Genomic DNA, 53309 nt, shown 5'->3' on the forward strand with positions numbered 1-53309 from the left:
GGCGCGGGGAACTGCGCGACCAGCCGTCGCGTGGCTGCAGGTCACCACCGGCCCCAATGGGGCAGACGCGTGGTCTTCGGACCACCGGCCGGTGGAGGCTGAGCGCGCAGTTCCCCGCGCCCCTACGGGGCACGTCCGGTGCAGTCGGGAGCGTTCCCGCGCCCCTGACGGGGCACCGTCTTACGCCTGAGCCCGGGCGCAGCCCGGGGCTCAGCTGGCGCACACGGGCTTCGGCGGAGCCGGGTTGGCGGCGGCGATGCGGGCTTTGGCGGCGTCGGCGGGGTTGGAGAGGGTGACGAAGCCGGTTCCGATCATGAGGTCGACGGTCTTGCCGGTGCGCTTGGGGTCGATCTTCACGGTGGAGCCGGCGACCTGGGTGCCGGCCTCGCGGGCGGCGGCCTCCCCGGCCGGGCCGGCGAGGATCAGGGCCGACTGGGCGACCTTCTTGTCGTACGGGTCCGGCGCGTTGCCGAACTTGGCGACCTTGAAGCCGCGTTTGGCCAGCTCGTCAGCGGTGGATTTGGCCAGGCCGCCCTTGGCGGTGGCGTTGAAGACGTTCATCGTGACGCCGCCCGGCAGCGGCAGCGGCGCCGGTTTGCCCGTGGGTGTGGGCGCGGCCGTCGCTTTGCAGGACGGGCTGTTCTGCGGGGCCGCGTTCGCCTTGGTGTCGCCCTTGTCTCCCCCGGAGAAGACATGGAAGAGCTGCAGCGCCCCCCAGCCGAAGAGGCCCAGGACCACCACCGCCGCGATCATGGCGGCCAGGACGCGGCCGCGTCTGCGCGGCCGGCGCATCCTCGGGTACTGGTTGCCGGTGACCCGGTACTTCCCTCCCATACCGGAGGGGGTCAGCATGCTCATGAGCGCAGCGTAAGCGGATTGTCAGTCCATCTCCAGGACCCGGGCGTGCAGCACCTGGCGCTGCTGAAGCGCCGCGCGCACTGCCCGGTGGAGGCCGTCTTCCAGATAGAGGTCACCCTGCCATTTGACGACATGTGCGAAGAGGTCGCCATAGAAGGTCGAGTCCTCGGCGAGAAGTGTCTCCAGGTCGAGCTGGCCCTTGGTGGTCACCAACTGGTCCAGCCGAACGGGGCGTGGGGCGACGTCGGCCCACTCACGCGTACTCACCCGGCCGTGGTCCGGGTACGGCCTCCCGTTTCCGATGCGCTTGAAGATCACACGGAAAGCCTACCGGCCCGGCTCCTCCAGGCGCAGCAGTGGCGCGGCGGTGCGATGGTGGCATAAGCCCCATAGCCGCCCCAAGCGGGAGCCGTGATGTCCGATCCCCAGCCGCAGAACCCCTCCGGCCCCGACCCGGGCCCGCTGCCCGCGCCCGCCGCGGAGATCGCGCGGGGGTACGCCTTCACGGGCCCGGCGCTCGATCTGGGGGCGCTGCTGTGGGAGGGCGTCTGCCGCCCGGACGCGCCGGTACGCATCCCGCTGGGGATGCTCAACCGGCACGGTCTGGTGGCCGGTGCGACCGGCACCGGCAAGACCAAGACGCTCCAACTCATCGCGGAACAGCTCTCGGCGCAGGGCGTGCCGGTCTTCCTCGCCGATGTGAAGGGCGACATCTCCGGCGTGTCGGCGCCGGGCGCCGGGGGCGCGAAGGTGGAGCAGCGCGCCGCGGAGGTCGGCCAGACCTGGTCGGCCAGCGGCTTCCCCGCCGAGTTCTACGCGCTCGGCGGCCTGGGTACGGGCATCCCGCTGCGGGCCACCGTCACCAGCTTCGGGCCGGTGCTGATGGCGAAGGTGCTGGGGCTGAACACCACTCAGGAGCAGTCGCTGGGCCTGATCTTCCACTACGCCGACACCAAGGGCCTCGAACTGGTCGACCTCAAGGACCTGCGGGCGGTCATCGCGTTCCTCACCTCCGACGAGGGCAAGGGCGAGCTGAAGGAGATCGGCGGCATCTCGCCCGCCACCGCGGGGGTGGTGCTGCGCACGCTCACCGCCTTCGAGGCACAGGGCGCGTCGTCGTTCTTCGGCGAGCCGGAGTTCGACACGACCCAGCTGCTGCGGACCGCCGCGGACGGGCGCGGCCTGGTCTCCGTACTCGAACTGCCCGCCGTGCAGGACAAACCGCAGCTCTTCTCGACCTTCCTGATGTGGCTGCTGGCGGACCTCTTCCAGGACCTGCCGGAGGTCGGCGACCTCGACCGGCCCAAGCTGGTGTTCTTCTTCGACGAGGCGCATCTGCTGTTCAACGGCGCGTCGAAGGCGTTCCTGGAGTCGATCACCCAGACGGTACGGCTGATCCGCTCCAAGGGTGTCGGGGTGTTCTTCGTCACCCAGACACCGAAGGACGTGCCCGGGGACGTGCTGGGGCAGCTCGGCAACCGGGTGCAGCACGCACTGCGCGCCTTCACGCCCGACGACGCGAAGGCGCTCAGGGCCACGGTGTCGACCTTCCCCAACTCCGCTTACGACCTGGGGAAGTTGCTGACCGCGCTCGGCACCGGCGAGGCGGTCGTCACCGTACTCAGTGAGAACGGGGCACCGACGCCGGTGGCCGCGACCCGGCTGCGCGCGCCGCAGTCGCTGATGGGTCCGGTGGAGCCGGGTGCGCTGGACGCGGCGGTCAAGGGCTCGTCGCTGTACGGGACGTACGCGCAGGCGGTGGACCGCGAGTCGGCGTACGAGAAGCTGGCGGCGGCGGAGGCCGCGAAGGAGGCGGCGGCCGCCGCCCCCGCGACCGAGCCGGCGGCCGCGCGGCCCGGACCGGCGAAGGCGGGCAAGGCGGCGCAGGACGAGGAGGGGCTGGTCGAACAGGTCGTCCACAGCGGCATGTTCAAGTCCCTGGCCCGTTCCGTCGGCACCCAGGTCGGGCGCGAGATCACCCGCTCGCTCTTCGGGGTGCGCAAGCGGTGAGCCCGGCTCCGGGGTTCAGCGGGTGCGGGCGCGGGTCCAGACCTGGGTGGGGTGGGTGCGCAGGTCGCCGATACGGGTCCAGCCCCAGGCGCGCAGGGCGCTGTGGGCGGCGTCGGCGTCCGCGGCGACGCGTGCGGTGACCAGGGCGGCGTTGCTGCGCAGCAGGAGCTGGCCGATCAGGCGGGTGGCGATGCCCTGGCGGCGGAAGGCGGGCAGCACCATCAGTTCCGCCAGCGTGAAGACCTGGCCGGACGCGGTCAGTTCACCGATCCGCGGCGGCAGTTCGCCGTCGAAGTCGCGCCAGGGGTCGTCGTAGCGGTCGAGCACGAAGCCGTACGCGGCCCCGGTCATCCGCCGCTCGCTGGCCACCACCATGTCGAAGCCGGGCCGCCGGGTGTCGGCGGTGAAGCGCCGCAGATACGCCTCCCGGTCGGGCGGCTCCTCGCCCGGTGCGTCCGCGCGCGGGTAGACCTCCGCGAACACGTCTGCCACGGCGTCCTGTTGCTGTTCGGCCTGCCACCTGGACATGCGGCGCGTGAACACCTCGACCACGAATGCCTCCCGCATATGCCCCGCCCCCGGCCGGTCAGCCGCCCCGGACCGAGCATCATGCCCGCGTGGTACCGGCGCAAACCGCCCGGAGGCAGCAGCGCGACGCCGCGAACGGCCAGATCGCGGGCCAGGTCCCCGGGACCCGAGCCGGAGTAGGATGGACGTACCGAGGGCATTTCGCACACCGGCAGTCAAGCCGGCGTCGTTCGCGGCGAACGACGGTGCCGGGCCCGCCAGACACGGGCCCGGAGACGGGCACGTGTGCCATGTCCTCGACCCATGAACCCCTGACGACGGCGCGAGCCGCGCTTCCGGACGGCCCTGACCGCTCCGATGACGCGGACCGGCGGGCGCCGGCCAGGATCGCCTTGACGCCCGGCGGCCGCAGTGACGGGCGCGGGGTGGTCGGGCGAGGTCTGCTGGACGGCGCCTGGTGGCCCCGGTCCCGTGATCTCACTCTCGAACTCCCGCCGCTGGTCGATGAGTTGGAGCAGACCTGGGGACGGGTCACCCGTGTCGCCGTCAATCCCGAGCACTGGTCGGTCATCCCGAAGAAGGTGGCCGCCGACGGGCGGACCGTCCATGTGGGCTGGTTCGCGGCCGAGCAGGACCCCCACAAGCTGCTCCTGCTCTCGTACCGCAACGCGCGCTGGGACCTGCTGGTGATTCCGCCGGAGACCCCTCGTGCCACTGCCGTCCGGCTGCTGGCCGCGGCCTCCGACCCGCGCAACGTCCTGACCGCCAGCGCCCTCATCGCCCAGCCTCACACCGGCGCGGAACAGACGGGCGGGCGGAAATGACACGTCATCGCGTGTTCGGACCGGGGGACACTCCGCAGGCCACGGTGGTGGACGCGGCTGTCGAAGCCATTGAGGGCAGCGGCGGAGCCGACAGCGCCGTCGTCGGCGGCGGGGCGGGGAACGGGGAGCGGATGCTGCCCGCGGCCGGGTTCGCGGAGGTGCGGATCGTGGCCGCGTCCCCCGAGGTGGCGCGCAAGATCGCCCAGGTGCTGCGGATCCGGTTCGCCGCGACCGAGCAGCGCAGTTCCCCCGCGGGTTGCGTCGACGGCGGCACGCGGCTGGATCTCACGGTGGACACCGTCCACTTCCCCGACGCGTCAGGACCGTTCCAGCTCCGGCTGGTCGGCGGCAGCGGTACCCGCCGGGCGGAGGCCCGGGACGCCACGGATGTCCCGACGCGGGACTCCCGGCCGCCCGAGCCCCCATCCCCCATCCAGGACGATCCGTCCGGAGACAGGCCCACCAGATGAGCGCCATGATCGGCGAACCACTGCCCCAGCCCCTGACGCTGCCGCCCGCGTGGCAGGGGCCGCGCGCCAGGCTGTCCCTGGTACGCGAGGGCCTCGGGCCGGTCCGGATCGACGGGGCCTGGTGGCCGCGTTCGCCCGATCTCGTGAACGAGCTGCCGCCGCTGCTGGCCGCACTCGCCGAGCGGTGGGGGTACATCACCCATGTGACGGTGGACGGTTCGATGTGGCTGCCGGGCGCGTCCGCGATGGTTCTGGGCGGCCGTACGCTGCGCATCATCCGCTCCACCAGCGCCGGTCACCGCCACACGGCCTGCCTGCTGATACGGGGCGTCGGCCGCTGCGACCTGATCGTCGTCCCCCCGGACGCCCCGGAGTACCAGGCCCGCCGCCTGATGGCGGCCACCGTCGTCCGCTACTGAGCCGGCGGTGACGACGCGAAGGCGTCGAGGGTTTGGGTGAGTTGGGCGCGGAGCGCTTCGCTTCCCTTGTGGCCGGTGTTCCCGACGAGGGTGAGGTGGGCGTCGGGCCAGGCTCGGGTGAGGGAGACGGCGGTGTCGAGGGGGCTGCTGAGGTCGAGGCGGCCGTGGAAGAGGGCGCCGGGGATGCCGGTGAGGCGGGGGGCGTGGTGGAGGAGGGCGGACTCGGGGAGCCAGGCGGCGTGGGAGAAGTAGTGGGTGGTGATGCGGACCATGGCGAGGCGGGCGCGGGTGGGGCGGTCGCCGTAGGGGTGGGGGGAGCCGTGGGGTTCGAGGGAGAGGACCGCGTCCTCCCAGGCGCACCAGTCGTCGGTGGCCTTGGCGCGTACGGCGGGGTCGGGGTCGGAGACGAGCCGGGCGTAGGCGGCGGGCAGGTCGTCGCGGCCGTCCTCGGGGACCGCGTCACGGAAGCGGGCCCACTCCTCGGGGAAGAAGCGGCTGACGCCGCGGTAGAGCCAGTCGATCTCGCGGCGCCGGGTGGTGGTGACGCCGTTGATGACGATCTCCGAGACGCGCTCGGGGTACCGCTGGGCGTAGGCGAGGATCAGGGTGGAGCCCCAGGAGCCGCCCATGAGCAGCCAGCGGTCGATGCCGAGGTGGGTGCGGAGCCGTTCCATGTCGGCGATGAGGTGCTCGGTGGTGTTGTGGCGCAGGTCGGTGGACGGGTCGGCGGCGTGCGGGGTGCTGCGGCCGCAGCCGCGCTGGTCGAAGAGGACCACCCGGTAGCGGGCCGGGTCGAAGAACTGCCGCATTCCGGGGGTGCAGCCCGATCCCGGGCCGCCGTGCACGACGACGGCGGGCTTGCCCGCGGGATCGCCGCAGACCTCCCAGTGGACGCGGTTGCCGTCGCCGACGTCGAGCATGCCCTCGTCGTACGGGGCGATGGGTGGGTAGGTCGTCATCCCTACAATCTAACAGCGCTGTTATATTTAGGGGCATGAACGCCCCTCCCGGGCCGGAACTCCTCGGCACCCGCCTGCGCCACCTGCTGGAACTCCTCGACGGCGAGGTCGCCGCCGTCTACCCCGCCCTGGGACTGGGCGACGGCTACCGGCCCCGCTTCACCCCGGTGGTCCGCGCCCTCGCCGCCGCCGGGCCCGCGGCCATCCGCGATCTGGCCCGTTCGCTGGGCGTCACGCACTCCGCGGCCAGCCAGACCGTCGCCCAGATGGCCAGAGCGGGCCTGGTCACGCTGGCGCCGGGCGCGGACGCCCGGCAGCGCATCGTCCGGCTCACCCCGAAGGCGGTCGCGCTGCTGCCCGCGCTGGAGCGGGAGTGGGCGGCCACCGCGGCGGCCGCCCGCGCCTTCGAGGCCGAGCTGCCCTATCCGCTCAGCGGGCCCGGCGGGCTGATCCAGCAGGCGCTGGCGGCGCTGGAGCGACGCCCGATGCGGGAGCGGATCACCGCCGAGCTGGCCGGGACGGGTCCTGAGGGCGGCCGGGAGGGGATTCCGGACGCGTCCGGAGGGGCAATTACCGAGGGATCCTGAATCGCCGATTCGCGGCCCTGCGGGCAGTGTGGAAGATGCGACCGTGGAACGTACGGCGTCGTACGACCTGCGACGGATCTCCGAGGAGGGACGCCGATGCCTGCCGACCCTCCACCGCGCGATCCGCCGGAGAGCTGGCTCTGGCCCGCGCTGCTGGACGGCACCGAGGCGGGTGTCGCGGTGCTCGACACCGATCTGCGGTACGTGTACGTGAACCCCGCGCTCGCCCGGATGAACGGGATCAGAGCCGAGGCGCACTACGGCAGGACCATCTCCGAGATCGTGCCGGGCGTCGACGCGAACGAGGACTTCCTCCGGATGGTGCTGGCCGACGGCGAGCCGCGGGTGATGGTCTCCAGCGGGCAGACCCGCGCCGACTCACCGCACAAGCTGCGCTACTGGCAGGGCAGCTACCACCGGATCGAGGACCCCGACGGGCGGATCCACGGCCTCGGCGCGGTGGTCCTGGAGGTGAGCGCCGACCGGGAGACACAGCGGGAGCTGGAGCGGGCCAGGGAGCGGCTGATGCTGCTGGACGCCGCCGCCGTACGGATCGGCTCGACGCTGGAGATGGACCGGACGTGCCAGGAGCTGGCCGATCTGCTGGTCGAGGTGATCGCCGACACCGCGACCGTGGAGGTGCTGGCGGCGGAGGAGTACGGGAAGCGTCCGCCGTCGCAGGGGACGCTGCGGCTGCGCCGGGCGGCGATGGCGGCCAGGCCCGCGCTGCGAGAGAAGGTCAAGGAGTTCGGCACGCCCGGTGAGTACGTCGACTACCAGCGCGGCGCGGCGATCCCGCGGTGCCTGGAGACCGGGCGTCCCGTGGTGCAGAACCTGCCCTCCGACGACGCGCTGGGCCGGGCGGCGCCCAGCGCGGAACGGGTCGCCGCGTACCGCGCCGCGGGCATCCACTCCGCGCTGGTGGTGCCGCTGGCGGCGCGCGGCGACAAGCTCGGCACGGTCTCGCTGGTGCGGGCCGGTACGTCGCCGGTCTTCGATCCCGAGGACATCGCGGTGGCCCGTGCGCTCGCCGACCGGGCCGCGATCAGCCTGGACAACGCGCGCCGCTACAGCCGCGAGCACGGCATCGCCCTGGAGCTCCAGCGCGCGCTGCTGGCCACCCCCGGCATCCCGCACCCGGAGATCGACGTGGCCACCCGCTATCTGCCCGCGGGCGCCACCGATCTGGTGGGCGGCGACTGGTTCGACACCCTGGCGCTGCCCGGCGGGCTGACCCTGCTGGCCATGGGCGACGTGATGGGCCACGGGGTGGGGGCCGCCGTCGAGATGAGCCACTACCGGTCGATGCTGCGGGTGGTGGCGGGCGAGGGCGACGCGCCGCACGAGATCCTGAGCCGGATGGACGTGCTGCTCACCGCCGCGGGCGCCGAGCGGCCCGCGACCTGCCTGCTCGGGCTGGCCGACCCAGTGCGCGGCGCCTGCTGGTTCGCCAACGCCGGTCATCTGCCGCCCGCCCTGGTCTCGCCGCGCGGCGACATCGTGATGCTGGACGTGCCGCCGGGCCCGCCGCTCGGCGCCGACCTGCGGGGCATCTACGAGACGGTGTACGTACGGTGGGGGCCGGGCGAGACACTGCTGCTCTACACTGACGGCCTGGTCGAGCGGCGCAACGAGGACATCGACTCCTCGCTGGCCCGGCTGGCGGCGCTGAGCATCCCGCACGCGTCGGGTCCGCTGGACGCGATGCTCGCCCGGATCGTGCACCGGCTGGCGCCGGCCGCCACCGAGGACGACGTGGCCCTGCTGGCCGCCCGGGCGCGCACGTAACCTTGGGGTGGACCCGGCGAATGGCCGGTCGCGAGGCCGATCCCGCGTGAGGAGCGAGGCATGACCGAACGCAAGCCGCCCGGCGTCCCCTTCGAGTCGTGGGTGGACAAGCAGATCCGCGAGGCCGAGGCGCGCGGCGAGTTCGCGGACCTGCCCGGCGCCGGGAAGCCGCTGGAGTCGCTCAACACGCCTTACGACGAACTGTGGTGGGTCAAGCGGAAGATGCACCAGGAGGGCCTGTCCTTCCTGCCCCCGTCGCTCCAGCTCCGCAAGGCGGCGGAGGACGCGCTCGCCGCGGCGATGGCGGCCGGGTCCGAGGACGAGGTGCGCCGCGTCCTGACCGGGATCAACGACAAGCTGCGCGAGGCGCTGCGCCGGCCGCCCGAGGGACCGCCGCTCAACCGCGGGCTGTTCGACGTCGAGCAGGTCGTCGCCGACTGGCGTGCGGCGCGGGACGCGACCTCCGACGGCTCCTCGGAACCGGACGGGCAGGGGCGTCGTGCGGTTTGAGGCGGTGCCGATGCCCGCGCCGGTCGACGCCAGGCCGCGCGACGGCCGCGGCTATCCCGTACCGGCGATCACGCCCTGGGAGGGCGACCAGCCGCAGTTCGCGCTGACCGACTACGAGCGCAGCGCCAACTGCGCGCGGCAGCGGCTGTGTTCGGTGTGCGACACGCTGATGCCGCGGGGCCCGGTGTGGCGGGTGGTCGGCGCCGGGGAGAGCGAGGCGATCGGCGGGGCACTGGCGGCGGGGCGCGCGTACCGCAACCTCGCGCCGACCCTGGAGGGCCCGGGGCACCGGGCCTGCATGCTCTACGCCTCGATGGTCTGCCCGTACCTGGCCCGGCCCAACGCGCGCCGCGGTCTGGACGCGCGGCAGCCGGACGACATGACCGAGCATGTCGTCCGGGGCGCGGTGCGCGGTGCGATGGGCGCGGTCGTCGGGTTCGCGGACTACGAGTTCGCGGTGACCGCCACGCAGGTGCTGTTCCGCTTCCTCGACGTGGTCGAGTTCCTGCCCCACGACACCGCCGACGCGCACCTCGACGAGCTGCGCGCCGAACTGGCCGGAAGGGGCGGCGGGACTCAGCCGCGGTAGGCGGGCAGACCCGTGTAGGAGGAGACCCGGACCGGTGCCTGCGAGCCGTTGGCCGGCAGGGTCACGATGCCGCTGGGCGTACGGGCGGCGATGGTCCTGCCGTCGGGCGAGAAGGCGGGCTCGGTGTAGTCGGTGGTGGCGTGCGGGGTGAGGTCCTTGTACGTCGGGCCGCCGTTGGTCGACGTCTCCAGGAACAGGTGGTCGTGGCCGCCGACCGAACGGACGAAGACGATGTCCTGGTCCTGGGCGGGCGACATCGCGGGCTCGGAGCCGGCGGCCAGCTTGCTGCCCTGCTGCCGCAGGTAGTCGTCGCGGATGTAGACGTCACCGGTGCCGGCGTTGGCGTACACCGAAGTGCCGTACTTGCCGGCCGCGTTGGGCCAGGAGTTGCCGGTCTGCGGGATCGACGGGGCGCCCGGTCCCGACTCGGCGTTCAGGCTGAGGACCTTGGGCGTGCCCTGGTGGGCGGTGGCCGGGATGCCGTACAGCTTCCAGACGTTGGCGTTGCGGACGGCGAAGAGCAGGTTGTTCGCGGCGGGGATCTGGTTCTGGGTGTCGTACGGCCGCACCTGCCAGGTCGGGTGGGACCAGGTCTGGTTGCCCGGGTTCTTGGCGACGACGACGCGGCCGCTGCCGTCGGGGTTGGCCACGGCCAGGTCGCCGTCGCCGTCGATGAAGGCCGCCTTGGCGCCGTTGGGCGACCAGGCCAGGTCGCGCACCGCGGTGCCGAAGTCGACCCGGGTGCCGTTCATGACCACGTAGCGGGTGCCGTCGCTGATCGTCAGGCCGTTGTGCGCGGTGCCGTTGAGCGCGGGGGTGACCGGCCGGGTGTGGGAGACCGGCTTGGCGGCCGTCCCGTTCTTGGCGCCGCCGTTCGTGGTGGTGCCGTTCTTCTTCGCGCCGGAGACGCCCTTGCTCCCGGCCTTGGCCGACGGGCTGGTGCTGACCGAGGCGTTGTCGCCCGTGGGGCCGCAGGCCGTCAGCAGCATCGTGGCACCGGTGATGCCGGCGGTCAGGGCGATGGCGGCGGCGGTGCTGCGGGTGCGGGATCGGGCGCGAGCGGTCATTTCGGTTTCCCCCAGGAACGGTGACGGTTTCTGCTCCGTGCGCTGTGACGCGATGTGAGAAGAGTGCCCGCGCAACATCGCCGCGCTGTGCGCCCGCTGTCACAGCCGGGCAACAGCGGGTGCCCGGGCCGGATGACCAGGGCGCCTGCCCGGCGAGGGCCGACTGCTAGCCTGGCGGCCACGGGAGTAGGAGACGGATGGGCATGGGCGCGGACGTGGAGACCACCGGCGTCGAACCCGGTCCCGAAACGCTCAGCCGCTGGCGGTCGCCGCTGCGTGGCCAGTGGTCCGTCGTCGGCGTGGTGGCGCTGGGCGGGATGATCGGCGCCCTGGCGCGCTACGGCGCCGCGCTGGAGTGGCCGGTCGCGGCCGGGCGCTTCCCCTGGACGACGCTGTGGGTCAACGTCGTCGGGTGCGCGGTGATAGGCGTCTTCATGGTGGTGATCACCGAGGGCCGTCCGGCGCACCGGCTGGTGCGGCCCTTCTTCGGCACCGGTGTCCTCGGCGGCTTCACCACCTTCTCGACGTACGCCGTCGACATCCAGAAGCTGATCAAGGCGCACGAGACGGCTCGCGCGCTGCTGTATCTGGGGGCGACCTTGCTGGCGGCGCTCGCCGCCGTGTGGTGCGCGGCGTGGACCACGCGCCGTGTCCTGGCCTGGAGGATTCCATGACGACTCGGCTCAGTGGTACGGCGCTGCGGGCGACGATCCTCATCGGTGAGAGCGATGTGTGGCACCACAAGCCGCTCTACACCGAGATCGTGCACCGGGCGCACAAGGAGGGGCTCGCGGGCGCCAGCGTCTTCCGCGGTATTGAGGGCTTCGGCGCGTCCTCGCTGATCCACACCTCGCGGCTGCTGTCGCTGAGCGAGGACCTCCCGGTGGCCGTCGTCATCGTGGACACCGAGGAGAAGGTCCGCGCCTTCCTGCCGCACCTCGACGAACTGATCGGCGGCGGCCTGGTGACCCTCGACCGGTGCGAGGTCGTCACCTACGCGGGGCGGTCCGGCGGTGGCGGGTCGTGAACTGGGCCAACTGGCTGCTGGTCGCCGCGGGCGCCGCCGTCGGCGCGCCGCTGCGGTTCCTCACCGACCGCGCGGTGCAGGCCCGGCACGACTCGGTCTTCCCCTGGGGCACCTTCGTGGTGAACGTGACGGGCTGTCTGATCCTCGGCACCCTGACCGGCGCGGCCACCGAGGGCGCCGCCTCGTCGCATGTGCAGCTGCTGCTCGGCACCGGGCTGTGCGGCGCGTTGACGACGTACTCGACCTTCAGTTACGAGACGCTGCGGCTGGCCGAGGGCGGCGCGCGGCTCTACGCGGCGGCCAACGCGGTCGTCAGCGTGGTGGTCGGACTCGGAGCTGTGTTCGTCGGCGTGGCGCTCGCCTCTGCCCTGTGGGGGTGAAGCGCGCGGACGCCGGGTGACGGCTGGTCCCCCTCGGCGTGCCCTGCGGCGCTCTCGCGCGTTGTATCGATCATGAACGTATCGCGCATCCTCAGCACCGCCGCCGTCGGTTCCTTCCTGCTCGCCGCCGGGGCCCCCGCCGCCATGGCCGCCGAAGGCTCCGCCGATCTGGGCTCCACCCTGAGCAGCACGGCGATCACCGCGTCCGCCGCGGGCCAGCAGGCCAAGGGCGCCACCTCCAGCGTGCTGGGGGAGTACAAGGTCGACCAGAAGGTCACCGACGTGAAGAACGTCGTCCAGGCCGGGACCGACGCGGTCAACGCCGGGAACGACCTGGTGCACTGACCTTTCGCGGCGAACCCGAAGGGGCGCCCCACCGGACCGGAAGGTCCCGCGGGGCGCCCCTGTGCGTGGGGCGGCGGCCCCGGCGCGGGCGCTAGCGCTTGAGGGTGCTGATCGGCACGATGCAGTGCGCCGCCGTGCCCAGCGTCTCCGCGTCCCCGGCGAACGCCTGCAGCTGCTCCTCGGTGAGCGCGCGGCCCGGGGTCGCCTCCGGCCAGGGGCGGGTGGCGAGGATCAGGTACACCGCGCCGCGGTCGTGCGCGGCTGCCACCCACTGCTCGGGCATCGGGCAGGCGGCGTGCAGATACGGCATGCTCAGCACCGCCTTGCCGCCCTCGACGAGCAGGCGCACCGACACCCTGGGCGCCTGGGAGACGTCGAGGATCGCACCGCCCACCGGCAGCCCGATCTCCTCGGCGACGGCCAGCAGCGCCTCCTGCCCGGCCTCGGGCCCTTCGGGGCCGTCACCGAGCGAGTACGCCATCAGGAACGGCATGTCCCGGCCGTCGTCGCTGTGTTCGCCCGCCCACCCCATCACCATGAAGGTGCCGATACGGCGCTGCAGGGTCGGATTGGGCGCGGTGTTCGTCTGGCTCATGCGCCGGACCCTAACGGCCGCGGCGCTCCGGCCGGGCCGGATATCACCTCAGCGGGCGACCCGCGGCAGGGGGATTCGTCCTTTCGGGGAGTTACCGGCCACGCCTGCGCACTCTAACGGCTCAGCAGTGATATATGGACTCCGCATCTTTGAACGTCGGCTCCGCGCCCCCCATATGGCGCCTCTTCTGAAGTGCGCGGCACTTTTCCGTGACCAGGGGGTGTTTCTCGCGGTTGCGGTACGACAGTCAGCTTTTCACGGTGGTCGAGTAGTCATTCACCACCGAAGGGAACACCTCCTCATGCGTAACCAAAGGGTCACCGGTGTGGTCGTCTCCGCCGCGCTCGTGGCCACTCTCGCGGGCGGGGCGCTGGCGGCCACCGCATCCGCCAGTCCCGCTCCCACCGCCGTCCCGCGCGCGGCAGCGGCTCCCGACGCGGCGGCGCTGATCGCGCAGGCCAAGTCCCTCGGTGGGGTGGCCGGGATCACCGCCCCCGTCGCGAAGCTGGTCCAGGACCTGCTCGCCTCCCCCGGCACGGCCTCGCAGGACACCATCGCCGCGGACGTCGCCGCGGTGAAGTCCGGCATCGACGCGGCCAAGGAGGCCGTCCAGTCCCTGCAGGCCACGGCGCCGGACGACTCCGCGTCCGACAGCGATGCGCCGGACGTCGGCGCGCCCGGCACCGGCGCCCCGGACGCCACCATCTCCGGTACCGACACGGCCGCCGACCACGCGGCCGACGTGCCCGATGTCGCCGCGCCCGCGCAGAAGGCCGCCTCGCCGCGTGACACCGCGACCGACGCCCTCACCTCGCTCCAGGCGGCCGTGGACGCGCTGGCCAAGGCCGCCACGTCGGACGTGTCCGGCCTGCTGACCTCCGCCACCGGGGTGGTCGGCAGCCTGCTGAACGTGGCGCTCTCCCTGGTCTCCGGTCTGCTCCCGGGCGTCAGCCTGCCCACGCTGCCGACGACCCCGTCGCTGCCGACCACCCCGTCCCTCCCCACCACCCCGTCCCTGCCGGCCACCCCCACGACTCCCACGCTCCCGTCGGTGCCGCTGCTGAGCCTGCCGCTGCTCTGACCAGGCGCTGATCCGCACCCCGATCGGGGTGCGGACGGCCCGTGGCGCGCGCGTGCCACGGGCCGTCACCCGGTCGGCGGATTCTGATACGTGGTCACTGATTCAGCTCAACCTGCGTGACTATTCGTGATCTCCCTCCGTTGCGCAGAGCGTCAACGCCGCAGGTGATGCGGCGGGTGTTTCGTCTCAGGGAGATCTTGATGTCGCGTATCGCAAAGGCGGCGGCCGTCACCGCCGCAGCGGGTGCCGTTCTGGCCGCCGGCGCCGGTATGGCCGTTGCCGACTCCGGTGCCCAGGGTGCCGCCGTCGGTTCCCCGGGTGTGCTGTCCGGCAACCTGGTCCAGGTGCCCGTGCACGTGCCGGTCAACGTCTGCGGCAACACGGTCGACGTGATCGGTCTGCTGAACCCGGCGTTCGGCAACCAGTGCCAGAACATCTCCGGCCACGACGGCGGCGACTGGTAGTCACGGCTGTTCCGTACCACCGCGGCCTCCCGTCACCTCTGGTGCGGGAGGCCGTTGCCATGCGCCCGGCCCGGGTGCGGGCGAGCGCGTCAGCTCTCCTCGTACGCGTAGAAGCGCCGGTGGTCGAAGTAGTCCGACGGCTTCACCTTCCACGGCGGCATCAGCTCATGACTGCTGATCACCCGCCCGTGCTCCGGGTCCTTGCGCGCCAGCGGCGCGCTCGGCAGATACGCCGACTTCGGGTGCAGCCGCTGCCAGCGGACCCAGACCAGGTCGAGGAAGGCGTGGTGCATCCAGAACACCGGGTCGTTGGGCGAACTGGCGCCGATCATGTGGCCGCCGACCCACTGGTGGACCCGGTTGTGCAGATAGCCGCCCTTGGTGTCGCTGACCGTCCAGCCCTCGATCTTGTTCCTGAAGCCCTGGGTCGACGGCGCCGAGTTCCATGGCGCCTTGTCGTAGACGGGCATGGCGAGCGCGTGGGCCAGCTCGGTCTTGGTCGGCAGCCCGATCGGGCGGTCGGGGCGGCCCATGTTCCGGGTCAGGTACTTCTCGTCCGTGACGCCGTACGTGATCGGCCAGTCGCCGGTCCGGTACGCGAACGGGCCGGTCATCACCTGGCCGTCGCTGTCGCGTCCGTTGCCGCCCATGAAGTCGGGGCCCCACAGCGCGGAGCTCTGCTTGTTGTCGCGCGTCCAGTCCCAGTAGGGGATCGAGACGCTCGGGTCGATCATCTGCAGCTCGCGCTCGAAGTCCAGCAGGAACCGCCGGTGCCACGGGAAGAACGTCGGGGCCATGTGCGCCACCCGCAGGCCGTTCTCGCCGTCGGCGGCGAAGTACTGGCTGTGGGTGATGACGTACTTGTCGTAGCTGCCCATGCGCTTCAGCTCGACCACGGCCTCGACGAACCGGGCGCGCTGGCTGCTGGTCAGATTCCGCTGGTTCATCCGTGTGTACACAGGTGCTGACCCCTCTCGGCTGTCGTCGGCGGTCGGCCGATCAGTGGTGGTGGTCCTCGGCGTCCGCACCGGCGGCCAGCGGGGCGCGGCCGATCACGTCCACGGCGCCACGGGCGGTGGCGAGCACGGTGGTGTACGGCTGGTAGTGGTTGGCCATGCTGATGTAGCTGCCGTCCACCCGCCGCATCACGTGCAGCGGCCGCCCGTCGATCAGCAGGTCCACGCCGCTGGCCGCCTCGGTCGAGCTGAACCCCTGCAGGCGGCGGCCCCGGTAGGTCTCGTCGAACAGCGCGGTGCGGACCGGCGGTTGCGCGCCCGCCCGTGCGCCCGGCTGCCGGGCGGCCAGTATCGGGGCGAGTGCCGCGGTGGTGCCGGTCGCGGCGGCGACGGTGGTGATGCCGCGTCTGATGATCCGTCGGCGGGTCGATCCGGCGGGTCTCGCGGCGGGTTTCGGGTGGTCGCTCTCCATGGTTTCGCTCATGTCCGACACACTCCTCCCGTCCGGTCTCCGCCGCCGCTCATCATGCCGCCGTAGGGGTGAGCGGCAGCGAAGAATACGGAGGCGGTACAAGGAAATTCATCCGCCCGAGTGATTTCGCCTTCGGCTCCCTGCCGGTATTGGACAACGGGTTCGCGTCACGGGAGAAGGAAGGCATTCGGCCTAGGTCAATGAGCGGGCGCTTTCTTCATACGTTATGACTGATCGTGAGAATTAGCGCGGTTGCAGATGAGGAACGGGTGATGGCCATGGCCAACCGACGCCAGTGGCTGACGGGGGTGGGGGTCGCACTCGTCACGGCCGCGCTGCTCGTCGCCGGTACGACCCGCAGCGCTTCGGGGGCGCCCGGCGGCGCCGAGCCCGGCGCCCCGCCGGTGACGTTCCCCGCGATGGGCGCCTTCACCGACTCCGGTATCGAGGGCGTGCAGCGCATCAGCGCGCTGGAGAGCTGGCTCGGCGGCACCGAGATGCGCGTGGGCCACACCTATCTGCCCGGCGACAGCTGGTCCTCCATCGAGGGCGACGGCGGGCTGCTCGACCCGTGGGCCGAGTGGAAGCGGGCCGGATCCGACCGGCTCTTCGTCCTCAACGTGCCGATGCAGGAGCACAACGAGGACCACCTCGACGACTACGAGGTACGCGACCTGATCCAGGCCGGCGCCCGCGGCGACTTCGACCGCCACTTCAGCAAGCTCGCCGCGCGGCTGGTCGACCTGGGCGTGCCCGACACCGTGATCGTGCTGGGCTGGGAGATGAACGGCACCACGTACAGCCACCGGTGCGGCCCCGACCCGCAGGACTGGAAGACGTACTGGAACAGGGTCGTCGCCGCGATGCGCGCGGTGCCCGGCCAGCACTTCCGCTTCGACTTCGCGCCCAACCGCGGCGAGGACGCCATCGGCTGGACCGAGTGCTACCCCGGGGACTCGAGCGTCGACATCATCGGCATGGACTCCTACGACCAGCCGCCCGGCGACTCCTTCTACGACGAGGTGACCGAGCCGTACGGGCTGCAGGCGCAGGTGGACTTCGCGGCGCGGCACAAGAAGCCGATCTCGTACCCGGAGTGGGGGCTGTTCAGGAACGGCGACGACCCGGACTACATGCGGCTGATGCTCGACTGGATGGACGACCACAAGCCGCTGTACGAGACGATCACGGACTACTGCCCGCACGGGGTGTGGCAGTGCCAGGACAACCCCAAGTCCACCGAAGTCTACCGGTCGATGCTCTCCGGCCGGAAACCGGCCCCGGCTCCGGCCCCGACGACCCCGGCTCCGCAGCCCAGCCCGACGCCGACGCCGACGCCGATGTCGACGCCGACCCAGGCTCCGCCGCAGACCCCGACCGCTCCCCCGGCGACCACCGCGCCCGAGCCGTCCGCCACGCCGACCACACCCGCGCCCGCGTCCACACCCGCTCCCGTAGCGCCGCCGACGGTGCTGCCCACGGCCGCCGCCCAGGGGCCGGCGACAGCACCCGGCCCGACGCCGCCGCCACCGCGGCAGGGCGGATGACGAGCACGTAGGGCCTGGTCAGAGGCGTACGGAAGAATCCGCGGCGGATCGGTCACATTCTCCCTCCGGCAAACGTCAGTGCAGTGAAGGCGATGACGAGAGCGGAACCCAGAGGGAGAACGACGATGACCACGGAGACCATGAAGGCCCGGATGCAGAACCCCGCCCAGGTGCTTCCGGACGCGATGCCCGCGATCCTGAACGTGCTCAAGGCGACGTCCAAGGGCGGGGTTCCGCAGCAGACGCTGGAACTGGTCCATCTGCGGGCCAGCCAGATCAACGGGTGCAGCGTCTGCGTCGACTCCGGCATCCGCAGCGCGCGGAAGGCGGGGGAGAGCGACGAGCGGCTGTTCGCCGTGGCGGCCTGGCGCGAGACCCCCTACTTCACCGACGCCGAGCGGGCGGCGCTCGCGCTGACCGAGGCCGCCACGCGGCTGGCCGACCGGCCCGACCCCGTCTCCGACGAGATCTGGGACGCGGCCGCCGACCACTTCGACGAGACGCAGCTCGCCGCGATCATCCTGATGATCGGTGTGACGAACCTCTTCAACCGGCTGAACGCCACGACCCGCCAGATCGCGGGCGGCGTCTCCTGGTAGCGGGGTAGCGGGGGTGGCAGGGACGGGCGGGCGGCGGGGCCGGTACGACTAGGGCCGCGTCGCCCGCCAGTCGTTCAGGCGGGACCGCCAGGCGTGCAGCACGGGAGCGTGGCGGCGGGCGCGGGCGGCCAGCCGGGTACGGCCCTGGGCGAGGGCCGCGCGCAGGTGGAGTACGGGCGTCAGCGGGCGGGCGGCCAGCAGCAGCCGGTGGTTGGTGACGTGCTCGGGCCGCCAGTGGAACTTGTGCGGTTCGGCGCCGCGCAGCAGGCTCAGCACCTCCCGGCCGCCGCCCGCCGCGTGCCGCACGCCGTGCCGCATCAGCAGCGTGGTGACGTCGACCTTCGTCCCGCGCAGGCTGGGGTGGGCGCCGTAGAGGTAGCCGCCCGCGAGCGCGGGTGACAGCACGGTGAGGTTGGCCGCGACCACCTCGCCGCCCATGGTGAACTCACTGACCACCGCGTCGCCCGAGGCGGCCATCAGGGTGCACGCCCGGGTCAGATGAGCGCGGAAGCGGGGCCGTACGTGCTCGGGGTTCACCCCGCGGCCCTGCCACTGGAGCAGATGCAGCCGCAGCATCTCCGCGACGGCGCTCGCCACTTCGTCCGGCGGGACGTCCCGCTCGGTGACGCCCGCCGCGTCGAGCCTGCGGAGGTTGGAGCGGATCCGCTGGCCGCGGGAGCTGCTGCCGACGCGGGCGATGAGGTCGTCCATCGGGCGGCCCGGCAGTTCCAGGCAGACCGAGTCCGGGAGCCGCCGCCGCGGTCCCCGCCACGCGTCGTACATCCGCTCGGCGGCGGCTCCCGGCCGTACCTCCCGCAGGTCGATCACCGCGCCGCGCGCCGCCGTGCGCAGGGCGTCCGCCAGGGCCGCGGTGTTGCCCGGGTCCGCCGGGTCGACGAGGACGTCCGCGTAGTCGCTGATCCCCGCGCCGACCGGCACCCACACCGGCACCCCGCGGTACCGCACCGTCAGCGCGGCGGCGCCCACCAGCACCCCGCCGCGGCGTACGAGCACCACCCGCAGCCGCCCGGGCCGCCCGTACGACAGCCACCAGGAGTGCAGCCAGGCGTGGGTCTGGAACGCGGTCGCCGCCGCGCAGCGCCGGTGCAGCGCCTGCCACTCGTCGGCGAGCGCGGCGAAGGCGGCGGGGTCGCGCAGGACGGTCACCTCGGGCGGGTGGCCGGTCCGGGGCCCGGGGATCGTGGCGTCGGCGCGGTGTTCGGTACGCGCGGACGCGTCCTGGCCGGTCGTCACACCGTCTCCCGTACGACCGGCTGGGCCGGGCCGGGGAGGGCGGCGCCGGTGGCCGTCGTGGCTGCCCGGCCTTCCGGCGTCGGGCGCGGGCGGACCAGCAGGACGAGCGCGCCCAGCAGGCCGCCCGCGCTGGCGCCCACCGCGGCCGAGAGCGCCGCCGACGGCGAGGCCGGGGCGCTCGGGGCGGCGGCCGGGGAGAAGACCAGCAGGTGGACGCCGGTGCTGGCCGCGTTGCGGTTGCCGGTGGCGGTGAGCGAAGCGGCCACCGCGTTGGCGATGTCCGCGGCCTCGGCGCCGCCCGCGCCCGTGCCGGTCACCGAGATCATCGGGGCGTCCGGCGAGGTCGCCGCCTGCACATGCGACTGGAGGTCGGAGACCGCCATCCCCGTGGCGCTCTGCGCCCCCGCCAGCACCGCGGAACCGGTGACCACCCGCCCGTACGCCTGCGCGAAGCCGAGCGCGGTCGCGGAGTCGCCGTGCTGCGGCACCACGATCACATAGCTGGTCGCGGCGTACTGCGGCGCCGCCGTGAGCCCGTACCCGAGCCCTCCGGCGAGCCCCGCCACCACTCCGATCGGCACCGCGGCCCACCGCGGCACCCGCCGCCACCATGCCCGGCCCGCGAGCCCGTCCTTACGCTTCCTGTCGTCCATCGGTCTGCTCATTTCTTACGTCCTGGCCGGGTGGCGGCGGCCGCTGTGTACAGCGCCATGACCCGGTCCGCGGTGTGGGCGATGTGGTAGCCATCCACGGCACGGGGCACCGGGAACCGGCGTGCACCGGCCTCCAGTTGGGCCCGCAGCGCGGATACGAGGTCCTGTTGTGTCGCGCCGATCCGTCGCGCGCCGGGGGCGTGCGAGGCCGGGAGGTCGTCGACCGCCGGGCAGGCGACGTGCAGCACCGGCAGCCCCGACGCCAGCGCCTCCACGACGGCGAGCCCGAACGCCTCCTCGCGTGAGGGCGACACGAAGACGTCCATGGCGGCCAGCAGCGCGGGCACGTCGGGCGTCGCCCCCACCAGGTGCACGCGCCCGGACGCCCTCAACTTCGCGGCCAGCGCCAGCAGTACGGGCCGCTCCGGGCCGTCGCCCGCCAGCAGCAGATCGGTGCCGGGGGTCGCCGCGACCGCGCGCACCAGCGTGTCGAAGCGTTTGCCCGGCACGAGGCGGCCGACCCCGCCGACGACGAACGCGTCCTGTGCCAGGCCGAGTTGCGCCCTGGTCGCCGCCCGGGTCGCGGGCGCGAAGCGGAAGTCGTCCGGGTCGATGCCGTTGGGCACCAGATGCACGCGTTGCGCGGGCACCCCCCACGCCTCCAGCCGCTGGGCGACGGTCGCCGAGACCGCCACCGTCGCCGTCCCCAGCCGCTCCGTCCCCCGGTACAGCGCCCGCGTCCCCCGCGTCAGCGGCCGCCCCTCGATCTGCGACTCCCCCAGCGAGTGCTCGGTCGCCACCACCGCCCGCACCCCGGCCAGCCGCGCCGCGACCCGCCCGTACACACACGCCCGGTACAGATGCGTGTGCACCACGTCGTACCGCCCGGCCCGCATCAACCCCACCAGCCGTGGCAGCGCCCGCAGATCCCGGTTCCCCCCCATCCCCAGATCCACCACGGGCGTCCCGTCCGCCCTGATCCCCTCCGCCACCACCCCCGCCTCCCGGAGCGCCACCACCTCGCACTCCGCCCCCAGATGCCGGAGCAGCAGCCTCAGTTGCTGCTCCGCCCCGCCGATCCCGAGCCCGGTGATGACGTGCAGCACGCGCGGTCGGCGAGTGGCTTCCGGGCTCACGCCGGCTCTCCCAGCGGTTCGCGGCGCAGGTGGTGGAGGGTGCGTTTGGCGTGGAGGCGGGGGGTGGTGTCGCGTTCGCCGATGTAGGCGCGGGGGAGGGCGAAGGGGCCGGTGAGGGGGCCGGGGGTGACGGCGCAGGCGTAGGTGTAGGCCGCGTCGCGGACGGCGTGGAGCGCGCGGGGGTCGAGGGCGCCGTACGGGTAGCAGAATCCGGCCGGGGCGGTGCCGGTGATGTCGCGCAACAGGGCGCGGCTGTCGGCGACTTCGGCGGTGAGGACGGCGTCGTCGGGGGTCGCCTCGGCGGTGAGGTCCTGGTGCAGCAGGCCGTGCGAGCCGATCTCCATGCCCGCGGCGGCGGCCTCGCGGATGCCGTCCGCGGTGAGCAGCGGTTTGCGCGGGCCTTCCTGGTCCCAGTCGTTGGCGCCGCCGAGCCTGCCGGGCAGCACGAAGACGGTGGCCGTGTGGCCGTACCGCCGCAGCAGCGGCACCGCGAGGTCGAGGAAGTCGGCGTACCCGTCGTCGAAGGTCAGCCCGACCAGGCGCGCGGCGGCGCCTTCCGCCCGCGCCCGCAGCAGTTCGCCGACCCCGACGCCGGTCAGCCCGCGCCGTCGCAGCCAGGCGAGTTGGCGGCCGAGCCGGTCGGGCGAGACGGTGACGAGGTACGGGTCGTCCCGGCAGTCGCCCACCGAGTGGTACATCAGCACCCAGGGCGCGACCCGCCGGGCGGCGTCCGCGCGCGCGGTGGCCCGCGCGAGGAGTTCAGTGGGCATACGGCAGCCTTCGTTTCAAATGGGCGAGCAGATAAGGGACTTCCGGCACCCCTACGGCGGTCGCCGCCGCGGCGAAGGTGACGGGTACGGCGACACAGCAGGCCGCGAGCGCGGCCGACGGGTCGGGGAGGGCGGCGGCCACACACCATCCGGCCGCGGTGGCCGCCGCCGCGGCCGCGGCGATCCTGGCCGTCGCCACGGTCAGGCGGCGCACCCCGACCGCGATCGTCTGCGCCCCGAGGCCGCGGACGAGCAGCGCGGCGGTGACGGTGATGCCGGCGGCGTTGCCCGCGGCGATCCCGTAGACCCCCCACGCGCCGACGGTCGCGGCGTCCACCGCGACCGTCACCGCCAGGCCGACCCCCATGGCCCCGGCCGGGTACCACGTCGGCCGCGCCGCCGAGAAGTACGGCCTCACCAGCGCCCCGACCAGGCTCTGCCCGAGCAGCCCCAGCGCGTACACCCGCATCACCGCGGCCGTCGCCGCCGTGTCGCTCGCGCCGAACGCCCCCCGCTGGAACAGCACTTCCACGATCTGCGGCGCGCACGCGATCACGAACGCCGCCCCCAGCAGCACCACCACGCACGCCAGCCCGAGATCCCGCTCCACCCGCCGCCTCGCCCCCTCCCGGTCCCCCTCCGCGAGCGCCCGCGACACCGCGGGAAACGTGACCGTGCAGATCATCAGCGACAGCACCATCGGCATCTGCGCCACCTTCTGCGCGTAGTTCAGATGCGAGATCGCCCCCGCGGGCAGCGGAGCGGCGAAGAACCGCTCCACGAGGACCTGTGCTTGCCGACTGACGGTGAAGACCAGCACCGGCGCGACGAGCGCCAGCCCGAGGCGGTGCCGCGTGCGCGGCGGCGCGGCGGGGCGGACGCGGACATGGACGTGGCGTACGAAGGACGGGACCTGGATCGCGACCATCAGGGCGCCGCCGATCGCGACGCCGGCGGCGGCGGCGCGGACGCCCCAACGGCCGTGCAGGGTGAGGAGGGTGGCGACGATGCCGGTGTTGTAGGCGACATAGATGGCCGCCGGGGGCAGGAAGCGGTGGTGGGCGCGGAGGGCGGCGCTGAGGTAGCCGGTCAGGCCGAAGGTGAGGACGGTGACGGCGGTGAGGCGGGTGCAGGCGATGGCGAGGGCGGGGTCGGCGAGGCCGGGGGCGAGGACGTCCACGACCGCGGGCGCGGCCAGGCCCAGCACGACGGCCGCGGCGGCCAGCACCAGGGCCAGCCGCGGCAGCGTCGCCGCGAGCAGCGCCCGCACCGCTCCGCCGCCCTTCGCCAGCGCCCCACTGAACGCCGGTACGAGCAGCAGCGCCATCGCGTCCTCGATCAGCACGGTCGCCGCCAGCTCCGGCACGGTCCACGCCACCAGGAACGCGTCACTGCCCGCCCCGGCTCCAAACAGATGCGCGATCGCCTGATCCCGCACCAGCCCCAGCAGCGACCCCCCCACCGTCAACCCGGCCGTCACCCCGGCCGCCCGCCCCAACCCACCCCGCCGCCGCACCCGCCGATGCCGCGGCCCGAGCGCCGCGCCGACGGTCGCGGGATCGCCCCCTCGGCCGCTACCCGCCCGCGCATGCCGCGCCGATGCACGCCCCTGCGCAGCACGCGTTTCGACGCCTGCCGAACCCCCGCCGCGCGCAGCGCCGTTCACCGCGTTCGTCGCTGGCACCTCGCCGGAGGCGTTCTTCACGCGTCCTCACCGCCCCCCACCAGTGCCCACCAGGCGGTGAGGCCGAGGAGGAGGGCGGTGAGGACGGTGGAGGGGCCGCCGATGTCGGCGTAGAGGAAGTCGACGAGTTGCCAGAGGAGGAGGCCGACGGCGGCGAGGCCGGGGGCGACGTGGGGGGATCGGCGGAGGCGGTGGGTGGCGAGGGTGAGGAGGGCGGCCCAGGCGCCGGTGAGGAGGGTGAAGCCGATGAGGCCCTGCTCGCTGAGGGTGAGGAGGTACATGTTGTGCGGGGAGAGCAGGGGTTCGCGGACGAAGGACTGGCCCGCGCCGGCGGTGTCGCTGGCGGAGGAGAGGGCGAGGGAGGCATGGCCGTCGCGTTCGTCGGGGAAGCGTTTGAGGCCGACACCGGTGGCCGGGTGGTGGCGCCACATGTCGAGGGCGGCGGCCCAGAGCGCGTAGCGGTCGGTGACGGAGGAGTCGGGCGCGTCGGTGACCTGAGTGATGCTGGTGACCCGCTGGCTGATCATCTGCGAGCCGACCCCGACCCCGCCCACCAGCAGCACCGCGGCCGCCGCGAGAACGGCGAAGATGCGGAGTGCCTGCCGCCGCCCGGCCAGCACGATCATGCTGCCGCAGGCCACGGCGGTGGCGATCCACGTGCCGCGGCTGAAGGACACCACCAGCGGCACCAGCAGCGCGGCCACGCACAGCAGCGCCGCGGGCCGCAACCAGCGCGGCGCCCCCGCGGCGGCCGGCGCGAGCGCGTAACCGGTCGCGATGACCAGGCCGTACGCCACGGCCGTCGCCATCCCCATCACGTCGGACGGCCCGAAGGTGCCCACCGCCCGGATGTTCTCGCCCATGTACGAGGCGCCGGTCGCCGTCGCGTACTGCCAGACGCCGATCGCGCCCTGCACCAGCGCCAGGCCGACGACCGCCCCGGCCACCACCGCGAAGTCCCGCCGGTCGCGCAGCAGCAGCACCAGCGCGGCGGGCACCAGCACGAACACCTGGACGTAGCGCAGGAATCCGGCGAGCCCGGCGGCCGGGTCGAGCGAGGTCATGGCGGCGACCGCGAAGCCGACGGCGGGGGCGCCGAGGATCAGCGCCGCGGCCGGGGTGAGCGGCCGCGCCCGGTGCCGTAACAGCCTTACGGCGCAGGCCAGTACGAGGACGGCGGAGGCGGCGTCCGCGGGGGTGACCTTCCCCGACGTACTGACGTCCCCGGGCGTGACGGGCGCGGCCAGCAGCAGCAGGACCGCCAGTGCGGGCACCAGCGGCGCGACCCACGCGCCCCGGGCCCGCCTGTACGGCCCACCCCACCGCCACAGGGTGGCCGGGCTTTGCGGGTGCGGGCCGCAGGCCATTCAGCTACCTCCCAGCTTGAAGAGAGAAGTGGCCGTGCGGAGCAGGATGCTGACGTCCTGCCAGAGCGACCAGGTGTCGATGTAGTGGTTGTCGAAGCGGGCGCGGTCGGCGATGGAGGTGTCGCCGCGCAGGCCGTGGATCTGGGCGAGGCCGGTGATGCCGACCGGCATGCGGTGCCGGTCCTGGTAGCCGGGATGGGCCTGGCTGAACTGCTCGACGAAGTACGGGCGTTCGGGCCGGGGGCCGACCATGCTCATGTCGCCGCGCAGGACGTTCCACAGCTGCGGCAGCTCGTCCAGCGAGGCGCGCCGCATCAGCCGGCCGACCCGGCCCATCCGCTGGTCGTCGGCGATGTTCCAGCGGGTCGCCGACTCGTGGGCGTCGGCGGGCCGCATGGTGCGGAACTTCAGGAGGGTGAAGGTGCGGCCGCCCAGGCCGATGCGTTCCTGGCGGAAGATCACCCCGGGCCCGTCGGTGAGGCGCACGGCGAGCGCGCACGCCGCGAGGACGGGCGCCAGGCAGAGCAGCGCCAGGCCGGACAGGGCCGCGTCGAGCGCCCGCTTGCCCCAACGGCCCTTGCCCGGCACGGCGAAGGGGTCGAACCGACGGCACGCGAAGCCCCACAGGTGGCCGGAGCCGGTGGGGCCGCCGCCCGGCGTGGGGCCCGGGCCCGGGGTGACCTGCCAGACGGTGGCGCCCTGCGAGGCGAGCAGCCGTACGGTCGACCGGGTGCGGGGGTCGAGGTCGGCAGGGCCGGTGACGACGGCGTAGCGCACCGCGTTCTGGATGACGGCGCGGCGGATGTCGCCGTGGGCGGACAGTACGGGGACGGGGGGTGGTTCGGAGCTGTCGGGCAGGCCGCCGGGGGCGGGGACCGCGATGCCGACCGGGCGCATGCCGTACTCGGGGTGGGCGGACAGGGCGGCGGCGATCTGCCGTACGGAGAGGTCGTTGCCCACGATGAGGGTGGAGCCGGGGTGGCGGCGGGCGAGGCGGCGCCGGACGGCGTAGAGGAGGGCGCGCAGGGCGTCCGCGGTGAGGACGGTCACCACGACCGCGATGAGCAACTCGCCCCATTCGAGCGCGCGGCGCGGCACCATCGCGCCGAGTGCCACGGCGACGCAGCCCCAGGTGAGGGCGGTGCCGACGGCGAGCGCGGGCAGTTCGTCGAAGGCGGCGGGCGCGAAGCGCGGCCGGTACAGACCGGCTTGCCGGTACGCCAGCAGCAGGCCGCCCAGCAGCGTCGCGAGCAGCAGCGGCCCCGTCCCGGGCCGCACCGCGAACGCCCCCGTGAGCCCCGCCGCACAGTCCGCCCCCAGCAACCACCGGTCCCCCCGCTCCCGCACAGCCCGGTGCCGCGCCTGCCCCACACTCCGCCCGACACCCGCCCGTCCGGCGTCCTGCCCCGGCACCTCCGGCCGCCCCGCCCCCCTGCCGGGCGCGGCCGTGCGCGGGGGCAGCCGCGCGCTGTCCCAGGTCATCGCGGGATCCTCTCCCCACGGTCGGGAGGCGCGGGCAGCGGATGGCCCTTCGGGCCGGATCCGGCGTCGGTGGAATCACCGCCAGAAGTCCCGCGTTCGGGCGCGGGCAGCGGATGGCCCTTCGGGCCGGATCCGGCGTCGGCGGTATCACCGCCAGAAGTCCCGCCAGAAGTCCCGCATACGGGTGCGGGAAGCGAGCGGCCGGGGCGGCGCCACGGGGCGCGGGCGAAGCCCCGGGCGGTGCCCGCGCCCGAGTCGGCGCCGTCCGGGCGCGCGTTCCGGCCTGCGACGCCTTCCGCGTGAGCGCGCCCGCCCGGGCGCGGGGCGGAAACCCCGGACCCGCCGGGGAGGAATTCGCGGTACACCGCCGCCACCGCCGCTGTGGCTCTGCGGATGTCGTGGTGGGTGCGGGTGTGGGTGAGGGCGCGGGCGGCGGTCGCTTCGCGCAGGGGGCGGTTGGTGAGGAGGCGGAGGAGGGCGGCCGCCAGGACCGTGGGGTTGTCGGGGGGGACGAGGGAGGGGGCGTCGGTCGGGGGGAGGCTTTCGCGGGCGCCGGTGACGTCGGTGAGGACGACCGGCCGGCCGCAGGCCATCGCTTCGAGGGGAGCGAGCGCCATGCCTTCCCAGCGGGAGGGGAGGACGACGACGTCGGCGGCCTGGTACCAGGGGACGGTGTCGGGTACGGCCCCGGCGAAGTGGACTCCGGGCGGGGCGTCGAGGGAGAGCCGCCGGTGGTCGGGGCCGTCGCCGACGAGGACGAGCCGGGCCTCCGGCAGCCGCGCGGCCACCACCCTCCAGGCGCGGAGCAGCACGTCCTGGCCCTTCTGCGGGCAGAGCCGTCCCACGCAGACGACGAGGGGCGCGCCGAGCCGCAGGTCGCTGAGGTCGGGAAGGGCGGAACGGGCGGGCCCGGAGCGCTCGGCGGGGACGAAGCGCGTCAGGTCGACGCCGTTGGGGACGACCGCCCAGCGCCCGCGCACCCCCGCGTCGTGCCCGGCGCGCCGCTCGGCGTCGCTGACACACAGCACCCGGTCGGCCCAGCGCGCGGCGTACCGCTCCCACCCCAGCGCGGCCCGCCCGGCGACGCCACCCGCACCACCCACCGCGTCGAAGGACCACGCGTGCGGCTGGAACACCGTCGGCACCGCGCCGCGGACCGCGAGCCGCCCCGCCAACCCGGCCTTGGCGCTGTGCAGATGGAGCAGGCCGGGCCGGACCGCCCGGACCAGCCGGTACGCGGCCCGGGTCTCGCGGGCGACCCCCGGGCCGGGGGAGCGTCCGGCGGGCCACCGTACGATCTCGGCGCCCGCCGCGGCCGCCGCTCCTGGCAGCGTGCCCTCCGGCGGGCAGGCGAGCACCACCCGCGCTCCCGCGCCGACCTGCGCCCCCACCAGGTCGGTGACGACCCGGGCTACCCCGCCCTCGACGGGCTGGGACATGTGGAGCACCGTCAGCCCGGTGAGGTCGTACTGGTGTTGCGGCATCGCGGCGTCGTTCCCTCTCTGCCGCCCGCGCGGTCAACAGGCTGCGTGAACCCAACGAATACCGTGCCGGTCAGGTAATCCTGGGGAAACAGGAATGCGCCGACGGCGGACAGCGCGTCATGCCGCGCGCCGGGGCGCGCGCTCCCCTGACCTGCCCCGTACCCGCCCGATGACCTGCCTGAATTACTTATGACGATCGCATGGAACTGGTTGACGCCACGTCAACATTCGTACGGCTATTCACTCCTGCGATACGCCCGCTACCCCGCCGCCGCACGAAATATCCATTCGGGTGAAAGCCCATTACCGACCCGACCCGGCCGTGGTTGGTCATGGCGACCCACGTACCCGGGGCAATCTCACAAGAAGGACCAACACCGTGATCAAGAAGTACCTCGCCACGGCAGCTGTCGCCGTCTCCATCGCGGGCGTCTCGGCGGCGGTGGCCCCGCAGGCTATGGCCATCGGCAACGACCAGGGCACCACGACCGCGAACGGCAACGGCTCCGAGCAGAACTACGGCAACGTCTACACGGGCGGCTACATGAGCCCGCAGATGAGCCTGATCTCCGGCTCCCTCAACAAGCCCTGCATCGCGCTCCCGCTCAAGGGCAACGTGGGCTCGCTGATCGGCGCCATCCCGATCTCCGTCCAGGACATCAACGTCCTGTCGTCGCCGCAGAACCAGCAGTGCACCGAGAACTCCACCCAGTCCAAGGGCGACGAGCCGCTCTCGCACATCCTGGACAACATCCCGGTCCTGTCGGGCAACGGTCAGAACAACCACTGACACGACTGAATCGAGCGCGCTTCGCCCGCGCTTTTCGCGGCCCCGGCCGCCGACATTCCCGTCGGCGCCGGGGCCGCACCCTTTTCCGCCCGAGGCCACTCCGGTTTCCGCCGCGTCTCGCACCGATTTCCCGGCCGGGAGGCCACCCCTTTCCCCGCCAACGCGCCGAAAACTCGGTCCATTCGAGTGGATGATTCCACGTCACGAACGCTGGGGAGTTGCCTCCGGTCATCAGCGGTCGTTAGCCCGGTCGGTAGCGGTGTGCACGGCGCGGATATTCCCTTATACGTGGCCGGTCGTCACGAGGGTCGTGACGGCACCAGTCATCGCTCCGGAAAGGGAGCTCAACGTGAAGTACTCGAAGGTCGCGGCGATCGCTGCCGGAACGCTCATGGCCGTGGGCGTGGCCGCCCCCGCTTTCGCGGACTCCGACGCCAGTGGTGTCGCGGCGCACTCCCCGGGCGTCCTGTCCGGCAACGTCGTCCAGGTGCCGGTTCACATCCCCGTGAACCTGTGCGGCAACACCGTCGACGTCATCGGCCTGCTGAACCCGACGTTCGGCAACGCCTGCACCAACAAGTGACGTTGTCCTGTCAGGCCGTGAGGTTCTGATCTGGGACCGCCCCGGAGCGTGTGCGTCGCGCTCCGGGGCGGTCCGTTCTTGCGGCACGCGGGGCCACCGCGTGCTCCCGGGGAAGACCCCCGAGCGGAGAGAAGAGTCGATGCGACACATCCTGAGCCGTAGCCTGCTGACCGTCGCTGCCGCGAGCAGCATCCTCGCCGCCACCGGCGGCTACGCGAGTGCGGACTCCGACGCCCACGGCGGCGCCAGTGGTTCGGCCGGCGTGCTGTCGGGCAACAGCCTCGAGGTACCGGTGGACGTGCCGGTGAACGCCTGCGGCAACACCGTGAATGTGGTGGGCGCGGAGAATCCCGCCTTCGGCAACTCCTGTGCCAACGAATCGCATTCCCATCACGGGCGGCACAGCAGCTACGCGAGCGCCGAGGGCGACAACACGGGCTCGCCCGGTGTCCTCGCGGGCAATTCCGTGAAGGCGCCGGTCCACGCGCCCGTCAACGTGTGCGGTGACACGGTCGACCCGATCGCGTTGCTGGACCCGGCGTTCGGCAATTCCTGCGGCAGCGGCGAGCAGACGGCCGAGATCCCGCCGCCGCCGCACGCCATCACCCCGCCGAGTGAAACCCGCGGTGTGCCGCCGGTGTACGACCAGGTCGCACCGGTGCACGCCCCGGCGCACGCGCCGCTCGCGGAGACCGGCGTGAGCGGTCGCCAGTTCGGCGCGGCCGGTGCGACCAGCGCCGCGCTGCTGCTCGGCGGCGCGATGCTGTACCGCCGCGGGCGCCGTCCGCAGCCTGTTCACGCGCACCGCGGCGCCCACCGCGCCTATTCCTGAGGGAGGGACCGCGGGGCAGCGGGACCACAGGGCCATGGGCAGCGGGCAACCGGGCGAAACTCTTATGCGAGTTGTACGAGTAATACGAGAATTCCCGCCGCTGCCCTCACTTTCGAGTGATTGTCGAAAGCGAGGTTTACTCGTCGTTTCCGCAGCTACCCGGCGTCGTTGTCCTACCCGACAGACTCTGGCGTCGAGGGCAACTCGTTTGAGGCGCCACTACGGAAAGGGTGGCAAGTGAAGTTCTCGAAGGTTGCGGCAGTCGTGGCCGGTTCGATGGTGGCGGTCGGAGTCGCGGCGCCCGCGTTCGCCGACGACATGGCCGCGCCGATGATGCCCAGCAGCATCAACGGCGGTGTCGACCAGGCCCTGGCGGCTCAGCCGCTGCAGAAGGCCGCCGACAGCACTCATGTCGGCACGGCCCTGGACACGGTCACCAAGGCCACCCAGCAACTGAGCGGTGCCACTTCGACGGACGCCCTCCTCGGGCAGGTCACCTCCGCCACGGGCGGCGCCTCCCCGCTGGGCGCGCTGCCCACCAGCGGCCTGCTCGGTGGTCTGCCGCTCGGCGGCTGACCACCGCTCGGACCGGCGTATTCCTCCGGGCGCGGAGCAGCGCTCCTCCATCGGAGTGAATCGCAGGAACCAAACCCCACCTGAGCGGTTGATCAGATCGCTCCAGAACCGTGCAATCGGCACCAAAAAGGGATTAAAAATGATCAAGAAGATGCTGGCCGGCGCTGCGCTCGCCGCTTCCGTCATCGCCGTCGGCGCCGCCCCGGCCATGGCCCTCGGCGACGACCAGGGCACCACCACGGTGAACGGTAACGGCTCCGAGCAGAACTACGGCAACACCCACACCGGCGGCACCCAGAGCCCGCAGATCGGCCTCGTCCAGGGCACCCTGAACAAGCCCTGCGTCGGCCTGCCCGTCAAGGCGAACGTCGGCTCGCTGATCGGTCTCATCCCGATCACCGCCCAGGACATCAACGTCCTGTCCAGCCCGCAGAACCAGCAGTGCGCCGAGAACTCCAGCCAGATCAAGGGCGACGAGCCGCTGTCGCACATCCTCAGCGACATCCCGGTGCTCTCGGGCAACGGCGCCAACAACGGCTGACGTTCTCCGCGAGTTCCACCCGCTTGACCGGCCGGTTCGCCGGCCCGCACGACTGCCCGACTCGGCTCACGCCGGTCGGGCAGTTCTCATGTCCGGAAGGTGAAGGTGCGGCGCAGGTGCGCGATCACCGCCTCCGGCGCGGTGACGGGGAAGCGGCCGCTCAGATAGCCGTCGGGCCGGACGAGGAACGCCTCGCCCGCGCGGGCCCCGTACGCGGCCCGGAACTCGCCGTCGCCGTCCGTGACGCTCGCCAGCCCGATCCCGCGCGCCGCGTCGCCCGCCTCGCCCGCCCCGTCCGGGGCCAGGACGGCGTACACGTCCAGCCGGTCGTGGGTGGCCTCCTCGGCGGCCGCCACGCAGCGCAGCAGCGCGTCGGGGGAGGTGCCGGGGCCGACGTACAGCAGCAGCGTGTGGCGGGGGCCGCGCAGCAGGTCGTAGAGGCGCTGCGGGTACGCGGCGATGTCGCCGGTCAGCCCACGGCAGTCAGGGGCGCGGTCGCCGGGGGCCAGGGCGTCGGGATCGGCGTCGTCGGTCGGCGCCTCGACCAGCGGGCTGTCGCGGTAGTGGACGAGGAGTTGGGCCTCGCGCGGCAGGATGGTGGTCAGGTCGTCGTCGGAGCCGGCGCCGATGCCCTTGCGGGCGTGCCGCACCGTCCGGCCCACGACCTCCTCGCCGATCGGGTGCCGCTCGGCGTGATAGCTGGCCAGCAGGCCGTCGGCGGCCACACCGTCCACGGCCAGCGCCAGCTTCCAGGCCAGGTTGTACGCGTCCTGCACGCCGGTGTTCATGCCCTGCCCGCCGGTCGGCGGGTGGATGTGGGCGGCGTCCCCCGCCACGAAGATCCGCCCCTCGCCGTACCGGTCGACCAGCCGGTGGCTGATCCGGAACACCGACGACCAGCGCAGGGCGGACGCGGTGGTCGGCTGCGGCGAGAGCCGGTCCAGTACGGCCTGGATGTGGTGCAGCTCCGGCGCGTGCCCGGCCTCCAGCCCGTGCGCCACCGCGTCGCCCTCGGCCCGGGTCGCCAGCTCGGGCGGGACCAGCATCGACATCCGGTAGCGCCGCTCGCCCGGCAGCGGGATGCACACCAGCAGGTCGTCCGTCCTGCCCTCGTCGTCGCGGTGCTCGACCCTGACGCCGAAGCCGGGCGGCATGTCCCAGTCGACCTCCACGTCCCCGAGCATGTACTCCTCGGGAAAGGCGTCGCCCTCGAACGACAGCTCCAGCGCCCGCCGCACCCGGCTGTGCGCCCCGTCGCACCCCACCACGTACCGGGCGCGCAGCGTCTGCGTCCCGCCGTCCGGCGTGCTCAGCCGCGCGGTCACCCCGTCGGCGTCCTGCGCCAGGTCCAGCAGCTCCGTGCCGCGCTCCACCGTGGTGCCGTACGCCGCCAGGTGCGTGGTGAGCAGCCGCTCGGTGGTGTACTGCGGCAGGCTGGCGAACCCGTACGGCACGTCCGGCGGCAGTACGAGATCGATCCGCGGGCCCGGCTTCCCGTTCATGAACATGAGCTGGCCCCGCATCGGCACGGCCTCCGCCAGCGCCTCCCGCAGCAGCCCGAGCCCCATCGCGTCCCAGACCTCCAGGGTGCGCGGCTGCACCCCCACCGCCTTCGCGTACGGCATCGGCCGCGCCAACCGGTCGATGATCCGGCACTCGACCCCGCGCCTTCGCAGCTCTGCCGCCGCCGTCAGCCCCACCGGACCCGCCCCCACCACGAGCACGTCGGTTTCACTCATACGTCCAGCCTGCGGCGAGCTCCCCCGGGCCGCCACTCGCTGCGCCAGGACCCGGCTCGGTCAAGCGGCACCCCGCGTAGCACGGATCAGGGTGGTTGCCATCGGCGGCTGCCCGTCCGTGCCCGGGTCGCGCAGGACGTCCGTGGTCAGGTCGGTGAACCCGGTCTCGGTGAGGAGCTTCTCCCACACCGGGAGGTCCAGGACCCAGCGCTGCACCGTGGTCTGGGTGCCGTCGTCGCGGCGCATGGGGATCGCGGCCGGGCGGACGTCGCTCTCGGCCGGTCGTCCGCCCTTGTAGTGCGCCAGGGTGGAGAGGACGAGCGTGCCGCCGGGGCGCAAAGCGGCGGCGATCGAGGGCAGCAGGACTCGGGGGTCGGTGAAGTCCACGGCGCCGTAGTAGGAGTACGCGACATCCAGGGATCCGGGCGCGGCCCGGAGCGTCGTGGAGGCGTCAGCCTGGACGAATTCGAGGGCGGAAACGTCCCCGAACAGCTCCCTCCCGCGGTTGATCTGCGCAGGGGAGGTGTCCACCGCCAGGACGAGGCCCGCGCCCAAGACCTCGGCGACGTGGGCGGCCTGACGGCCGACGCCCGCGCCGAGGTCGGCGACCCTCTGCCCTGCCACCTCGCCGAGGACTTCCGCCCCGGGCCCGATCCGCTGGTACCAGTCCCAGTACAGACGCCCCTCGACCCCGCGAGCGCGGGCATCGAACACGTGAGTGCGGCCATACCGGTTCCAGGGGTCGGCGGTGTGTGCCGTAGACGGAGTCACCCGCCCCATCCTGGCGCGCTGCCCGCGGGCGCGCGGCCCATCGCACGGAATCCACCCGAACGGCGTCGGCCCCCGCCTCCGGACGGGAGACGGGGGCCGACAGGGTCAGTCAGTGGCCGTCCTCGCCCGGCCTGCACGGGGTGCAGTCGGCACTGTCGGCCTCCCACAGCGGCCAGTCGACGGTGAAGCCGTGCCGCGCGATCCGGTCGGCGGTCCTGGTCACGGAGCCGTCCACCTTCATCGCCACCGCGGGCACGTGATGAAGGAAGCGGCCGTCGTTGTACTTCTGGCAGAACTCGGCGTAGGCGACGGTGTCGAGGATCATCGTGTGGACGCCGATGTCCACGATGGAGCCGGGGCCCAGTCCCAGGCCCAGGCCGCGGGTCTCCATGGCGGTGACGAGGTAGGCGACGGCCTGGCCGAGGACGCGTTCAGCCATCACCACGTCGTAGGGGTAGTCGCGCATCAGCAGGCCGACGAGCTTGGTCCACTGCTCGTTCGGGATGAAGTTGCGCGGGTCGCGTGCCGGGGCGAGCACGTCACTGACAGCGACGGCGCCGACGCCTTCCAGGATCGCGTTCACCAGGTACTCCCTTCGCAGGGCCCCGAATGTTCGGGGCGTTGGTACGAGTAGGTCACCAGCCGGGCGGTCGCAGTGGTCAACTCCCTTGCTCTGCAAGCCGTTTGCAGATCCTGCACACGACATCGACCCCCCGGCCAGTACCCACTACCGTCGGTAGACCGGCCCTTCGGCCCCGTGGAGACGCGATGCGCGACGTCGATTCGCTGTGGAGCAGTCAGCAGGCCCACGAGTGCGTAGCGCAGCAGCGCCCCGGGCGGCTGGTCCGGCTGGGGCGGTGTCGGCTCGGCTGGCGCCAGAGTGAGTTAGGGCGCCGGATCGGCTGCTCGGCGTCGACCGTCTCCCGCCTGGAGAGCGGGAGGATGGAGGATCTGAGGTTGCTGCGGAGCGCCGCCCATGAGGTCGGCGTGCCGGACGGTGTCCTCGGTGCGGCACTGGGACTGTGCGTGTCGGTCACCACTAAAGTTGCGGCCAGTCGCGACGAGGAGGACCCCATGCGCCGCCGTTCCATGCTGGCCGCTGCCGGTCTGGTCGCACCCGTCCAGTTACTCGCGCAGGTCGATGAGGCCCTGGCCGCGGTGCCCGCTCCTACCGGGGCGCCGATCGCATTGCAGGCCCGTATGAGCCAAGCCCGCGTGCTGTTCGACGCCGGTCGCTACACCACGCTGCTCGGAGGTCTGTCGAGCCTGCTCGGTGACGCCCACCAGGTGGCGCGCGGGGGAACAGATCTTGGGTACGGGCAGTTGTCGTCGTGTTATGCGCTGGCCGCCCAGGTGCTCATCAAGGTGGAGAGTTACGGACGGGCCCGCGTAGCGGCCGACCGCGCCACGGTGTACGCCGACCTGTCGGGTTCTGCTCTCGCCGCCGCTGCGGCGGCCCGCGAGATGGCGATCGTCCTGCGGCACCAAGGGCAGGCGCAAGCGGCGCAGCAGCTCGTCACCAACGCCGCCGTGTCGGTGGGTGCCACCGGGCTCAGGACCGACGCCCAACGGTCCGCGTACGCGCAGATGCTGTGCACCACTGCGTACACAGCGGCACAGTCCGGGAACCGCGGCGACGCTCTGACGATGATCCAGGAGGCGACTGCGGCCGTGCATGGCCTTCCCGTCGTGGCACCCAAGGGGCGCCTGTTCCCAGTGACGCCGGCAGCCGTCGACGCGTATGCGGTGAGCGTCCACTGGGCGCTCGGCGACTCCGGCGCGGCGCTGGACATCGGCAACAGACTCCTCCCGCAACAATTCGCCACGGCGGAACGTCGAGGCCGCTTCCACACGGACATGGCGCGCGCCTGGTGGCAATGGGGGCGCCCAGCACAGACGGCCGCGTCCCTGCTGGACGCCGCCCGGGTGGCACCTGCTGAGGTACGGGAGCGACCGGCGATCCGCCGGATCGTCATCGAGCTGCAGCAGCGACACCCGCGCGTATCGGGTGTGCGGGAGCTGGCCGCTGTCGTCGCCGACTGACGGGTGGCGTCAGCTTGCCGTGCACCCACCGGACGGTCGGCGGGGCAGGTCATCGCTGGTGGGGGTGGAAAAACGGGCATCCTGGCCCGGGTGGGCGGACTGATCGTTAGCCTGGCCCCGACCAGCGGATCTGAGACCGCGTCAGGCCGCGTCACTCGGGGAGGGGTGGGCTGTGGCCAGCAAGGACGAAGGCTCGCCGAGCATGCGGATGTTCGGCTCGGTCGTACGGTCGCTCCGCGAGGCGCGCGGACTCTCCACGGATGAGGTGGCTGCGCATGCGGGCTACTCGCGCTCCCTCACCGTCAAAATCGAGCGCGGCGAGCGCATGCCGCCCCCGCTCTTCGTGGACAAGGCGGAGGACCTGTTCGGCTCGGGGGAGGTGCTGGCGAAGGCTGCGGCGCACTTGGACCGGGGCAACTTCCCGTCGTGGTTCGAGCCGTACGCCGAGTTGGAGAAGTCGGCGATCAGCCTCTACACGTACGACACCCTGCTCATTAATGGCCTGCTTCAGACCGAGGAGTATGCGCGTGCCGTGTTCACCGCCTACCGTCCCATGCTGGACAGCGATGAGGTTGAGCGCCGAGTGCAGGCTCGAATGGCGCGGCAGGAGTTGCTGAATCGGACGCCTGCCGCGCAACTGGGGTTCATCCTGGAGGAGTGGGTGGTGCATCGTTTGATGGGCGAACCGGACCTCCGAAGGCGTCAGGCTGCGCGACTGCTGGAAGTCGGAGCCCAGCGCAACGTCACGATCCAAGTGATGCCGATGTCGTTCAAGGCCCATGCTGGAGTCGACGGTCCGATGACAGTGCTGGAGACTCCGTCGCGCGAACTGCTGGCCTATCTCGAAGTGCAGGGTCGGGGCCTGCTGGTGGATGAGCGCGACGAGGTCAGCGTCCTCAATCAGCGCTATGCGATGATCCGTTCGCAGGCCCTCAACGTGGGGGACTCCGCGAGACTCATCGAGCAGATGGCAGGAGAGCAATGACCTCCGAGCTTGCCTGGTTCAAGAGCAGCTACAGCGGCGGCGAGGGCGGCCAGTGCGTCGAAGTCGCCGTCGACTGGCGGAAGTCGAGCCACAGCGGCAGCCAAGGCGGGGACTGCGTCGAGGTGTCGGCGTGCCCGGGGACGGTCCACGTCCGGGACTCCAAGGACGCCGACGGACCGGCGTTGACGTTCTCCTCCCACGCCTGGAAGGCGTTCGTCACGTACGCCTCGTCCGTACCGGTAGAGTAATCGCAACGCCACGCTCCGTACGGAACGGAGCGGCCCCCAGCGGTGCTACCAACACCGGCTGAGGGCCTTCACCTCGAGGCTTCGAAGGAGCCCCGGAATGCTGGTCCATGCTATCGCGCCCAAGCGATTCTTCTCGCAGACCCCGAACGACATCATTCGGCACCCGCGTCTGAACGGGACGGCCGTACGGCTGTTGCAGTGGGCGTTGTCGCTGCCCGAGGGCACATCGGAGACGGTCCAGTCGATCGGCGAGAAGATGCCGGAGGGGCGCACCGCTGTGCGCCGGGCCCGGGCGCAACTTGAAGCCGAAGGCTATGTGCACACGCGGCGGCAGCAGCACCCGGAGACGGGTCGCTGGACGACCCAAGTGCTGGTGTCCAACGTGGCGTTGACGACGGAGGCCGAGATCGAGGCGGCCTTCGCTCCGGCCGCACCGCCGGTGACCACGGCCGCCGGGCCACCGGGTGACACGTTGCCGACGGTCGGCGAACCGGCCGTGCAGGCCGTCGGCACTTCCCCTAAAGGGGAGAACACCGAGGAGAACACCTCCCACCCCGAACCGCAGGCCGGGCGGGCGGCCAAGCTGTTGCACAGCCTCGGGGAGCGCGAGGCGAGACTGCGGCTCGGACTGGCGGAAGCGGCCAATCTCGCGCCCCTGGCGGCGCGTTGGCTGGCGCACGGGGCAAGCGAGTTGGAACTCCGTACGGCTCTGACCGCCGGTTTACCGCGTACCGTCCACTCGCCCGTGGCCCTGCTCGCCCACCGGCTGAAAGCCAAACTGCCCGCTCCCCGTAGGGCCGTTGACCCGGCCGCCCCGGCCCGCCCGCTCCCGGAGTGTGCCCACTGCGGCGATCCCCTCCCACCTCCGCAAGCCACCGGAATCTGCACGCCCTGCACCGGCTCCACCCCAGCCCAGCCGCCCCCACTCACCGGACCCGCCCTGGCCCGCGCCGCCTTCCGCGCTGCGCGCGGCCCAACGGCCGCCCCTGCCTGCTAGTCGCCGGTGGGCTCGGCTATCGGCCAGGCGATCTCCAGGCGGTTGTCCGGGTCGTGCGGTGTCCCGGTCCACCGGCGGTAGATCATGCGGACGGGGCCCGCGAAGGCAAAGCCGTGCTCGGTGATCCAGTTGGCGACGGCGTCGTAGGCCCCGAGGATCTGCGGGAACACCGCGGCCGGTCCCTCGACGTCCGTGCAGGCCAGGGTGGTCGCGGGGAGGTCGCGCACGGTCATGGCCGCGGGCAGGTCCGCAGGCTGCGCGCCCGCCTCCCAGAACGGCAGGCACGCCTCGACGAGCGTCTGGCTCTCGTCGTCGCACACTCCGTGGAAGCGGACGAAAGCGGGCCCGGTGAAGGTGAGCGGGCCGCGGCCCGCGACTTCGTACATCTCCTGGTAGGCGTCGCGGAGGAAGGCGTCGAGCCCGGAGTTGTCCAAGGTCGCCTCGCAGACGAGGATCCGTTCGGCGGCGCCCTGGCGCACGGTGACGGGGTGGGTCATCTCTGCTCCTTCGGTCAGTCGGCTCAACAGGGTGCGGACCACGGAACGTTGCAGCTCCAGCCGTCGCTCTGCGGTGCGCAGATGCGCCTGCACGGCGGCGGCCAATTCCTCTTGGCCGCCGTCGAGCAGCCGTCCCACCTCCTCGACCGGGATGTCCAACTGCCGCAGCGCTCTGATCGACTGCGCCGTACGTACCTGGTCGCGGTGGAAGTACCGGTAGCCGCTCCCCGGGTCGACGAGCGCCGGGACCAGCACGCCACTGGCGTCGTAGTGCCGGAGCGCTGTGACGGAGAGGCCGCTGGCCTGCGAGAACTGCCCGATGGGCAGCAGGTTTCTTCTGTCCACGGCTCTGACTCTGCGCTCTCGCGCCACCCGAGAGTCAAGCGGCGCGCTGCGCTTGCGGAGGACGACGCCCCAAAGGGGCGCGAGGAACTGCGCGACCAGCCGTCGCGTGGCTGCAGGTCACCACCGGCCCCAGAGGGGCAGATCGGTTGTCTTCGGACCACCGGCCGGTGGGGTCCCCCAGCCTTCGGCCGGGAGGTGCCCCCAGCCGCGCAGTTCCCCGCGCCCCTTCGGGGCACGTACGGTGCCTGGTCCGCCGCGTGCGCAGCGCAGTTCCCCGCGCCCCTGACGGGGCGAACCCTCACTCGCCCAGGAGCACCAGCTCCATGGCTTCGAGCCGTTCCGGCTCGGCGAGCATGTCGATGGCTGTGATGCGCCCGTCCTCGATGGTGAAGTCGAAGACGACGCGGGGCCGGCCGCCCGGGGCCCAGACGAGGCCGGCGAGGCCGTCGATGAGGGCGGGTTGGGCGGCCTTGGCGCGCCCGGCGAAGGTGTCGGCGACGGAGGTGGCGCCCTGGGCGACGGTGGCCCCGGAGAGGGCGGCGACGCGGTCGGCGCGGAGGACCGCGTCCGGGGCGAGGAGGGAGAGGAGGGCGTCGAAGTCCCCGCCGCGGGAGGCGGCGAGGAAGGCGGTGACGATTTCCCGCCGCCGCAGCGCGTCCGCCTCGTCGACGGAGGTCACTCCCTGCACACGCCGCCGCGCCCGGCTGGCAAGCTGCCGCGCCGCGGCCGGCGTCCGCTCGACGATGGGCGCGATCTCGTCGAAGGGGACGGCGAACATGTCGTGCAGGACGAACGCCAGCCGCTCGGCGGGCGTCAGCGTGTCGAGCACGACGAGCAGCGCTATCCCCACGGAATCGGCCATCAGCGCCTGCTGTTCGGGATCGGCGGGCGCCCCGCCGCCCAGGGCCGCGCCGACCGGCGACGGCGCTCCGAGCTGCTCACCGAACCCGTCGTCCAGCGGATCCTCCCGCCGGGTGTCACGCGAGCGCAGCATGTTCAGCGACACCCGCGCCACGACGGTCGTCAGCCACCCGGCGAGGTTCTCCACCTCGCTGGTGTCGGTACGGCTCAGCCGCAGCCACGCCTCCTGGACGGCGTCGTCGGCCTCCCCCGAGGAGCCGAGCATCCGGTAGGCAACGGCCCGCAACCGGCCCCTGTGCTCCTCGAATCGCCGTGCCAGAAATTCGTTCTCGTCCATCGGTCACACCCCTCGTTCACTCCGTGTCATAGCAGTGACCCACGAAATCCCGCCGATGTGACACGTCCTGCCGGAGAGGCAACCACCACAGTCATGTTGAAGAAGACCCCGGGCGGCACCGCCGCCCTCCGTTACGCAAGATTCGCCGCGGGCCGCCGCTCCAAATGGATCGTGCTGGCCCTGTGGGCGCTGCTGATAGCCGTCGGCGGCTCGCTCGCCGGCCAGCTCGGCTCCGTACAGAACAACGAGCAGCAGACCTGGCTGCCCGCGCACGCCCAGTCCACCAAGGCGATCAAGGTCGCCGAAGCGCACTTCGCCGAGAAGGACATCAGCAACGCCGTCGTCGTCTACTCCCGCGAGAGCACCGGTGGGCTGACCGCCGCCGACGTCACCAAGGTCAACGACGACCTGAAGCGGTTCGGGCGGCCCGACGCCACCGCCGTGTTCTCGCACGACCACAAGGCCGCGTACATCAGCGTCCCCGTCACGATCTCGAAGAGCGACAACAACGTCCTGCGCGACCACGTGAAGGCGCTGCGCGCGGCCGTCACCGACGCGCCCGCCGGACTGGATGTGCGGATCACGGGCGAGGCCGGTGCCATCGCCGACTTCTTCGACGTCTACTCCGGTATGGACGGCGCGCTGCTCGGTGCCGCCCTCGGCCTGGTCGCCCTCGTGCTGCTGGCCACCTACCGCAGCCCGGTGCTGTGGCTGATCCCGCTGCTGTCGGTGGGGCTGGCCAGCCAGGTGGCGAGCGGAGTGGTGTACCTGCTGGCGAAGTACGCCGGGCTGCTGGTCAACGGCGAGAGCGCGTACGTCCTGATCGTGCTCGTCCTCGGCGTCGGCACCGACTACGCGCTGCTGCTGATCGCCCGCTACCGCGAGGAGTTGCGCCGCCACGAGGACCGGCACGAGGCGATGGCCGCCGCGCTGCTACGCTGTCTGCCCGCGATCACCGCCTCGGCCGCCACCGTCGCCCTGGCCACTCTCTGCCTGGTCTTCGGCAGCATGAACTCCACCCGCGGCCTCGGCCCGGTCGTCGCCATCGGCGTCCTGGTGCTCCTCCTCGCGATGACCTCGCTGCTGCCCGCGTTCCTGGTGGCGCTCGGCCGCTGGGCGTTCTGGCCGTTCGTACCGCGCTACGAGACGGCGTACGAAGCGACGTCGAAGGCATCGGACGCCAAGACCCGCCGCCCGCACCGCGGTTGGGCGCGCGTCTCGCGCCTGGTGGGTCGCGCCCCGCGCCCGGTGTGGGTCGCGGCCACGCTCGTGCTGGCCGCCCTCGCCCTCGGCTCGGGCACACTCGCCACCGGCCAGACGCAGGCGGAGCAGTTCACCAAGAAGGTGGACTCGGTCGCGGGCCAGCAACTGCTGTCGGCCCACTTCCCGTCGGGCGCGTCCGCACCGGCCGAGATCTACGTACCCGGCGGCGGTACGGCCGCGGCGGCGGCGAGCGCCATCGCCTCCCGCGTCCCCGGCGTCACCGAGGTGAACACCGTCGTGGCACGCGACGGCTGGACCCGGATCGACGCCGTACTGCGCGACGCGCCCGACACCAGGGCGGCCCGCGCCACCGTGGGACGCCTGCGCGCCGCGCTCGCCGCCGCACCCCACACCGCGGGACCCGCGCTGGTCGGCGGGCAGACCGCGGTCGCCCTCGACACCTCCGACGCGCAGGGCTCGGAGGAACGCCTGCTGATCCCGCTGATCCTCGCCGTCGTCCTGGTCATGCTGATCGTGCTGCTGCGCGCGCTGGTCGCCCCGCTGGTGCTGCTGGTGTCGGTCGTCCTCTCCTACGCCGCGGCCGTCGGCGCCGCGGCCCTGCTCTACCGGGCGCTGGGGCACCCGCGCATCGACCGCGGGCTGCTGCTGTTCGGCTTCCTCTTCCTTGTAGCGCTCGGCGTCGACTACACGATCTTCCTGATGACCCGCTCCCGCGAGGAGGTCGCCCGGCGCGGCCACCGGGAGGGCGTCCTCACCGGGCTGACCGTGACCGGCGGCGTCATCACCTCCGCGGGCCTGGTGCTGGCCGCCACCTTCGCCGTACTCGCCGCCGTCCCGACCGTCTCCGCGCTCCAGCAGGGCCTGCTCGTCGCGGTCGGCGTGCTGCTGGACACCTTCCTCGTCCGCAGCCTGCTGGTGCCCGCCCTCGCCCTGGACATCGGCCCGCGCATGTGGCGGCCGGGCCTGGGCCCGGAGATCCGGCCCTGACCGACCCGCGATCCGACCGACAATGCGACCACCCGTCACCCCGAACCGGAGGAACTCCCGTGACCGACACCCCCTTTCAGCTGCGTCCCATCGGCCGGGTCGAATCGCCCCTGCTGGACCGCGGCGCCGCACCCCGGCAGGGCGACGAGGGCGCGCCGCCCGCCTGGCTGGTCTTCGACGCGAGCGTCACCGAGGGCCTGCGCGATCTGCGCGAGGGCGCCGACGTCCTCGTGCTGACCTGGCTGGACCGGGCGGACCGCACCGTGCTCGCCGTGCACCCGCGCGGCGACGCCGACCGACCGGTGACCGGGGTGTTCGCCACCCGTTCCCCCGACCGCCCGAACCCGATCGGACTGCACCGGGTGACGATCGAGACCGTCGAGGACGGCGGCCTGCGGATGCGGGTACGCGACCTGGAGGCGCTGGACGGCACACCGGTCCTGGACGTCAAGCCGGTGCTCGGCGCGACCGACGAGCGCTGACCCCGAGCGCGCGCCCACACGGGCTTACGGCGAATGGCGCAGTGCGTTCACCGGTCCGAGTGCATTGGGCCGACGGGCGGAGGGGGCGCGGGAGCGGGCGGGGCAGGGGGCGGGAATGTGTCGCGGGAGTGGTCGCGATGTCCTCCGAAGGGCTGGTTGTCATGCAGTTCGCCGTCCCCCGCGTCTCCGTACTCCGCGCGGTCGTCCCCCGTACGCGTCCACACGTGGTCCTGGCCTGCGCGCTGCTGGCCCTGACCGGCTGCTCCAGCTCCAGCTCGGGCTCGGGAGGCTCCACCACCAGCGCGCCCAGCAAGTCCGCGACCGTGTCGGTCGCCCCCGGGTCCGGTGGCGGGGCCGTCATCGTGATCAAGAACTTCGCGTTCAACCCGAAGTCGATGCCCGTGGCGCCCGGCACCGTCGTGACCGTCAAGAACGAGGACTCGACCACCCACACCGTCACCGCCACCACCAACGGCGCCTTCAACACCGGCGACATCGCACCGGGCAAGTCGGCGACCTTCACCGCACCGCGGACGACCGGCTCCTTCGCCTACATCTGCAGCATCCACCCGTTCATGAAGGGCTCGCTGACCGTCACCTGACCGCCGCCCGAGTGCCCGCCACGCGAAGGAGTCCGCCATGTCGACAGCCGGGTCCCGCTTCACCACCAGCCAGGCGCTGCGCGCGGCGGCCCGCGTCCTCACGGCGGCAGGCCTGGCCGTGGACGCCTACATCCACGCCAAGCTCGCGGACCAGTACGACGCGGTGAGCGCCAACATCAGCCAGGGCAACCTGTTCCGCATCGAGGCGGCCATCGCCTCCCTGGCCGCCCTGCTCGTCCTGATCTGGCGCCGCCCGCTCAGTGCCGCCCTCGCCTGGCTCGTCGCCGCGGGCGGCCTGGCCGCCCTGCTCGTCTACCGCTACGTGGACGTCGGCGCCCACGGCCCGCTGCCCAACATGTACGAGCCGATCTGGACCACCGACAAGAAGGTCACCGTCGTCGCCCAGGTCGTCACCATGGCCGCCGCCTCCTACCTGCTCTTCACCCACCGTCCGGCCGAACGCCGGCCCCGGGTCCAGTGAGCGCTCCCGCTGGGGCGGGCGCGCACGGGTGGCGGGCCGCGCCCGGGGCGGTGAAGGTGAGTGCGGGGGCCATCGCCCGCCCCGGACGGCCCGGGCGGCACCGCACGGGAGAGACCGCAGATGCCTGAAGTGAATGCTTCGCACTACCCGCCCGGCACGCCCTGCTGGGTCGATCTGATGGCCCCTGACCAGCAGGCGGCCCTCGACTTCTACCGCGACCTGTTCGGCTGGCAGGGTGAGATCGGCCCGGCCGAGTTCGGCGGGTACGCGATGTGCACGCTGAACGGCAAGCCGGTGGCCGGGATCATGAAGGCCCAGCCGATGGCGGAGGGCGGACCCGTCCCGCCCACGGCGTGGACCACCTACCTGGCCAGCGCCGACGCGGACGGGACCCAGTTCCGCATCGCCAGCGCCGGGGGCGACGTGGTGGTCCCGGTGGCGGATGTGGGCACCATCGGCCGGATGCTCGTCGCCGCCGACCCGACCGGCGCCGTCTTCGGCATCTGGCAGCCCGTCGACTTCTACGGCGCCCAGGTGGTCAACGAGCACGGCGCGCTGACCTGGAACGAGCTGCACACCTCGGACATCCCCGCCTCCTCGACCTTCTACCAGCGGGCCCTGGACATCCGGTCCGAACCGTTCGAGGGCGTGGAGAACTACCACTCGCTGAACGTCGGCGACCGCTCCATCGGCGGTCTGACCACCCTGGAGAGCTCGCCGCCCGGGACGCCCCCGCACTGGCTCACCTACTTCGCGGTGGACGACACCGACAGCGTGGTGGACGCGCTGGTGAAGGCGGGGGGCAATGTGCTCGCGCCGCCGTTCGACATGGTCGCGGGCCGGATGGCCGTCGTCCAGGACCCGCAGGGCGCCGTCTTCGCGGTGATCAAGGCCGTCCCGATGTGACCGCTCTCCCCGGCACGACACCGGCGCCGGACGACGGGTGGTGACCCGCCGGCCGGCGCCGGGGACGTACTCGCGGTGGGTCTCCTAGGAGACGGTCACCGAGTCGATGTTGGCGGGGCCGTTCGCGGTGGTGCCCGCGACCCGGATGGTGTTGGCCCCCGCCTTCAGGGTCACCGAGACGGACGCGGTGGCCCAGGTGTCCCAGTCGGCGGTGGTCGGGAAGTTCAGCGTGCCCGTCGAGGTGCCGTTGACCGAGATGGTCGCGGGCCGGGCCGCCGTGGTGCCGTCCGAGTAGCGGAAGGTCAGGGTCTTGGTGCCCGCGGCGGACGCGGTGACCGGGATGTCGACGTAACTGCCGACCGCGTTGGCCGGGTTGGCGAATCCGGTACCGGTGAAGCCCTGGTGGTTGGAGTCGAACGTGCCACCGGCGGACAGCGTGCCGGTCTCCGCCTCGAAGACGGTGCCGGTCGGCGGAGGAGGCGTCCCGCCGTTCATGCTCGCGCCGAGGGTGTCCAGGGCGTTCTGGACCATGGCCTGGGCGTGGTCGTTGAGGTTGGAGTTGGTGCCGTTCACGACCCAGGACGGACCGGAGAACATGACCACGGTCACGCCGTTGTCCACACCACCCGTGGTGCCGCTGCTGGGTATGCCGAGCAGCTGGGCGGCCTTCACCGACGCCTCACCGAGCTCGCGGGAGTCGTTGTCCGACGTGCTCTGGTTGTTCGCCGTCTGCGTGTCACCGAAGATCGAGCCGATGACGTGGCCGTTGTAGAACATCAGCGCGAACTGCCGCCCGCTCATGCCGTGTTCCTTGTAGAAGAAGTGCGGGCACGGCTTCACGCGGTCCCAGCAGTCGTCGCCCAGCACGTAGAACGGAACGTGGTGCGCGCCCAGGGCCTTGCCGTTGCTGTCCGACCAGGTCGTGTCGCCCTGGTGGTCGGGGTCCGGGTCCGGGTCGCTGCCGTCGGTGTCGATGGCCATGCTGGAGGTGTACGCGTACACGCCGTTGGCGACCTGGTACACGTTCACGTTCTGGGCCCGCGTCATCGTGTTGATGTGCGGCTTGGTGTTGACCTTGTTCGCGGCCGTCGAGTTCGCCTTGACACCGGCGAGGACTTCGGCGGCCGTGTACGAGGCGCTGTCCGGCGCGGCCGCCACGTTCGCCTTGGCGGCGTGTGTGGTGGCGGCGTCGGCGCTCCCGATCGCTAGCGGCGTGATGAGCGCGAGGGTTGCGGCGGCTGCCACAGCGAAGCGCGAAAGGTTCGATGACATGGCGGGTGGGGGACCTCCGTCAATCGTTAGTAAGGCTTCTTAACGGATGGAACCAGCCCAGGCCCTCCGGGCGCAATCATCTTGTTAACCACCTTTACGAAATCTATACCCGCCGCCGAACAATCCCCCAGGTCACGGAAGTTGACGCACGCTGCGCTTGCGGAAGAGGTCGAGCCCCGTAGGGGCGCGGGGAACTGCGCGACCAGCCGTCGACGACCTGCACGTCACCACCGGCCCCAATGGGGCAGACGCGTGGTCTTCGGACCACCGGCCCGGTGGGGGCGGGCCGCGCAGTTCCCCGCGCCCCTAACGGGGCACGACCTCTTCCGCAAGCGCAGCCCGCGTCCCCGCGCCCCTACGGGGCACGTCCGGTGCTGGGCCACCGCAAGCGCAGCGCGCGCCCCCGGGCGCCTACGTCGGGGTGAGGAGAGCGTCAGCGACTGAGGTGCGGGCGTAGAGGACGCTGCGGCCGGTGCGGTGGGCGGTGACGAGGCCGGCGTTGCGGAGGGCGGTGAGGTGTTGGGAGACGCCGGCGGGGGAGAGCCCGGAGGTGTGGGCGAGTTGGGTGGTGGAGGCGGGGGTGTCGAGCTCGGCCAGCAGGAGGGTGCGGGAGCGGCCGAGGACGGCCGCGACCGCGTCGGCGGCAGGGGTTTCGCGGGGCTCCCAGAGGGTGCCGATCCCCCGGGCGGGATAGGCGAGTTGGGGCGGCTCGGGCGGTACGGACCGGGTCAGGACGCGCGGCCAGGCGAAAGCGGACGGCACGAGCAGCAGCCCCGACCCCGTATCGGCCCGCGTCATCGCGCAGTGGCGCCGCACCAGCCGCAGGCTGCCGTCGTCCCAACTGACCGTGGAGTGCAGATCGTTGAGCACGTGCGCGGTGCCGTGCTCGGCCGCCATCCGGGCGCGGTGGAAGACGTCCGCTTCGAGGAGCTGCCGGACCCGGGCCCAGTAGGGCGCGAGGGCCAGCTCCCAGTACGCCTCGATCTCGGCGGTGACCTTCTCCAGCGCCGCCTCCGGAGCCTCGTACAGCAGCCGGGCCCGCGCTGACGGGCCGCCGGTGCTCCCGCGCTCCTGCGCGAGGTGGTCGAGGTCGGCGTGCACCTGCGCCCGCGGTGTCCGCCGGATCGCGGCCAGTTCGGTGGCGAGCGTGGGGAAGGGCGTGGCGGGCGTGGGGTTGAGGAAGTCCGCGAGGTAGCCGCCGGGCGGGATCAGCTCGGCGAGCCAGCCGCCGTCCAGCCCGGCCTCCGCGAGCCGCGGCCGTACCTGCGCGGCCCACCGCCGGTGCAGCGGCGGCTCCGCCTCGTGGGCGAGCAGCCGGAAGCTGGTGACGACCTCCCACATCGGGGAGATCGCGAACCGGGTCGTGGCCAGGTCCGCGGTGGAGAAACTCAGGTTCGCTTCCATGCCCGGCGCCCTCCGAGATCCCGTGGGGAGACGTTCCTCGCGGTGGATTCGGTCTGAGCTTAATCAATGGCCCGGGGGTGGTGGCGGGCCGCACGCTCCTCGCATGCTCACCACGTTTCGCGGTCTGCCGCCCACCGTATGGACCCTCTTCGCCGGGACGATCATCAACCGGCTCGGCTACCTGGTCACTCCGTTCCTGGTGTTCTTCCTGGCCGCGCGGGGTGTGACGGGCACTCAGACGTCATGGGTGCTGGGCGCTCTGGGCGCGGGCAACCTGATCGGCCCGGCGGTCGGCGGTGTGCTCGCCGACCGGATCGGGCGCCGCAGCACCATGCTGATCGGCCTGCTGGGCGCGGCCGCGGCCCAGGGCGGGCTGTTCCTGGCGCCCGGCGTGGCCACCATGGCCGTCGCGGCGCTGCTGCTCAGCGCGTCGGGCGCCACCGTCCCGCCGGCGGCGTACGCGCTGCTGGCCGACGCGGTGGACCCGGCGCGGCGGCAGCGGGCGTACGCCCTCTTCGGCTGGGGCGTCAACATCGGCACGGCGGCGGCCGGTGTGCTCGGCGGCTTCCTGGCCGCGCAGGGCTACTGGCTGCTGTTCACCGTGGACGCCGGGACGATGCTGGTCTACGCGGTGGTGGTCGCCACCCGGCTGACCGAGACCCGGCCGGAGGCGGCACCCCTGGCGGCAACGGCGACGGCGACGGTGTCGGCGGCGCCGGAGGAGAGCGACGGGCTCGGGTACGGCGTCGTGTTCCGCGACCGGCTGCTGCTCCTGCTGCTGCCGCTCTTCGGGGTGCAGCTGTTCGTCTACTCGCTGACCGAGGTCGCGCTGCCGCTGGCCGTCCACGACAGCGGCCTGTCGCCCGCGGTGTACGGGGCGATGGCGGCGATCAACGCGGTGCTGGTCGTGGTGGTTCAGCCGTTCGCGACAGCCCTGTTCGCCCGGCTGCCGCAGCTCGCTGTGCAGTGCGCGGGCAGTCTGCTGGTCGCCGTCGGGGTGGCGCTGACCGGGGTCGCGGACAGCGTCACGGGGTACGCGGTCTCGGTGGTCGTGTGGTCGCTGGGAGAGGCGTCCGTGGCCGGGATCGGCGCCTCGGTGATCGCCAACCTGGCGCCCGCCCACGCCCGCGGCCGCTACCAGGGCGCCTTCCAGTGGACGTGGGGCTTCGCCCGGTTCGCCGCCCTCACCCTGGGCGTCGGCATCTACACCGGCGTCAGCCCGGCCGTCCTGTGGTGGGCGGCAGGGATCGGCGGCACCTCCACGGCCTTCGTCATCTTCGCCCTCAGCGGCCGCATCACCCGCCGCACCGAACACGCGCTGGCCGCCTGACATGTGGGGTGAGCCGCGGTATGACATGCGGGGGGACACACGGTGTGACGTGCCGCGATAACATGTCGTGCCCGAGCGACTGCGCCGTGCTATGTTGATCTCTGTTGCAGTTGTGGTTCCCAATTCCGGTGCTTCCGGGCGGGGCTTTCACGCGGCATTCGGGTTCGCACAGTGCGGACCCCGGGCACTGCCCCGAAGGAGATATGACATGGCCAGTGGCACTGTGAAGTGGTTCAACTCGGAAAAGGGCTTCGGCTTCATCGAGCAGGACGGCGGCGGCGCCGACGTGTTCGCCCACTACTCGAACATCGCGACCCAGGGCTTCCGTGAGCTGACCGAGGGCCAGAAGGTGACCTTCGACGTCACGCAGGGTCAGAAGGGCCCGCAGGCGGAGAACATCGTCCCCGCCTGACGGCCGACCCCGATCGTCCGGCGCAGCCGGGCCCCGCATCCTGACATGCGAGGCCCGGCTCGCTGTTTTTCCCGCGCCCGCATCCACCCGGGCTCTAGGGTGCGATCCGGGTTCTACGGTGCGATCGCCGTGCCGAGGGTGTCGGCGCCCATCATCTTGGGCGCGCCCTTCTCGTAGAAGACGTCGATCTCGTCGAGGGTGAAGCCCGCTGCCGTGAGCATCACCGTGATCTCGCGGGTGAGGTGGCAGCCGCCGAAGAGCCGCTGCTGCATCGGGTCGAACCGGCGCTGCCGGTTCCTGATCTTCTCGTCGGCCGCCGGGGCCAGGCCGTGCTCGACATAGTGCAGCTTCGCGCCGGGCCTGAGCACCCGCCGCACCTCCCGCAGCGCGGCGATCCCGTCGGGGATCGTGCACAGCGTCCAGGTGGACACCGCGGCGTCGAAGGTGTCGTCGGGGAACGGCAGCACCTGGCCGTCGAGACCCGAGCGCTCCACTCGTACGGCGGCTGCCGCGAGCCGCTTCCCGGCGAGCTTCCAGCCGACGTCGGAGGGTTCGACCGCGTCGACGCGGGTGACCGCGGGCGGGTAGTACGGCAGGTTCAGCCCCGACCCGAAGCCGATCTCCAGCACCCTGCCCGACAGGCCCTCGCACACCCGCTCCCGCAGGGGCCTGGCCTCCTTCATCCCGCACGCCACATTGATGACTCGTGGGACGACCTGCTCACCGTAGAAACCCATCACAGCCTCCCGGGGACTCCTCCTCATTCTCCCACCGGGGCGGCTCGTGAGCGGCTCGTCGAACCGTGCTGGGCGGCGCCGATCGGCCAGAATGTGGGGCGTGATGCACGTGTGGAAGGACCTGGACGCCACGGTGAACGGGCGGCTGGCCGCCGCCTCGGAGGGTGAGCGGGCGGTGTTCGCGGCCGGGGTGGCCGAGCGGCTCCACCAGGCCCACGAGGCACTGCCCGCCGCGGCGCGGCGGGAGTACACCGTCGGGCTGCGGCCGCTGCTGGACGCCGTATGGGACGGCGCGCTCGGGCAGGGGGCCGCTTTCGACACCGTCAAGCGGGGCCTGGGGGCGCACTACCTCAGCGACTACTTCCACAACCGGGGGGACGGCGGGCCCGACGACGCCGACGAGCCGGCGGCCGCCGCGGTCCTGCACGCCGCCGAGGCGTATCTGCACGGCTGCGCCGACTTCGCCGTCCGCGCCGGCGGGCGCGCCGTCGAGGCCGCCCACCGCGCCGCCTACGGTTCGGCGGCGGCCGACGGCTTCGCGGACGACCCCGACGAGATCGTCGCCGAGGAACTACGGCGCCAGCTCCGCGACCTCGACCTGATCGCCCGCCACGCCCCCACCCTGCGCCGCGCCCGCTTCGGCCTCGCCCACGCCACCACCGCCCACCTCCACCCCACCCTGCGCGTCCCGCTCTCCCGCCGCGACGATCTGCCGTAAGGGCAGGTCGGGTTCAGCTCCGGCTTCCCCGCAGGCCGCGCCAGTGCAGGTAGGCGGCGGGGCGCCGGGTGAGCCGCAGGAGGGATCCGGCGATGAGCAGAAGGGCTACGGCGCCGCTGAAACCGTAGGTGAGCAGGTCCATGCGCCACTCCTGGGCTCCTGGGACGCGGTCGGTCGCAGTGGAGTATCCCGCAGGCGCTACGGCGTGCTCGGGCCGGTACGGGCTTCCAGGGCGTGGAGTACGGCGACCATGTCGGCGTGGCCGTGGCCCAGGGCGACGGTCTCGCTGAACAGGGCGTGGCAGACGTCCAGCAGCGGGGAGGCGAGCCCGGCGGCGCGGGCCGCGTCGGCGACCAGTTGGTTGTTCTTGAGGACGTCGAACGCGGCGGCCTGGACGGCGAAGTCGCGGTCGCGCAGCTTGGGGGACTTCATCCGGGACACGCCGCTGGCCATCGGGCCCGCGTCGAGGACGGCGAGGAACTGCTCGCGGTCCAGGCCCTGCCGGTCGGCGAAGTGGAACGCCTCGGTGAGGCCGGTGACCATGGTGATGAGGAACAGGTTCACCGCGAGCTTCATCAGCAGCGCCTCGGGCGCGGCCTTCCCGCAGACGAAGGACTCGCGGCACATCGGCGCCAGGAGCGGCCGTACCGCCGCCACGTCCGCGGCCTCCCCGGCCAGCATCGCCACCAACTCACCGGCCTCGGCGGGCTTGCGGGAGCCGGAGACCGGCGCCTCGACATAGGCGCCGCCCGCCGCGCGGACCTCGGCCTCCAGGGCGCGGGAGTAGCCGGGCGAGGTCGTGCCCATGTGGACGACAGTGTGCCCGGCGACGTACGCGGCGAAGTCCGGGGTGCCGCGGCGCAGTACGGCGTCCATCGCGTCGCCGTCGGCGAGCATCAGGATGACGGTACGGGCGGCGGCGAAGACCTCGGCCGGGTCGGCGGCCACGGTGGCGCCCGCCGCGCGCAGCGGTTCGGCGCGGGCGGGGGTCCGGTTCCAGACGGCCAGTGGCGTACCGGCCCGCGCGAGGCGCAGCGCCATCGGCCGGCCCATCACGCCCAGGCCCAGGAATCCCAGGGGACCCGCTTCCGGTCCGTCCACCGTCACCACCGCCGCCTTGGCCGTACTGTCTATGACAGTGGTCATAGTAGCCGGTGATTATGACCGCTGTCATAGGCGGGCGCCGGTGAGGGTGAGCGTGAGGAGAGGCGTGATGGCGGAATCGGTGCGGGGTCCGCGCGAGCGGATGGTCTTCAGCGCGGCCCAGCTCATTCGGCGTGACGGGGTCACGGCGACCGGGATGCGGGAGGTCGCCGCGCACGCGGGGGCGCCGCGTGGCTCGCTCCAGCACTACTTTCCCGGCGGCAAGGAGCAGTTGGTCGGCGAGGCCGTCGAATGGGCCGGGCGGTACGCCGGGAAGCGGGCCACTCGCTACCTGGCTGAGCTTGCCGAGCCGTCGCCGAGTCTGCTGTTCGCCGCGATGGTGCGGCAGTGGACCGACGAGTTCGAGGCCGTCGGCTTCGGTGGCGGCTGCCCTGTGGCTGCCGCCACCGTGGACTGTTCCGACTCCACCGAGTCCGTGCGGGCCGCCGCGGCGGCGGCCTTCGGCCGCTGGGCCTCGTCCGTTGCCGCGGCTCTCGTCGCCCTCGGCTTTCCCCCGTCCCGCGCGGCCGCTCTCGCCACCCTCATGATCAGCGCCATCGAGGGCGCCCTCGTTCTCTCCCGCGCCCACCACTCCACCGCGCCCCTGGTCGCGGTGGACCGCGAGCTCGGCCCCTTCCTGGACGCGGAGTGGGCCGCCCTTGCGTAAGACGTGCCCCGTAGGGGCGCGGGGAAGCGCGCTGCGCTTGCGGTGGGCCAGGTGCCGGACGTGCCCCGGAGGGGCGCGGGGAACTGCGCGGCCCGCCCCCACCGGGCCGGTGGTCGGGAGACAACGCGTCTGCCCCATTGGGGCCGGTGGTGACGTGCAGCCACGCGACGGCTGGTCGCGCAGTTCCCCGCGCCCCTGCGGGGCTCGGGTTATCCGGCCCAGTGGCCTGACAAGAAGGTGAGGGCGAACACCGTTGTCAGGGGTGCGGCGAGGCACAGGGACAGGGTGCGGAGGTGGGGGTGGCGTGCCCGGAGGGGGGTGGTGGTGAAGAGGGGCCACCAGAGGAGGGTGGAGCGGGGGACGGACATGTACCAGTAGGAGGTGCCGAGGGCCCAGAGGGTGAGGGCGAGGTAGGCGGCCTCGGGGAGGCGGCGGCGGGCGAGGAGGAGGACGAGGAGGGCGAGCCCGAGGACCATGGCGAGGAGCTCCGCCTGGAACTCGAGGGCGTAGCCGGTGTTCTGGGTGTGGCCGAAGGCCGCGGTCCAGGTGTGGTGCCAGGCGGACCACGGCGAGTGGAAGTCGCGGTACCAACCGCGATTCTCGGCGTGCTTCCACGCCATCCAGTCCCCGGTGTGCGCGTGCAGGTACCAGCTGTAGAGCAGCGGCGCCGCGGCGGGAAGGGCGAGCCAGGGCGCGGAGCGCCACCGCCGGGAGGTGGTGAGGAAGTGCAGCGCCACGGCCACGGCGAGGAAGAGCCCGTTGACCCGGACCGCACTGGCCAGGCAGGTCAGCAGCCCGGCCCGCGCCCACTGCCCGCGGCGGGCGGCCAGCCACGCGGGGAGCGCCAGCGCGAGGAAGAGCGCCTCGGTGTAGCCCGCCGCGAGGAAGACCGCG

General features: G+C 72.7%; 60 protein-coding genes and 1 pseudogene (1 of these 61 running past the window's edge). 34 read left to right on the forward strand and 27 right to left on the reverse strand.

What is annotated here, in order from left to right; all coding sequences use genetic code 11:
- Positions 1 to 210: 210 nt before the first annotated feature.
- Together AB0M29_RS33825 and AB0M29_RS33830 are read right to left on the reverse strand one after the other, a co-directional pair.
- The gene (locus AB0M29_RS33825) at positions 211 to 858 is read right to left on the reverse strand and encodes a LytR C-terminal domain-containing protein (protein WP_365389849.1); all 648 of its coding nucleotides are present in this window, start codon (positions 856 to 858) and stop codon (positions 211 to 213) included.
- Positions 859 to 879: 21 nt separating this feature from the next.
- A complete protein-coding gene (locus AB0M29_RS33830) occupies positions 880 to 1176 on the reverse strand; it encodes a type II toxin-antitoxin system VapB family antitoxin (protein ID WP_093712089.1) in 297 nt (98 codons plus the stop codon).
- 96 nt (positions 1177 to 1272) lie between these two features.
- Between AB0M29_RS33830 and AB0M29_RS33835 the strand changes: the two genes are divergently transcribed.
- The gene (locus tag AB0M29_RS33835; RefSeq protein ID WP_365389853.1) at positions 1273 to 2868 is read left to right on the forward strand and encodes a helicase HerA-like domain-containing protein; all 1596 of its coding nucleotides are present in this window, start codon (positions 1273 to 1275) and stop codon (positions 2866 to 2868) included.
- A 15-nt stretch (positions 2869 to 2883) separates the two neighbouring features.
- Here AB0M29_RS33835 and AB0M29_RS33840 read toward each other — a convergent pair whose 3' ends face one another.
- Positions 2884 to 3396 (reverse strand): GNAT family N-acetyltransferase, encoded by a 513-nt coding sequence (locus tag AB0M29_RS33840; protein ID WP_365389855.1) that lies wholly within the window; start codon positions 3394 to 3396, stop codon positions 2884 to 2886.
- A 290-nt stretch (positions 3397 to 3686) separates the two neighbouring features.
- On the opposite strand from AB0M29_RS33840, the gene AB0M29_RS33845 reads away from it, so the two are divergent.
- The 3 genes from AB0M29_RS33845 to AB0M29_RS33855 are packed head-to-tail and all read left to right on the forward strand — an operon-like array spanning position 3687 to position 5109.
- Positions 3687 to 4220 carry a DUF5994 family protein gene (locus AB0M29_RS33845; RefSeq protein WP_365389858.1) on the forward strand — a complete coding sequence of 178 codons (534 nt, stop codon included), beginning with the start codon at positions 3687 to 3689 and terminating at the stop codon, positions 4218 to 4220.
- Complete coding sequence (locus AB0M29_RS33850; protein WP_365390007.1) at positions 4217 to 4690, forward strand: hypothetical protein; 474 nt, start codon at positions 4217 to 4219, stop codon at positions 4688 to 4690. Before AB0M29_RS33845 ends, AB0M29_RS33850 begins: the two co-directional genes overlap by 4 nt.
- Positions 4687 to 5109 carry a DUF5994 family protein gene (locus AB0M29_RS33855; RefSeq protein ID WP_365389860.1) on the forward strand — a complete coding sequence of 141 codons (423 nt, stop codon included), beginning with the start codon at positions 4687 to 4689 and terminating at the stop codon, positions 5107 to 5109. The genes AB0M29_RS33850 and AB0M29_RS33855 overlap by 4 nt, the downstream gene beginning before the upstream one ends.
- On the opposite strand, the gene pip is transcribed toward AB0M29_RS33855, so the two are convergent.
- Positions 5103 to 6068 carry a prolyl aminopeptidase gene (pip, locus tag AB0M29_RS33860; protein ID WP_365389863.1) on the reverse strand — a complete coding sequence of 322 codons (966 nt, stop codon included), beginning with the start codon at positions 6066 to 6068 and terminating at the stop codon, positions 5103 to 5105. The two genes, AB0M29_RS33855 and pip, sit on opposite strands and share 7 nt — an antisense overlap.
- A 35-nt stretch (positions 6069 to 6103) precedes the next feature.
- Here pip and AB0M29_RS33865 point away from each other — a divergent pair, with 35 nt between their 5' ends.
- The 4 genes from AB0M29_RS33865 to AB0M29_RS33880 all read left to right on the forward strand — a co-directional run bounded on the left by AB0M29_RS33865 (position 6104) and on the right by AB0M29_RS33880 (position 9542).
- Positions 6104 to 6655, forward strand: coding sequence for a MarR family transcriptional regulator (locus AB0M29_RS33865; protein ID WP_365389866.1), 552 nt, complete (start codon positions 6104 to 6106; stop codon positions 6653 to 6655).
- Positions 6656 to 6751: 96 nt separating this feature from the next.
- Positions 6752 to 8443, forward strand: a complete 1692-nt coding sequence (locus AB0M29_RS33870) for a SpoIIE family protein phosphatase (protein WP_365389869.1) — start codon at positions 6752 to 6754, stop codon at positions 8441 to 8443.
- Between the two features lie 60 nt (positions 8444 to 8503).
- Positions 8504 to 8953 carry a DUF1992 domain-containing protein gene (locus tag AB0M29_RS33875; protein ID WP_365389872.1) on the forward strand — a complete coding sequence of 150 codons (450 nt, stop codon included), beginning with the start codon at positions 8504 to 8506 and terminating at the stop codon, positions 8951 to 8953.
- Positions 8954 to 8963: 10 nt separating this feature from the next.
- A complete protein-coding gene (locus tag AB0M29_RS33880) occupies positions 8964 to 9542 on the forward strand; it encodes a hypothetical protein (RefSeq protein ID WP_365389874.1) in 579 nt (192 codons plus the stop codon).
- Here the strand turns inward: AB0M29_RS33880 and AB0M29_RS33885 are convergent.
- Positions 9530 to 10609, reverse strand: a complete 1080-nt coding sequence (locus tag AB0M29_RS33885) for a hypothetical protein (RefSeq protein WP_365389876.1) — start codon at positions 10607 to 10609, stop codon at positions 9530 to 9532. The two genes, AB0M29_RS33880 and AB0M29_RS33885, sit on opposite strands and share 13 nt — an antisense overlap.
- 203 nt (positions 10610 to 10812) lie before the next feature.
- Here AB0M29_RS33885 and crcB (AB0M29_RS33890) point away from each other — a divergent pair, with 203 nt between their 5' ends.
- The 4 genes from crcB (AB0M29_RS33890) to AB0M29_RS33905 all read left to right on the forward strand — a co-directional run bounded on the left by crcB (AB0M29_RS33890) (position 10813) and on the right by AB0M29_RS33905 (position 12361).
- A complete protein-coding gene (gene crcB / locus AB0M29_RS33890) occupies positions 10813 to 11283 on the forward strand; it encodes a fluoride efflux transporter CrcB (protein WP_365389878.1) in 471 nt (156 codons plus the stop codon).
- A complete protein-coding gene (locus AB0M29_RS33895; protein ID WP_365389880.1) occupies positions 11280 to 11636 on the forward strand; it encodes a DUF190 domain-containing protein in 357 nt (118 codons plus the stop codon). Before crcB (AB0M29_RS33890) ends, AB0M29_RS33895 begins: the two co-directional genes overlap by 4 nt.
- On the forward strand, positions 11633 to 12016 hold the full coding sequence (gene crcB, locus AB0M29_RS33900) for a fluoride efflux transporter CrcB (protein ID WP_365389883.1): 384 nt from the start codon (positions 11633 to 11635) through the stop codon (positions 12014 to 12016). Before AB0M29_RS33895 ends, crcB (AB0M29_RS33900) begins: the two co-directional genes overlap by 4 nt.
- 72 nt (positions 12017 to 12088) lie before the next feature.
- Positions 12089 to 12361 (forward strand): hypothetical protein, encoded by a 273-nt coding sequence (locus tag AB0M29_RS33905; protein ID WP_365389885.1) that lies wholly within the window; start codon positions 12089 to 12091, stop codon positions 12359 to 12361.
- Positions 12362 to 12452: 91 nt separating this feature from the next.
- On the opposite strand, the gene AB0M29_RS33910 is transcribed toward AB0M29_RS33905, so the two are convergent.
- Positions 12453 to 12956: a DUF5949 family protein gene (locus tag AB0M29_RS33910; protein ID WP_365389887.1), complete on the reverse strand. Its 504-nt coding sequence runs from the start codon at positions 12954 to 12956 to the stop codon at positions 12453 to 12455.
- Positions 12957 to 13257: 301 nt separating this feature from the next.
- On the opposite strand from AB0M29_RS33910, the gene AB0M29_RS33915 reads away from it, so the two are divergent.
- Positions 13258 to 14037, forward strand: a complete 780-nt coding sequence (locus AB0M29_RS33915; protein ID WP_365389889.1) for a hypothetical protein — start codon at positions 13258 to 13260, stop codon at positions 14035 to 14037.
- A gap of 200 nt (positions 14038 to 14237) precedes the next feature.
- Positions 14238 to 14501, forward strand: coding sequence for a chaplin (locus AB0M29_RS33920; RefSeq protein ID WP_365389891.1), 264 nt, complete (start codon positions 14238 to 14240; stop codon positions 14499 to 14501).
- A gap of 89 nt (positions 14502 to 14590) precedes the next feature.
- Here the strand turns inward: AB0M29_RS33920 and AB0M29_RS33925 are convergent, their stop codons facing one another.
- Both AB0M29_RS33925 and AB0M29_RS33930 read right to left on the reverse strand, forming a co-directional pair.
- Complete coding sequence (locus AB0M29_RS33925; RefSeq protein WP_365389893.1) at positions 14591 to 15448, reverse strand: tyrosinase family protein; 858 nt, start codon at positions 15446 to 15448, stop codon at positions 14591 to 14593.
- Between the two features lie 52 nt (positions 15449 to 15500).
- Positions 15501 to 15941: a tyrosinase family oxidase copper chaperone gene (locus AB0M29_RS33930; RefSeq protein ID WP_365389896.1), complete on the reverse strand. Its 441-nt coding sequence runs from the start codon at positions 15939 to 15941 to the stop codon at positions 15501 to 15503.
- Between the two features lie 407 nt (positions 15942 to 16348).
- Between AB0M29_RS33930 and AB0M29_RS33935 the strand changes: the two genes are divergently transcribed.
- Both AB0M29_RS33935 and AB0M29_RS33940 read left to right on the forward strand, forming a co-directional pair.
- Entirely contained in the window at positions 16349 to 17476 is a 1128-nt protein-coding gene (locus tag AB0M29_RS33935) for a glycosyl hydrolase (protein ID WP_365389997.1), read from the forward strand.
- 140 nt (positions 17477 to 17616) lie between these two features.
- The gene (locus AB0M29_RS33940) at positions 17617 to 18075 is read left to right on the forward strand and encodes a carboxymuconolactone decarboxylase family protein (RefSeq protein WP_365389999.1); all 459 of its coding nucleotides are present in this window, start codon (positions 17617 to 17619) and stop codon (positions 18073 to 18075) included.
- Positions 18076 to 18123: 48 nt separating this feature from the next.
- Here the strand turns inward: AB0M29_RS33940 and AB0M29_RS33945 are convergent, their stop codons facing one another.
- The 8 genes and pseudogenes from AB0M29_RS33945 to AB0M29_RS33980 form a co-directional block, all read right to left on the reverse strand.
- The gene (locus tag AB0M29_RS33945; RefSeq protein WP_365389898.1) at positions 18124 to 19329 is read right to left on the reverse strand and encodes a GNAT family N-acetyltransferase; all 1206 of its coding nucleotides are present in this window, start codon (positions 19327 to 19329) and stop codon (positions 18124 to 18126) included.
- Positions 19326 to 19982: a lipopolysaccharide biosynthesis protein gene (locus tag AB0M29_RS33950; RefSeq protein ID WP_365389900.1), complete on the reverse strand. Its 657-nt coding sequence runs from the start codon at positions 19980 to 19982 to the stop codon at positions 19326 to 19328. The genes AB0M29_RS33945 and AB0M29_RS33950 overlap by 4 nt, the downstream gene beginning before the upstream one ends.
- An 8-nt stretch (positions 19983 to 19990) precedes the next feature.
- Complete coding sequence (locus AB0M29_RS33955; RefSeq protein ID WP_365389902.1) at positions 19991 to 21118, reverse strand: glycosyltransferase; 1128 nt, start codon at positions 21116 to 21118, stop codon at positions 19991 to 19993.
- A complete protein-coding gene (locus tag AB0M29_RS33960) occupies positions 21115 to 21888 on the reverse strand; it encodes a polysaccharide deacetylase family protein (protein ID WP_365389905.1) in 774 nt (257 codons plus the stop codon). Before AB0M29_RS33960 ends, AB0M29_RS33955 begins: the two co-directional genes overlap by 4 nt.
- Entirely contained in the window at positions 21878 to 23386 is a 1509-nt protein-coding gene (locus AB0M29_RS33965; RefSeq protein WP_365390000.1) for a lipid II flippase MurJ, read from the reverse strand. The genes AB0M29_RS33960 and AB0M29_RS33965 overlap by 11 nt, the downstream gene beginning before the upstream one ends.
- A 203-nt stretch (positions 23387 to 23589) precedes the next feature.
- On the reverse strand, positions 23590 to 24939 hold the full coding sequence (locus AB0M29_RS33970) for an O-antigen ligase family protein (RefSeq protein WP_365389907.1): 1350 nt from the start codon (positions 24937 to 24939) through the stop codon (positions 23590 to 23592).
- Positions 24940 to 26421: a sugar transferase gene (locus AB0M29_RS33975; RefSeq protein WP_365389909.1), complete on the reverse strand. Its 1482-nt coding sequence runs from the start codon at positions 26419 to 26421 to the stop codon at positions 24940 to 24942.
- Positions 26422 to 26768: 347 nt separating this feature from the next.
- A pseudogene (locus AB0M29_RS33980) lies at positions 26769 to 27905 on the reverse strand (glycosyltransferase); the annotation flags it as partial.
- Between the two features lie 379 nt (positions 27906 to 28284).
- Here AB0M29_RS33980 and AB0M29_RS33985 point away from each other — a divergent pair.
- From AB0M29_RS33985 to AB0M29_RS34005, 5 genes are all read left to right on the forward strand, one after another.
- Positions 28285 to 28695 carry a rodlin gene (locus tag AB0M29_RS33985; protein WP_365389912.1) on the forward strand — a complete coding sequence of 137 codons (411 nt, stop codon included), beginning with the start codon at positions 28285 to 28287 and terminating at the stop codon, positions 28693 to 28695.
- A 349-nt stretch (positions 28696 to 29044) separates the two neighbouring features.
- On the forward strand, positions 29045 to 29278 hold the full coding sequence (locus tag AB0M29_RS33990; RefSeq protein ID WP_365389915.1) for a chaplin: 234 nt from the start codon (positions 29045 to 29047) through the stop codon (positions 29276 to 29278).
- Between the two features lie 139 nt (positions 29279 to 29417).
- Positions 29418 to 30110, forward strand: coding sequence for a chaplin (locus tag AB0M29_RS33995; RefSeq protein ID WP_365389917.1), 693 nt, complete (start codon positions 29418 to 29420; stop codon positions 30108 to 30110).
- A gap of 237 nt (positions 30111 to 30347) precedes the next feature.
- Complete coding sequence (locus tag AB0M29_RS34000) at positions 30348 to 30686, forward strand: hypothetical protein (RefSeq protein WP_365389920.1); 339 nt, start codon at positions 30348 to 30350, stop codon at positions 30684 to 30686.
- Between the two features lie 139 nt (positions 30687 to 30825).
- Positions 30826 to 31227, forward strand: coding sequence for a rodlin (locus AB0M29_RS34005; RefSeq protein WP_365389922.1), 402 nt, complete (start codon positions 30826 to 30828; stop codon positions 31225 to 31227).
- Between the two features lie 86 nt (positions 31228 to 31313).
- On the opposite strand, the gene AB0M29_RS34010 is transcribed toward AB0M29_RS34005, so the two are convergent.
- From AB0M29_RS34010 to AB0M29_RS34020, 3 genes are all read right to left on the reverse strand, one after another.
- A complete protein-coding gene (locus AB0M29_RS34010) occupies positions 31314 to 32966 on the reverse strand; it encodes an FAD-dependent monooxygenase (RefSeq protein ID WP_365389924.1) in 1653 nt (550 codons plus the stop codon).
- Positions 32967 to 33026: 60 nt separating this feature from the next.
- Positions 33027 to 33680 (reverse strand): class I SAM-dependent methyltransferase, encoded by a 654-nt coding sequence (locus tag AB0M29_RS34015; RefSeq protein WP_365389926.1) that lies wholly within the window; start codon positions 33678 to 33680, stop codon positions 33027 to 33029.
- Between the two features lie 166 nt (positions 33681 to 33846).
- The gene (locus AB0M29_RS34020) at positions 33847 to 34203 is read right to left on the reverse strand and encodes a hypothetical protein (protein ID WP_365390003.1); all 357 of its coding nucleotides are present in this window, start codon (positions 34201 to 34203) and stop codon (positions 33847 to 33849) included.
- 302 nt (positions 34204 to 34505) lie between these two features.
- Here AB0M29_RS34020 and AB0M29_RS34025 point away from each other — a divergent pair, with 302 nt between their 5' ends.
- The 4 genes from AB0M29_RS34025 (at position 34506) to AB0M29_RS34040 (ending at position 38010) form a co-directional block, all read left to right on the forward strand.
- Positions 34506 to 35780 carry a helix-turn-helix transcriptional regulator gene (locus AB0M29_RS34025; protein ID WP_365389928.1) on the forward strand — a complete coding sequence of 425 codons (1275 nt, stop codon included), beginning with the start codon at positions 34506 to 34508 and terminating at the stop codon, positions 35778 to 35780.
- A 172-nt stretch (positions 35781 to 35952) separates the two neighbouring features.
- Positions 35953 to 36765: a helix-turn-helix transcriptional regulator gene (locus AB0M29_RS34030; protein ID WP_365389930.1), complete on the forward strand. Its 813-nt coding sequence runs from the start codon at positions 35953 to 35955 to the stop codon at positions 36763 to 36765.
- A complete protein-coding gene (locus tag AB0M29_RS34035) occupies positions 36762 to 37013 on the forward strand; it encodes a DUF397 domain-containing protein (RefSeq protein WP_365389931.1) in 252 nt (83 codons plus the stop codon). The genes AB0M29_RS34030 and AB0M29_RS34035 overlap by 4 nt, the downstream gene beginning before the upstream one ends.
- Positions 37014 to 37110: 97 nt before the next feature.
- Positions 37111 to 38010: a hypothetical protein gene (locus AB0M29_RS34040; protein ID WP_365389933.1), complete on the forward strand. Its 900-nt coding sequence runs from the start codon at positions 37111 to 37113 to the stop codon at positions 38008 to 38010.
- On the opposite strand, the gene AB0M29_RS34045 is transcribed toward AB0M29_RS34040, so the two are convergent.
- Positions 38007 to 38852, reverse strand: coding sequence for a helix-turn-helix domain-containing protein (locus AB0M29_RS34045; RefSeq protein WP_365389934.1), 846 nt, complete (start codon positions 38850 to 38852; stop codon positions 38007 to 38009). The genes AB0M29_RS34040 and AB0M29_RS34045 overlap by 4 nt on opposite strands.
- Before the next feature lie 298 nt (positions 38853 to 39150).
- Positions 39151 to 40050, reverse strand: coding sequence for a sigma-70 family RNA polymerase sigma factor (locus AB0M29_RS34050; protein WP_365389937.1), 900 nt, complete (start codon positions 40048 to 40050; stop codon positions 39151 to 39153).
- A 93-nt stretch (positions 40051 to 40143) separates the two neighbouring features.
- Here AB0M29_RS34050 and AB0M29_RS34055 point away from each other — a divergent pair, with 93 nt between their 5' ends.
- The 5 genes from AB0M29_RS34055 to AB0M29_RS34075 all read left to right on the forward strand — a co-directional run bounded on the left by AB0M29_RS34055 (position 40144) and on the right by AB0M29_RS34075 (position 44732).
- A complete protein-coding gene (locus AB0M29_RS34055; RefSeq protein ID WP_365389939.1) occupies positions 40144 to 42261 on the forward strand; it encodes an MMPL family transporter in 2118 nt (705 codons plus the stop codon).
- 59 nt (positions 42262 to 42320) lie between these two features.
- Positions 42321 to 42743 carry a tRNA (N6-threonylcarbamoyladenosine(37)-N6)-methyltransferase TrmO gene (gene tsaA / locus AB0M29_RS34060; protein WP_365389941.1) on the forward strand — a complete coding sequence of 141 codons (423 nt, stop codon included), beginning with the start codon at positions 42321 to 42323 and terminating at the stop codon, positions 42741 to 42743.
- Between the two features lie 137 nt (positions 42744 to 42880).
- On the forward strand, positions 42881 to 43345 hold the full coding sequence (locus AB0M29_RS34065; RefSeq protein WP_365389943.1) for a cupredoxin domain-containing protein: 465 nt from the start codon (positions 42881 to 42883) through the stop codon (positions 43343 to 43345).
- 37 nt (positions 43346 to 43382) lie between these two features.
- Complete coding sequence (locus tag AB0M29_RS34070; RefSeq protein ID WP_365389944.1) at positions 43383 to 43826, forward strand: hypothetical protein; 444 nt, start codon at positions 43383 to 43385, stop codon at positions 43824 to 43826.
- 120 nt (positions 43827 to 43946) lie between these two features.
- On the forward strand, positions 43947 to 44732 hold the full coding sequence (locus AB0M29_RS34075; protein ID WP_365389946.1) for a VOC family protein: 786 nt from the start codon (positions 43947 to 43949) through the stop codon (positions 44730 to 44732).
- A gap of 84 nt (positions 44733 to 44816) precedes the next feature.
- Here AB0M29_RS34075 and AB0M29_RS34080 read toward each other — a convergent pair whose 3' ends face one another.
- Positions 44817 to 46004, reverse strand: a complete 1188-nt coding sequence (locus AB0M29_RS34080) for a glycoside hydrolase family 75 protein (RefSeq protein WP_365389948.1) — start codon at positions 46002 to 46004, stop codon at positions 44817 to 44819.
- A 411-nt stretch (positions 46005 to 46415) separates the two neighbouring features.
- On the reverse strand, positions 46416 to 47408 hold the full coding sequence (locus AB0M29_RS34085; protein WP_365389950.1) for a DUF5937 family protein: 993 nt from the start codon (positions 47406 to 47408) through the stop codon (positions 46416 to 46418).
- A 103-nt stretch (positions 47409 to 47511) separates the two neighbouring features.
- Between AB0M29_RS34085 and AB0M29_RS34090 the strand changes: the two genes are divergently transcribed.
- The gene (locus AB0M29_RS34090; RefSeq protein ID WP_365389954.1) at positions 47512 to 48738 is read left to right on the forward strand and encodes an MFS transporter; all 1227 of its coding nucleotides are present in this window, start codon (positions 47512 to 47514) and stop codon (positions 48736 to 48738) included.
- A 208-nt stretch (positions 48739 to 48946) separates the two neighbouring features.
- Entirely contained in the window at positions 48947 to 49150 is a 204-nt protein-coding gene (locus AB0M29_RS34095; RefSeq protein WP_365389956.1) for a cold-shock protein, read from the forward strand.
- Positions 49151 to 49263: 113 nt separating this feature from the next.
- On the opposite strand, the gene AB0M29_RS34100 is transcribed toward AB0M29_RS34095, so the two are convergent.
- The gene (locus AB0M29_RS34100; RefSeq protein ID WP_365389957.1) at positions 49264 to 49887 is read right to left on the reverse strand and encodes a class I SAM-dependent methyltransferase; all 624 of its coding nucleotides are present in this window, start codon (positions 49885 to 49887) and stop codon (positions 49264 to 49266) included.
- Between the two features lie 100 nt (positions 49888 to 49987).
- Here AB0M29_RS34100 and AB0M29_RS34105 point away from each other — a divergent pair, with 100 nt between their 5' ends.
- Complete coding sequence (locus AB0M29_RS34105) at positions 49988 to 50605, forward strand: hypothetical protein (protein WP_365389959.1); 618 nt, start codon at positions 49988 to 49990, stop codon at positions 50603 to 50605.
- A 13-nt stretch (positions 50606 to 50618) separates the two neighbouring features.
- On the opposite strand, the gene AB0M29_RS34110 is transcribed toward AB0M29_RS34105, so the two are convergent.
- Positions 50619 to 50747, reverse strand: a complete 129-nt coding sequence (locus tag AB0M29_RS34110; RefSeq protein WP_365389961.1) for a hypothetical protein — start codon at positions 50745 to 50747, stop codon at positions 50619 to 50621.
- Positions 50748 to 50803: 56 nt separating this feature from the next.
- Positions 50804 to 51751, reverse strand: coding sequence for an NAD(P)-dependent oxidoreductase (locus AB0M29_RS34115; RefSeq protein WP_365389962.1), 948 nt, complete (start codon positions 51749 to 51751; stop codon positions 50804 to 50806).
- A 67-nt stretch (positions 51752 to 51818) separates the two neighbouring features.
- Between AB0M29_RS34115 and AB0M29_RS34120 the strand changes: the two genes are divergently transcribed.
- On the forward strand, positions 51819 to 52415 hold the full coding sequence (locus tag AB0M29_RS34120) for a TetR/AcrR family transcriptional regulator (RefSeq protein WP_365389963.1): 597 nt from the start codon (positions 51819 to 51821) through the stop codon (positions 52413 to 52415).
- A 209-nt stretch (positions 52416 to 52624) separates the two neighbouring features.
- Here AB0M29_RS34120 and AB0M29_RS34125 read toward each other — a convergent pair whose 3' ends face one another.
- Positions 52625 to 53309, reverse strand: the 3' portion of a protein-coding gene (locus tag AB0M29_RS34125) for a mannosyltransferase family protein (protein WP_365389965.1). Its footprint extends 545 nt past the window's final position; 685 of the gene's 1230 nt are visible here — the last part of the coding sequence; its start codon lies beyond the right edge, outside the window; the stop codon is at positions 52625 to 52627.

This window comes from Streptomyces sp. NPDC051976, from assembly GCF_040680795.1.
Lineage (GTDB): Bacteria > Actinomycetota > Actinomycetes > Streptomycetales > Streptomycetaceae > Actinacidiphila.

Coding starts and splice junctions, on each gene's coding strand:
- AB0M29_RS34115 (WP_365389962.1), bottom strand. CDS start 51,751: ATGACCACTGTCATAGACAGTACGGCCAAGGCGGCGGTGGTGACGGTG.
- AB0M29_RS34055 (WP_365389939.1), top strand. CDS start 40,144: ATGTTGAAGAAGACCCCGGGCGGCACCGCCGCCCTCCGTTACGCAAGA.
- AB0M29_RS34075 (WP_365389946.1), top strand. CDS start 43,947: ATGCCTGAAGTGAATGCTTCGCACTACCCGCCCGGCACGCCCTGCTGG.
- AB0M29_RS33970 (WP_365389907.1), bottom strand. CDS start 24,939: ATGGCCTGCGGCCCGCACCCGCAAAGCCCGGCCACCCTGTGGCGGTGG.
- AB0M29_RS34080 (WP_365389948.1), bottom strand. CDS start 46,004: ATGTCATCGAACCTTTCGCGCTTCGCTGTGGCAGCCGCCGCAACCCTC.
- AB0M29_RS33840 (WP_365389855.1), bottom strand. CDS start 3,396: ATGTCCAGGTGGCAGGCCGAACAGCAACAGGACGCCGTGGCAGACGTG.
- AB0M29_RS33855 (WP_365389860.1), top strand. CDS start 4,687: ATGAGCGCCATGATCGGCGAACCACTGCCCCAGCCCCTGACGCTGCCG.
- AB0M29_RS33850 (WP_365390007.1), top strand. CDS start 4,217: ATGACACGTCATCGCGTGTTCGGACCGGGGGACACTCCGCAGGCCACG.
- AB0M29_RS34050 (WP_365389937.1), bottom strand. CDS start 40,050: ATGGACGAGAACGAATTTCTGGCACGGCGATTCGAGGAGCACAGGGGC.
- AB0M29_RS34095 (WP_365389956.1), top strand. CDS start 48,947: ATGGCCAGTGGCACTGTGAAGTGGTTCAACTCGGAAAAGGGCTTCGGC.
- AB0M29_RS33920 (WP_365389891.1), top strand. CDS start 14,238: ATGTCGCGTATCGCAAAGGCGGCGGCCGTCACCGCCGCAGCGGGTGCC.
- AB0M29_RS34120 (WP_365389963.1), top strand. CDS start 51,819: ATGGCGGAATCGGTGCGGGGTCCGCGCGAGCGGATGGTCTTCAGCGCG.
- AB0M29_RS34005 (WP_365389922.1), top strand. CDS start 30,826: ATGATCAAGAAGATGCTGGCCGGCGCTGCGCTCGCCGCTTCCGTCATC.
- AB0M29_RS34040 (WP_365389933.1), top strand. CDS start 37,111: ATGCTGGTCCATGCTATCGCGCCCAAGCGATTCTTCTCGCAGACCCCG.
- AB0M29_RS33880 (WP_365389874.1), top strand. CDS start 8,964: ATGCCCGCGCCGGTCGACGCCAGGCCGCGCGACGGCCGCGGCTATCCC.
- AB0M29_RS33995 (WP_365389917.1), top strand. CDS start 29,418: ATGCGACACATCCTGAGCCGTAGCCTGCTGACCGTCGCTGCCGCGAGC.
- AB0M29_RS33950 (WP_365389900.1), bottom strand. CDS start 19,982: ATGGACGACAGGAAGCGTAAGGACGGGCTCGCGGGCCGGGCATGGTGG.
- AB0M29_RS34070 (WP_365389944.1), top strand. CDS start 43,383: ATGTCGACAGCCGGGTCCCGCTTCACCACCAGCCAGGCGCTGCGCGCG.
- AB0M29_RS34100 (WP_365389957.1), bottom strand. CDS start 49,887: ATGGGTTTCTACGGTGAGCAGGTCGTCCCACGAGTCATCAATGTGGCG.
- AB0M29_RS33895 (WP_365389880.1), top strand. CDS start 11,280: ATGACGACTCGGCTCAGTGGTACGGCGCTGCGGGCGACGATCCTCATC.
- AB0M29_RS34020 (WP_365390003.1), bottom strand. CDS start 34,203: ATGCGCGACTACCCCTACGACGTGGTGATGGCTGAACGCGTCCTCGGC.
- AB0M29_RS33885 (WP_365389876.1), bottom strand. CDS start 10,609: ATGACCGCTCGCGCCCGATCCCGCACCCGCAGCACCGCCGCCGCCATC.
- AB0M29_RS33930 (WP_365389896.1), bottom strand. CDS start 15,941: ATGAGCGAAACCATGGAGAGCGACCACCCGAAACCCGCCGCGAGACCC.
- AB0M29_RS33940 (WP_365389999.1), top strand. CDS start 17,617: ATGAAGGCCCGGATGCAGAACCCCGCCCAGGTGCTTCCGGACGCGATG.
- AB0M29_RS33825 (WP_365389849.1), bottom strand. CDS start 858: ATGAGCATGCTGACCCCCTCCGGTATGGGAGGGAAGTACCGGGTCACC.
- AB0M29_RS33960 (WP_365389905.1), bottom strand. CDS start 21,888: ATGCCCACTGAACTCCTCGCGCGGGCCACCGCGCGCGCGGACGCCGCC.
- AB0M29_RS33845 (WP_365389858.1), top strand. CDS start 3,687: ATGTCCTCGACCCATGAACCCCTGACGACGGCGCGAGCCGCGCTTCCG.
- crcB (WP_365389878.1), top strand. CDS start 10,813: ATGGGCGCGGACGTGGAGACCACCGGCGTCGAACCCGGTCCCGAAACG.
- AB0M29_RS33915 (WP_365389889.1), top strand. CDS start 13,258: ATGCGTAACCAAAGGGTCACCGGTGTGGTCGTCTCCGCCGCGCTCGTG.
- AB0M29_RS34090 (WP_365389954.1), top strand. CDS start 47,512: ATGCTCACCACGTTTCGCGGTCTGCCGCCCACCGTATGGACCCTCTTC.
- AB0M29_RS33905 (WP_365389885.1), top strand. CDS start 12,089: ATGAACGTATCGCGCATCCTCAGCACCGCCGCCGTCGGTTCCTTCCTG.
- AB0M29_RS33935 (WP_365389997.1), top strand. CDS start 16,349: ATGGGCGCCTTCACCGACTCCGGTATCGAGGGCGTGCAGCGCATCAGC.
- AB0M29_RS34035 (WP_365389931.1), top strand. CDS start 36,762: ATGACCTCCGAGCTTGCCTGGTTCAAGAGCAGCTACAGCGGCGGCGAG.
- AB0M29_RS33870 (WP_365389869.1), top strand. CDS start 6,752: ATGCCTGCCGACCCTCCACCGCGCGATCCGCCGGAGAGCTGGCTCTGG.
- AB0M29_RS34110 (WP_365389961.1), bottom strand. CDS start 50,747: ATGGACCTGCTCACCTACGGTTTCAGCGGCGCCGTAGCCCTTCTGCTC.
- AB0M29_RS34025 (WP_365389928.1), top strand. CDS start 34,506: ATGCGCGACGTCGATTCGCTGTGGAGCAGTCAGCAGGCCCACGAGTGC.
- pip (WP_365389863.1), bottom strand. CDS start 6,068: ATGACGACCTACCCACCCATCGCCCCGTACGACGAGGGCATGCTCGAC.
- AB0M29_RS33975 (WP_365389909.1), bottom strand. CDS start 26,421: ATGACCTGGGACAGCGCGCGGCTGCCCCCGCGCACGGCCGCGCCCGGC.
- AB0M29_RS34010 (WP_365389924.1), bottom strand. CDS start 32,966: ATGAGTGAAACCGACGTGCTCGTGGTGGGGGCGGGTCCGGTGGGGCTG.
- AB0M29_RS33835 (WP_365389853.1), top strand. CDS start 1,273: ATGTCCGATCCCCAGCCGCAGAACCCCTCCGGCCCCGACCCGGGCCCG.
- AB0M29_RS33910 (WP_365389887.1), bottom strand. CDS start 12,956: ATGAGCCAGACGAACACCGCGCCCAATCCGACCCTGCAGCGCCGTATC.
- AB0M29_RS34065 (WP_365389943.1), top strand. CDS start 42,881: ATGTCCTCCGAAGGGCTGGTTGTCATGCAGTTCGCCGTCCCCCGCGTC.
- AB0M29_RS33865 (WP_365389866.1), top strand. CDS start 6,104: ATGAACGCCCCTCCCGGGCCGGAACTCCTCGGCACCCGCCTGCGCCAC.
- AB0M29_RS34085 (WP_365389950.1), bottom strand. CDS start 47,408: ATGGAAGCGAACCTGAGTTTCTCCACCGCGGACCTGGCCACGACCCGG.
- AB0M29_RS33925 (WP_365389893.1), bottom strand. CDS start 15,448: ATGAACCAGCGGAATCTGACCAGCAGCCAGCGCGCCCGGTTCGTCGAG.
- AB0M29_RS33875 (WP_365389872.1), top strand. CDS start 8,504: ATGACCGAACGCAAGCCGCCCGGCGTCCCCTTCGAGTCGTGGGTGGAC.